The 57,671-nt window shown below is 47.8% G+C and carries 48 protein-coding genes and 1 other annotated feature (1 of these 49 running past the window's edge); of the genes, 28 read left to right on the top strand and 20 right to left on the bottom strand.

Annotated features, from left to right (window positions below; translation table 11 throughout):
• Positions 1-746: the 5' end (the start) of a putative bifunctional diguanylate cyclase/phosphodiesterase gene (locus GOU96_RS05540; RefSeq protein WP_000160067.1), read on the bottom strand. It extends 1,312 nt beyond the left edge of the window; 746 of the gene's 2,058 nt are visible here — the first part of the coding sequence; the start codon lies at positions 744-746; its stop codon lies beyond the left edge, outside the window.
• 209 nt (positions 747-955) lie between these two features.
• On the opposite strand from GOU96_RS05540, the gene prfC reads away from it, so the two are divergent.
• On the top strand, positions 956-2,545 hold the full coding sequence (gene prfC / locus GOU96_RS05535) for a peptide chain release factor 3 (protein WP_000108381.1): 1,590 nt from the start codon (positions 956-958) through the stop codon (positions 2,543-2,545).
• Positions 2,546-2,649: 104 nt separating this feature from the next.
• Here the strand turns inward: prfC and srmB are convergent, their stop codons facing one another.
• Positions 2,650-3,921, bottom strand: coding sequence for an ATP-dependent RNA helicase SrmB (srmB, locus tag GOU96_RS05530; RefSeq protein ID WP_000597952.1), 1,272 nt, complete (start codon positions 3,919-3,921; stop codon positions 2,650-2,652).
• A gap of 87 nt (positions 3,922-4,008) precedes the next feature.
• The gene (locus GOU96_RS05525; protein ID WP_000856163.1) at positions 4,009-4,731 is read right to left on the bottom strand and encodes a tRNA1(Val) (adenine(37)-N6)-methyltransferase; all 723 of its coding nucleotides are present in this window, start codon (positions 4,729-4,731) and stop codon (positions 4,009-4,011) included.
• A 308-nt stretch (positions 4,732-5,039) separates the two neighbouring features.
• Between GOU96_RS05525 and brnQ the strand changes: the two genes are divergently transcribed.
• The 5 genes from brnQ to GOU96_RS05500 all read left to right on the top strand — a co-directional run bounded on the left by brnQ (position 5,040) and on the right by GOU96_RS05500 (position 11,621).
• Complete coding sequence (gene brnQ, locus GOU96_RS05520; protein WP_000815022.1) at positions 5,040-6,353, top strand: branched-chain amino acid transport system II carrier protein; 1,314 nt, start codon at positions 5,040-5,042, stop codon at positions 6,351-6,353.
• A 169-nt stretch (positions 6,354-6,522) separates the two neighbouring features.
• Positions 6,523-7,621, top strand: a protein-coding gene (gene prfB / locus GOU96_RS05515; RefSeq protein WP_010895430.1) for a peptide chain release factor 2 whose coding sequence is annotated in 2 segments (ribosomal slippage) — positions 6,523-6,597 and positions 6,599-7,621 — 1,098 coding nt in all. Because the reading frame shifts where the segments join, the coding sequence is not laid out codon by codon here.
• Between the two features lie 30 nt (positions 7,622-7,651).
• A complete protein-coding gene (gene lysS / locus GOU96_RS05510) occupies positions 7,652-9,184 on the top strand; it encodes a lysine--tRNA ligase (RefSeq protein ID WP_000128764.1) in 1,533 nt (510 codons plus the stop codon).
• Between the two features lie 273 nt (positions 9,185-9,457).
• Entirely contained in the window at positions 9,458-10,792 is a 1,335-nt protein-coding gene (vpsR, locus tag GOU96_RS05505) for a cyclic-di-GMP-binding transcriptional regulator VpsR (protein WP_000107102.1), read from the top strand.
• Positions 10,793-11,369: 577 nt separating this feature from the next.
• Positions 11,370-11,621, top strand: a complete 252-nt coding sequence (locus GOU96_RS05500) for a hypothetical protein (RefSeq protein WP_001249919.1) — start codon at positions 11,370-11,372, stop codon at positions 11,619-11,621.
• 37 nt (positions 11,622-11,658) lie between these two features.
• On the opposite strand, the gene GOU96_RS05495 is transcribed toward GOU96_RS05500, so the two are convergent.
• Together GOU96_RS05495 and mutH are read right to left on the bottom strand one after the other, a co-directional pair.
• Positions 11,659-12,693, bottom strand: coding sequence for an NADP(H)-dependent aldo-keto reductase (locus GOU96_RS05495; protein ID WP_001200445.1), 1,035 nt, complete (start codon positions 12,691-12,693; stop codon positions 11,659-11,661).
• A 216-nt stretch (positions 12,694-12,909) separates the two neighbouring features.
• Positions 12,910-13,575 carry a DNA mismatch repair endonuclease MutH gene (gene mutH / locus GOU96_RS05490; RefSeq protein WP_000801220.1) on the bottom strand — a complete coding sequence of 222 codons (666 nt, stop codon included), beginning with the start codon at positions 13,573-13,575 and terminating at the stop codon, positions 12,910-12,912.
• Between the two features lie 630 nt (positions 13,576-14,205).
• Between mutH and rppH the strand changes: the two genes are divergently transcribed.
• The 5 genes from rppH to GOU96_RS05465 are packed head-to-tail and all read left to right on the top strand — an operon-like array spanning position 14,206 to position 19,482.
• Positions 14,206-14,724: an RNA pyrophosphohydrolase gene (rppH, locus tag GOU96_RS05485; RefSeq protein ID WP_001911254.1), complete on the top strand. Its 519-nt coding sequence runs from the start codon at positions 14,206-14,208 to the stop codon at positions 14,722-14,724.
• Between the two features lie 2 nt (positions 14,725-14,726).
• Positions 14,727-16,973, top strand: a complete 2,247-nt coding sequence (gene ptsP / locus GOU96_RS05480) for a phosphoenolpyruvate--protein phosphotransferase (protein WP_267781468.1) — start codon at positions 14,727-14,729, stop codon at positions 16,971-16,973.
• Between the two features lie 9 nt (positions 16,974-16,982).
• Positions 16,983-17,777 carry a sulfite exporter TauE/SafE family protein gene (locus GOU96_RS05475; protein ID WP_001019422.1) on the top strand — a complete coding sequence of 265 codons (795 nt, stop codon included), beginning with the start codon at positions 16,983-16,985 and terminating at the stop codon, positions 17,775-17,777.
• A 28-nt stretch (positions 17,778-17,805) separates the two neighbouring features.
• A complete protein-coding gene (gene lgt, locus GOU96_RS05470; RefSeq protein WP_001135560.1) occupies positions 17,806-18,621 on the top strand; it encodes a prolipoprotein diacylglyceryl transferase in 816 nt (271 codons plus the stop codon).
• Between the two features lie 9 nt (positions 18,622-18,630).
• Positions 18,631-19,482, top strand: coding sequence for a thymidylate synthase (locus GOU96_RS05465; protein WP_267781470.1), 852 nt, complete (start codon positions 18,631-18,633; stop codon positions 19,480-19,482).
• Positions 19,483-19,576: 94 nt separating this feature from the next.
• On the opposite strand, the gene GOU96_RS05460 is transcribed toward GOU96_RS05465, so the two are convergent.
• Positions 19,577-20,725 carry a Na/Pi cotransporter family protein gene (locus tag GOU96_RS05460; RefSeq protein WP_000609761.1) on the bottom strand — a complete coding sequence of 383 codons (1,149 nt, stop codon included), beginning with the start codon at positions 20,723-20,725 and terminating at the stop codon, positions 19,577-19,579.
• 394 nt (positions 20,726-21,119) lie between these two features.
• Here GOU96_RS05460 and nhaR point away from each other — a divergent pair, with 394 nt between their 5' ends.
• Together nhaR and GOU96_RS05450 are read left to right on the top strand one after the other, a co-directional pair.
• Positions 21,120-22,010 carry a transcriptional activator NhaR gene (gene nhaR / locus GOU96_RS05455; RefSeq protein ID WP_000018876.1) on the top strand — a complete coding sequence of 297 codons (891 nt, stop codon included), beginning with the start codon at positions 21,120-21,122 and terminating at the stop codon, positions 22,008-22,010.
• Between the two features lie 222 nt (positions 22,011-22,232).
• A complete protein-coding gene (locus GOU96_RS05450; protein ID WP_001053149.1) occupies positions 22,233-22,535 on the top strand; it encodes an ArsR/SmtB family transcription factor in 303 nt (100 codons plus the stop codon).
• Positions 22,536-22,603: 68 nt separating this feature from the next.
• On the opposite strand, the gene rpsT is transcribed toward GOU96_RS05450, so the two are convergent.
• Complete coding sequence (gene rpsT / locus GOU96_RS05445; protein ID WP_000002742.1) at positions 22,604-22,864, bottom strand: 30S ribosomal protein S20; 261 nt, start codon at positions 22,862-22,864, stop codon at positions 22,604-22,606.
• A gap of 257 nt (positions 22,865-23,121) precedes the next feature.
• Here rpsT and murJ point away from each other — a divergent pair, with 257 nt between their 5' ends.
• The 6 genes from murJ (at position 23,122) to ispH (ending at position 30,726) form a co-directional block, all read left to right on the top strand.
• Complete coding sequence (gene murJ, locus GOU96_RS05440; RefSeq protein WP_267781472.1) at positions 23,122-24,684, top strand: murein biosynthesis integral membrane protein MurJ; 1,563 nt, start codon at positions 23,122-23,124, stop codon at positions 24,682-24,684.
• 68 nt (positions 24,685-24,752) lie between these two features.
• A complete protein-coding gene (gene ribF / locus GOU96_RS05435) occupies positions 24,753-25,721 on the top strand; it encodes a bifunctional riboflavin kinase/FAD synthetase (protein ID WP_148516207.1) in 969 nt (322 codons plus the stop codon).
• Between the two features lie 30 nt (positions 25,722-25,751).
• Entirely contained in the window at positions 25,752-28,601 is a 2,850-nt protein-coding gene (gene ileS / locus GOU96_RS05430) for an isoleucine--tRNA ligase (protein WP_267781475.1), read from the top strand.
• 15 nt (positions 28,602-28,616) lie between these two features.
• Positions 28,617-29,132, top strand: a complete 516-nt coding sequence (gene lspA, locus GOU96_RS05425) for a signal peptidase II (protein WP_000071973.1) — start codon at positions 28,617-28,619, stop codon at positions 29,130-29,132.
• A gap of 162 nt (positions 29,133-29,294) precedes the next feature.
• Positions 29,295-29,729 carry an FKBP-type peptidyl-prolyl cis-trans isomerase gene (gene fkpB, locus GOU96_RS05420; protein WP_001068085.1) on the top strand — a complete coding sequence of 145 codons (435 nt, stop codon included), beginning with the start codon at positions 29,295-29,297 and terminating at the stop codon, positions 29,727-29,729.
• Positions 29,730-29,763: 34 nt separating this feature from the next.
• Positions 29,764-30,726, top strand: coding sequence for a 4-hydroxy-3-methylbut-2-enyl diphosphate reductase (gene ispH / locus GOU96_RS05415; protein WP_001883831.1), 963 nt, complete (start codon positions 29,764-29,766; stop codon positions 30,724-30,726).
• 136 nt (positions 30,727-30,862) lie between these two features.
• Here ispH and GOU96_RS05410 read toward each other — a convergent pair whose 3' ends face one another.
• Positions 30,863-32,347 (bottom strand): carbon starvation protein A, encoded by a 1,485-nt coding sequence (locus tag GOU96_RS05410; protein ID WP_000964316.1) that lies wholly within the window; start codon positions 32,345-32,347, stop codon positions 30,863-30,865.
• A gap of 252 nt (positions 32,348-32,599) precedes the next feature.
• Between GOU96_RS05410 and GOU96_RS05405 the strand changes: the two genes are divergently transcribed.
• Positions 32,600-32,941: a DUF2799 domain-containing protein gene (locus tag GOU96_RS05405; RefSeq protein ID WP_001883835.1), complete on the top strand. Its 342-nt coding sequence runs from the start codon at positions 32,600-32,602 to the stop codon at positions 32,939-32,941.
• A gap of 42 nt (positions 32,942-32,983) precedes the next feature.
• Here GOU96_RS05405 and murQ read toward each other — a convergent pair whose 3' ends face one another.
• Together murQ and GOU96_RS05395 are read right to left on the bottom strand one after the other, a co-directional pair.
• Complete coding sequence (gene murQ, locus GOU96_RS05400; RefSeq protein ID WP_000180252.1) at positions 32,984-33,907, bottom strand: N-acetylmuramic acid 6-phosphate etherase; 924 nt, start codon at positions 33,905-33,907, stop codon at positions 32,984-32,986.
• Positions 33,908-33,924: 17 nt separating this feature from the next.
• Positions 33,925-35,037, bottom strand: coding sequence for an anhydro-N-acetylmuramic acid kinase (locus GOU96_RS05395; protein ID WP_267781478.1), 1,113 nt, complete (start codon positions 35,035-35,037; stop codon positions 33,925-33,927).
• Positions 35,038-35,142: 105 nt separating this feature from the next.
• Here GOU96_RS05395 and nagZ point away from each other — a divergent pair, with 105 nt between their 5' ends.
• Positions 35,143-36,135, top strand: a complete 993-nt coding sequence (gene nagZ, locus GOU96_RS05390) for a beta-N-acetylhexosaminidase (protein ID WP_113612687.1) — start codon at positions 35,143-35,145, stop codon at positions 36,133-36,135.
• Positions 36,136-36,161: 26 nt separating this feature from the next.
• Here nagZ and btsR read toward each other — a convergent pair whose 3' ends face one another.
• Together btsR and GOU96_RS05380 are read right to left on the bottom strand one after the other, a co-directional pair.
• On the bottom strand, positions 36,162-36,875 hold the full coding sequence (btsR, locus tag GOU96_RS05385) for a two-component system response regulator BtsR (RefSeq protein ID WP_267781480.1): 714 nt from the start codon (positions 36,873-36,875) through the stop codon (positions 36,162-36,164).
• Positions 36,876-36,884: 9 nt separating this feature from the next.
• On the bottom strand, positions 36,885-38,561 hold the full coding sequence (locus GOU96_RS05380; protein ID WP_000364250.1) for a sensor histidine kinase: 1,677 nt from the start codon (positions 38,559-38,561) through the stop codon (positions 36,885-36,887).
• Between the two features lie 241 nt (positions 38,562-38,802).
• Here GOU96_RS05380 and GOU96_RS05375 point away from each other — a divergent pair, with 241 nt between their 5' ends.
• Positions 38,803-39,876 carry a 3-deoxy-7-phosphoheptulonate synthase gene (locus tag GOU96_RS05375; RefSeq protein WP_000747931.1) on the top strand — a complete coding sequence of 358 codons (1,074 nt, stop codon included), beginning with the start codon at positions 38,803-38,805 and terminating at the stop codon, positions 39,874-39,876.
• A 12-nt stretch (positions 39,877-39,888) separates the two neighbouring features.
• Positions 39,889-41,016: a bifunctional chorismate mutase/prephenate dehydrogenase gene (gene tyrA, locus GOU96_RS05370; RefSeq protein WP_000257611.1), complete on the top strand. Its 1,128-nt coding sequence runs from the start codon at positions 39,889-39,891 to the stop codon at positions 41,014-41,016.
• Positions 41,017-41,076: 60 nt separating this feature from the next.
• On the opposite strand, the gene GOU96_RS05365 is transcribed toward tyrA, so the two are convergent.
• Positions 41,077-41,448, bottom strand: a complete 372-nt coding sequence (locus GOU96_RS05365; RefSeq protein WP_000570784.1) for a PilZ domain-containing protein — start codon at positions 41,446-41,448, stop codon at positions 41,077-41,079.
• A gap of 170 nt (positions 41,449-41,618) precedes the next feature.
• Positions 41,619-43,286, bottom strand: coding sequence for an energy-dependent translational throttle protein EttA (gene ettA / locus GOU96_RS05360; RefSeq protein WP_000852863.1), 1,668 nt, complete (start codon positions 43,284-43,286; stop codon positions 41,619-41,621).
• 360 nt (positions 43,287-43,646) lie between these two features.
• Between ettA and sltY the strand changes: the two genes are divergently transcribed.
• Together sltY and trpR are read left to right on the top strand one after the other, a co-directional pair.
• Positions 43,647-45,593 carry a murein transglycosylase gene (sltY, locus tag GOU96_RS05355; RefSeq protein ID WP_258502468.1) on the top strand — a complete coding sequence of 649 codons (1,947 nt, stop codon included), beginning with the start codon at positions 43,647-43,649 and terminating at the stop codon, positions 45,591-45,593.
• 54 nt (positions 45,594-45,647) lie between these two features.
• A complete protein-coding gene (gene trpR, locus GOU96_RS05350; protein ID WP_001961576.1) occupies positions 45,648-45,959 on the top strand; it encodes a trp operon repressor in 312 nt (103 codons plus the stop codon).
• Between the two features lie 77 nt (positions 45,960-46,036).
• Here trpR and yjjX read toward each other — a convergent pair whose 3' ends face one another.
• The 6 genes from yjjX to GOU96_RS05320 all read right to left on the bottom strand — a co-directional run bounded on the left by yjjX (position 46,037) and on the right by GOU96_RS05320 (position 52,958).
• Positions 46,037-46,522 carry an inosine/xanthosine triphosphatase gene (gene yjjX / locus GOU96_RS05345; RefSeq protein ID WP_001911251.1) on the bottom strand — a complete coding sequence of 162 codons (486 nt, stop codon included), beginning with the start codon at positions 46,520-46,522 and terminating at the stop codon, positions 46,037-46,039.
• Entirely contained in the window at positions 46,509-48,884 is a 2,376-nt protein-coding gene (mbaA, locus tag GOU96_RS05340; RefSeq protein WP_042988137.1) for a biofilm architecture maintenance protein MbaA, read from the bottom strand. The genes yjjX and mbaA overlap by 14 nt, the downstream gene beginning before the upstream one ends.
• Complete coding sequence (locus tag GOU96_RS05335; protein WP_042988136.1) at positions 48,868-49,908, bottom strand: polyamine ABC transporter substrate-binding protein; 1,041 nt, start codon at positions 49,906-49,908, stop codon at positions 48,868-48,870. The genes mbaA and GOU96_RS05335 overlap by 17 nt, the downstream gene beginning before the upstream one ends.
• 181 nt (positions 49,909-50,089) lie before the next feature.
• On the bottom strand, positions 50,090-51,265 hold the full coding sequence (gene pheA / locus GOU96_RS05330) for a prephenate dehydratase (RefSeq protein WP_000130286.1): 1,176 nt from the start codon (positions 51,263-51,265) through the stop codon (positions 50,090-50,092).
• A 12-nt stretch (positions 51,266-51,277) separates the two neighbouring features.
• Positions 51,278-51,400, bottom strand: a sequence feature (Phe leader region).
• 104 nt (positions 51,401-51,504) lie between these two features.
• A complete protein-coding gene (gene hpf, locus GOU96_RS05325; RefSeq protein WP_000700176.1) occupies positions 51,505-51,831 on the bottom strand; it encodes a ribosome hibernation-promoting factor, HPF/YfiA family in 327 nt (108 codons plus the stop codon).
• Between the two features lie 401 nt (positions 51,832-52,232).
• Positions 52,233-52,958, bottom strand: a complete 726-nt coding sequence (locus GOU96_RS05320) for an outer membrane protein assembly factor BamD (protein WP_000877198.1) — start codon at positions 52,956-52,958, stop codon at positions 52,233-52,235.
• 154 nt (positions 52,959-53,112) lie between these two features.
• Between GOU96_RS05320 and rluD the strand changes: the two genes are divergently transcribed.
• The 3 genes from rluD to clpB all read left to right on the top strand — a co-directional run bounded on the left by rluD (position 53,113) and on the right by clpB (position 57,510).
• Positions 53,113-54,087: a 23S rRNA pseudouridine(1911/1915/1917) synthase RluD gene (rluD, locus tag GOU96_RS05315; protein WP_000941106.1), complete on the top strand. Its 975-nt coding sequence runs from the start codon at positions 53,113-53,115 to the stop codon at positions 54,085-54,087.
• 2 nt (positions 54,088-54,089) lie between these two features.
• On the top strand, positions 54,090-54,812 hold the full coding sequence (pgeF, locus tag GOU96_RS05310) for a peptidoglycan editing factor PgeF (protein WP_267781485.1): 723 nt from the start codon (positions 54,090-54,092) through the stop codon (positions 54,810-54,812).
• Between the two features lie 124 nt (positions 54,813-54,936).
• Entirely contained in the window at positions 54,937-57,510 is a 2,574-nt protein-coding gene (gene clpB / locus GOU96_RS05305; protein WP_001235058.1) for an ATP-dependent chaperone ClpB, read from the top strand.
• Positions 57,511-57,671: the final 161 nt, after the last annotated feature.

Genomic DNA, 57,671 nt, shown 5'->3' with positions numbered 1-57,671 from the left:
CCTGTGAGGCTGTCATAATAAGCCAATTGATTGAGTTTCGATTCTGCCAGCTCTTTGCCTTTCCACATCGATTGAAACGTCGACGCGAGCTCACTGAGTTCATCGTCATGAGTAAGACGAAGAGGCAGAGGTGAGCGCTGTGTGTCATTGAGTGAGTTAACCCAAGTGATCAGCATGGTGATTGGGCGAGAGAGCTTTTGGTAGAAAAACAGCAGTAAAATGGTCGTCAATAGCGTATTTCGTAATAGGTCGAAGAGCAGTACGCGAGTGGTTTTGGCGATGAACACTTTGGCTATTGACGAGCCATCGATATAGAAGCTCAGTTTGCCGACCACCACGTTGGAGTTAGGCTGATGCAGCTCGGCACTAAACACGGAAACCGCAGGGGTAAGATAACTGGCGAGTACACTGACTAATTGACTCTGTTCACTGATTGCTTTTTCTTTACGGGTCATCACATCGCCAAAGTCATCCACAATCTCCACTTTGAAGATGCCAGGGTCGAGCATCAAGGTGGTGGCAACTTGCTCGGCGAGTAGATTATTAAGATGGTAAGCCGCCTGACTGGCGTTTTCATAACTCTGCACCAATTTAAAGTTATAGTGCTCCTGCACCTTGCTCTGCTCTTGGTGCAGATCGGACAAGGTGTGGTAAAAACTAAAACAGAGTCCCAACAGTACAGAGACTAAAAACACGCTTTTGGCTTGCTTAAAGGCCAAAGAATGAATCTTGCGAAATTTGGTCATAGGCCCGACTTCATTTTTTTCTACTCTCTACAGTTATAGTCCAAATTTATTGATAAATTAATTAAAACTGCCATGAGAAAATATGAATTCACTCATTGAATACAGTGAAGTTGCTCCCTGCGCCAAGATAGGGGAGAATACCGCGCAAATTTGAACCGAAACGCTCGCTAGCTTATGTTGGGCTGATTGAGCACAAAGAGAACTTGTTGATGTCAACTACACCCTATTTCGGCGAAGTATCAAAGCGCCGTACTTTCGCGATCATCTCGCACCCTGACGCGGGTAAAACCACGATTACTGAAAAAGTCCTGCTTTTCGGACGTGCGATCCAAGTAGCCGGCACGGTAAAAGGCCGTGGCTCAAATCAGCATGCAAAATCCGACTGGATGGAAATGGAAAAAGAGCGTGGTATTTCGGTGACCACTTCTGTTATGCAATTCCCGTACGGCGATTGTCTGGTGAACCTTTTGGATACTCCGGGACACGAAGACTTCTCGGAAGATACTTATCGTACCCTGACCGCAGTTGACTCTTGTTTGATGGTGATTGATGCGGCGAAAGGGGTTGAAGATCGTACCCGTAAGTTGATGGAAGTGACCCGTCTGCGTGATACGCCGATCGTGACCTTCATGAACAAACTTGACCGTGAAATCCGTGACCCGATGGAGTTGATGGATGAAGTGGAAAATGAGCTGAAAATTGCTTGTTCGCCGATCACATGGCCAATCGGTTGTGGTAAAGAGTTTAAAGGTGTTTACCACATTCATCGTGATGAAACCATTTTGTACACTTCAGGCCAAGGCCACACCATCCAAGAAGAACGCATTATCAAAGGTTTGGATAACCCTGAGCTGGATCAAGCAGTCGGTGCTGATTTAGCGGCGCAGCTGCGTGAAGAGTTAGAATTGGTACTCGGCGCGTCACATGAGTTTGATCGTGAGTTGTTCCTGCAAGGCGAACTGACTCCGGTATTCTTTGGTACAGCACTGGGTAACTTTGGGGTTGACCATATGCTGGACGGCCTGACCCAATGGGCACCATCACCTATGCCTCGTCAGGCGGCTGAGCGTGTGGTTGAGGCGAGCGAAGAGAAATTCACTGGCTTCGTGTTTAAAATTCAAGCCAACATGGATCCTAAACACCGCGACCGGATTGCTTTCGTGCGTATTGTATCGGGCACCTACAAGCAAGGCATGAAGATGAACCATGTGCGCCTTGGTAAGCAGGTTAATATTTCTGATGCGGTAACCTTTATGGCGGGCGACCGTGCACGCGCAGAAGAGGCATTTGCTGGCGATATTATCGGCCTGCATAACCACGGCACGATCCAGATTGGCGATACTTTTACCCAAGGTGAAACGCTGAAATTTACTGGTATTCCGAACTTCGCGCCTGAACTGTTCCGCCGTATTCGTCTGCGTGACCCACTCAAGCAAAAGCAACTGCTGAAAGGCTTAGTACAGCTTTCGGAAGAGGGGGCGGTGCAGGTTTTCCGTCCGCTCCAAAACAACGACCTCATCGTGGGTGCGGTGGGGGTACTGCAGTTTGATGTGGTGGTATCGCGTCTGAAATCGGAATACAACGTTGAAGCCATCTATGAAGGCGTTAACGTTGCGACCGCGCGTTGGGTTGAGTGTGACGATGTGAAGAAGTTTGAAGAGTTCAAACGTAAAAACCAGAGCAACCTTGCGCTGGATGGGGGCGATAATCTTGCGTATATCGCACCCACCATGGTGAATTTGAACTTGGCGCAGGAGCGTTCACCTGAGGTGAAATTCCGCGCGACTCGTGAACATTAAGGATTAACAGAAACGCGCGCTCAATTTAGTGCGCGTTGCTCGAACCAAATAAAAAAGCCGATGAAAATTCATCGGCTTTTTCGTAACTGGATTGCCTATCTTACTTAGGCTTTGGTCGCGGCTTTCTTCTTGGTCGCTTTTGCTTTTGGCTTGCTGGTGGTTTTCTTTTTCACCGCGCCTTTATCTGCGGTTTTCTTGCTGTCTTTTTTCTTTTTCTTAAACACAGGCTTTTTGTGCTTAGGGCGTAAACCATCAATAAAGCGCTCTTTAACTTCTTCTTTGATGTAACGTTCAACACGCGCCATCATCGGCTGGTCGTGCGCTTCAACCAGTGAAATAGCAATACCTTTTTTCCCTGCACGTCCGGTGCGACCAATACGGTGTAGGTAAACGTCAGCACTGCGTGGCAAGTCAAAGTTGATCACATGGCTGATGTCTGGCACATCAATACCACGCGCCGCCACATCGGTAGCCAGCAGAATATTGACATCGCCTTCACGGAAACGGCTGATCGCATTGTTACGGCGATCTTGCGGCATTTCACCTTGAATCCAAGCACAAGGGATCTGGGCTTTCTCCAGCTCAGCACGCAGGTCTGCGAGACGCTCACGAGTTTTCAAAAACACGATAGAACGTTCAGCTTGCTCGGTTAGGATCTTTTTCAGCAGCTCCACTTTGTGAGGCATATCATCGGCGCGGTGGTACCACTGCGAAATTTTCTTACGCTCACGACGGGGTGGCTCGGCATCGACATGGGCGGGATCTTTTAACAGATCGGCAGTAAAGCCTTCCACACCGCGGCCTTCTAAAGTCGCAGAGAAGAGCAGTGTCTGTTTACGCCAGCGACACTCGGTTGAAAGACGGTCAACGGTTGGGCCAAAACCCATGTCCAACATGCGGTCCGCTTCATCGAGGATCAGCCACTCAATCGCACGACAATCAAAGCGCTCGGCGTCAATGTATTCCAGCAGACGTCCTGGTGTGGCGACCACGATATCTTGAGTCGTGGCCAGAATATCGGCGTGCTCTTGGTACTGAACACCACCGGTAATGGTGAAAATGTTCAGACGAGTATTTTTGGCCAGCGCCTGTGCTTGTTCAGCCACTTGCATCGCCAGTTCACGAGTCGGAGTGAGGATCAAAATCCGCGCAGGACCCGCTTTACGGCGTGGGAAATCGAGCAAATATTGCAGCGCTGGGATCACGAAAGCCGCCGTTTTACCCGTGCCTGTTGGGGCTGAGGCTAAGACATCGCGACCATCCAGTGCTTGCGGGATTGCTTCAGCCTGAACTTGGGTTGGGCGGCTAAAGCCCATTTCTTCGATCGCTTCAAGCAAAATTGGATCGAGTTCGAGGTCGGCAAAGGTTTTAATCACAAATAATTACTCCACAAGCGTTGAAAGGCTCTGTCTTAAAACAGGGCGCACATTATAGATGGATCACGCTTTAGATCACATCTTTAATTACGACATCTTCAGATAAAAATCGCGAGTTAACTGACAAAACGCCTCACTGTAACCTTGCTGCTCACGGATCACCAGTCTTGTCTCTACTGGTAAACAAGGGGATAGGTGCAGCTCGAATAATAGACGATGCACAGGTTTTTCCGTGGTTGGTTGAACCTGACAATAGCGACCCACAAAGAGTCCAGCTTGTTTGGCTAGGGCGATGAAATCTTCACCTTCCGCTTTAGGTAGAATAAAACTCGCTACGCCATCGGGTTCGAGGAGCTGAGGTAAGCGCTCAATCAAGGCTTGGTGCTGCAAGCTGATGGTGTGGCGTGCCGTCGCTCTGACTTGGTGTTGAGCGGTTTCTCCGCTGTTGAAATAAGGTGGGTTACAAATGATCGCGGCAAAGCGTTTGCTGGGCAGCCAGTGCAGAATATCGGCATGTTGGCATTCGATGCGTTCAGCCCAAGGACTCTGCTGGCGATTGTGCTCTGCCGCTTGATACGCACTTTGCTCAATATCCAAAGCGGTGATGTGGGCATGAGGGAAGCGCTGCGCGCACATTAAACTCAAAAGCCCTGTACCACAGCCAATATCTAAAATCGTCGTTGGAGAGAGGCTAAATGCCCAGCTACCGAGTAAAACGCCATCGGTACTGATTGGCATGCCGCATGTGCCCTCTTCTATAGAGAATTGTTTAAAGCGAAAGCTTTTATTGATTAATTTATTGGTTTTCATCGAGATTCTAGGTCAAACCAGAGTTAAGCGAAAAGCTCTCTTCTGAAGATGGTTAGTAATATTTTATTCTGTTGATTGGTGAAATAATGAGCTTATAAAGCAGGTCGTAATTCTGCATTTTTACAGTCAGCTAGCATATGACACTGCATAATTGTTGTGATTATAAATTATTGTTGTGTTTTTTGCTTTGCGGTTGCGAAATACAAGCGCATTCGTCATTATTCGGCCATAAGCCGCTTGGTATCACATTTTTCTAAGCAGCGAAATGCATACACAACATTCATTACTTTAATAAATAAGGGTTATCTGTGAAGCAGACGTTAAAACTAGCAGATATTTTAGCTTTGGGCTTTATGCTGTTCGCCTTCTTCTTAGGCGCAGGCAATATCATTTTTCCACCTCTCGCTGGCCAGTTGGCGGGTGAGAACATTACTCCTGCCATGTTCGGCTTTTTGCTGACCGCTGTGGGTTTGCCGCTGATCACTATCATCGCGATTGCCGTTGCGGGTGGTAGCTGGGAGCATCTCACCAAAGATCTGCCTGTAAAAGCTTCTGTGCTGATGGCTGCACTGATTCTGATCGTCATTGGTCCTGCATTTGCAGCTCCTCGTACGGGTCTGGTGGCTTACGAAATGGCAGTAAAACCATTTTTTGCAGAGAGCACTCAATCTTATCTCACGCTTTTCTCTGTGCTGTTTTTTGCTGTTGCGATGTTCTTCTCATGGTCGCAAGGCAAACTGGTTGATTTGATTGGTAAACTGCTGACACCTGCGCTCTTTATCGGTCTGATTATCCTTGCGCTGGGCGTGTTTATGAACCCACAAGGCGAGATGATTGCTGCGCAAGGTGAGTACCTAAGCCAACCTCTGACCAAAGGCTTCTTGGAAGGCTATAACACCATGGATACGTTTGCGTCACTGATGTTTGGTATCTTGATTGTCGATGCACTGCGTAGCAAAGGGATTACCGATCGTGCGGCGACTACCCGTTATCTGATCACTTCAGCGGTGATTGCGGCAATTGGTTTGGCGTTGGTTTACGGCTCGCTCTTCTATCTTGGTGCAACCAGCTCAAGTGTGGCGGCGGGGGCTAACAACGGCGGCGCGATTTTAAGCCAATACGTACAAGCTCTCTTTGGTAGCTATGGTCAGTTGGTTCTCTCGGTTATCGTTATGCTGGCTTGTTTGACCACGGCGGTTGGCTTGATTTCAGCGTGTTCTGATTTCTTCAGCAAACACACGTCGCTATCTTACAAACAGTGGGTAGTGATTAATGGTGTAGCGTGTGGCGTTGTGGCGAACGTTGGTTTGGCGCAGCTCATCACACTCTCGATTCCTGTACTGTTTGCTCTGTACCCTGTGGCGATTGCTCTGGTCGCATTGACTTTCGTGCGTCACAAACTGCCAAACCCACGGGTAGCATACCGTGCTGTGCTGTCCGTTTCTCTGCTGGTGGCGTTACTGGATGCGGCAAAAGTTGCGGGCTTTGATGTTTCAGCGTTCAGCTTCCTACCTTTCTTTGAGTACGGTATGGGCTGGTTGCTACCGACTTGCGCTGCGATGATCTGCATGTTCTTTATTCCTTCAGCATCATCCCCTGTTCTAGAAGAAGAGCTAGCATAACGCTCTTCAATAGCAGATTAAGCGGGAGCCATGGCTTCCGCTTTTTTATAGGGATCTTTTGCGGTTTATTCTGTTTACTAAGGCGGGATAACGTATTTTTTCCTGTATCTTCATCACATTTTTCAGTAGAATTCCGCGGTTAATTTCTATTCATAACCCGTAAGCCAACATGTTTGAAATCAATCCTATTAAAAACCGCCTGCAGGATGTGTCTGAACGCACAAATATCCTGAGGGGGTATCTTTGACTATGACGCCAAGAAAGAGCGTCTTGAAGAAGTCAATGCCGAATTAGAACAACCTGATGTCTGGACCCAACCTGAGCGTGCGCAAGCCCTCGGTAAAGAGCGTTCAGCACTTGAAGCGGTTGTGGATACCATAGATCAACTGGATCGTGGTGTCGACGATGTCGAAGGTCTACTAGAACTGGCCATCGAAGCGGAAGATCAAGAAACGTTTGATGAAATTGGTCCTGAATTGGATGAGCTAGAAGCGAAACTTGAACAGCTCGAATTCCGCCGCATGTTCTCTGGCGATCACGATTCTTCCGATTGCTACCTTGACCTACAAGCCGGTTCTGGCGGTACAGAAGCGCAAGATTGGACGTCGATGCTGCTGCGCATGTACTTGCGCTGGGCAGATGCTAAAGGCTTTAAAACCGAAGTGATTGAAGTGTCGGAAGGCGACGTAGCAGGATTGAAATCTGCGACAGTGCGTATCATTGGTGATTACGCTTATGGTTGGCTACGTACCGAAACCGGTGTACACCGTTTAGTGCGTAAATCACCGTTCGATTCAGGTGGCCGCCGTCATACGTCGTTTGCTTCGGCGTTTATCTACCCTGAAGTAGATGAAAACATAGATATCGAAATTAACCCTGCCGATCTGCGTATAGACGTGTATCGTGCTTCTGGTGCCGGTGGTCAGCACGTTAACACCACCGAATCGGCGGTACGTATCACTCACGTACCGACCAATACGGTCGTGCAGTGTCAAAACGATCGCTCACAGCACAAAAACAAAGACCAAGCGATGAAGCAACTTCGCGCCAAACTGTTTGAATTGGAGCTGCAAAAGCAGAACGCCGAGAAACAGGCTAACGAAGATGCTAAATCCGACATTGGTTGGGGTAGCCAAATCCGTTCTTACGTGTTGGATGATTCACGAATCAAGGATTTACGTACAGGTATTGAAAACCGCAACACGCAAGCGGTACTCGATGGTGACTTAGACAAATTTATCGAAGCTAGCCTGAAATCAGGCCTGTAAGCTTTTTACCGACAAACAAGGTACATGCAAATGACTGATGCTGTTCAAAACGAGATTAATCAAGAGCAAATCGCGCAAGAAGAAAACAAACTGATTGCAGAGCGTCGCAGCAAGTTGGATCACATCCGCAAGAACTGTAAAGCAAACGGGCACCCAAACTCGTTCCGTCGCGACAGCCTAGCGGGTGATCTGCAGAAGAAGTTCGGTGAAAAGAGTAAGGAAGAACTGGAAGCGCTCAATCACGTGGTGTCTATCGCTGGTCGTGTGATGGCAAAACGTGGCCCATTCTTGGTGATTCAAGAAACCTCTGGCCGCATTCAGGCTTATGCATCGAAAGAAGTGCAACAAGAGCTGAAAGATAAATACCAAGGTTTGGATATCGGTGACATCATCGGTGTGCAAGGTGCCCTGCACAAATCCGGTAAAGGCGATTTGTACGTCAACATGGAGCAATTCCAACTGCTGACCAAAGCACTGCGCCCGCTGCCAGAGAAATTCCACGGTCTGACTGACCAAGAAATGCGTTACCGCCAGCGTTACGTTGACCTGATCGTCAACGAAAATTCTCGTAACGCTTTCATTGTACGTTCTAAGGTGATGTCAGCCATTCGTAACTTCATGATCTCAAAACAGTTCATGGAAGTGGAAACGCCGATGATGCACGTGATCCCTGGTGGTGCGAGTGCGCGCCCATTTATCACGCACCACAACGCGCTCGACATGCCGATGTACTTACGTATCGCGCCTGAGCTGTACCTGAAGCGTCTGGTTGTCGGTGGTTTTGATCGTGTATTCGAAATCAACCGTAACTTCCGTAACGAAGGTCTTTCTCCACGTCACAACCCAGAATTCACCATGATGGAATTCTATATGGCGTACGCGGACTACAAAGATCTGATGGATCTGACGGAAGAGCTGCTCAGCTCTGTAGCGTTAGAAGTTCTCGGTTCAACCTCCATGCCTTACGGTGAGCATACCGTTGAATTTGGTGGTAAATACGCGCGTATGAGCATGTTTGATGCGATCAAGCACTACAACCCAAATCACGCGCAGATCCAAGCTCTGACCGAAGAAGACATCCAAAACCGTGACCTCATGGTTTCTATCGCGAAATCCGTTCACGTTGATGTGGAGCCTTTCTGGACCTGTGGTCAGCTTCTCGAAGAGATCTTTGGTGAAACGGCTGAGCCGAAACTGATGCAGCCAACTTTCATCACTGGCTACCCAGCAGATATCTCTCCACTGGCACGTCGTAGCGATGACAACCCGTTCTTCACTGACCGCTTTGAGTTCTTCATCGGTGGCCGTGAAGTGGCAAACGGCTTCTCAGAGCTGAACGATGCTGAAGACCAAGATGCGCGTTTCAAAGCCCAAGTGGAAGCGAAAGAGTCTGGTGATGATGAAGCCATGTTCTATGATGCCGACTACATTACCGCTTTAGAGCACGGCTTACCGCCAACAGCGGGTCAAGGTATTGGTATTGATCGTCTGGTTATGCTCCTGACCAATACTCACACTATCCGTGATGTGATTTTGTTCCCAGCGATGCGCCCTCAGCAATAATCACTGTAGATTGATTAAAAAGCCGCTCTATTGAGCGGCTTTTTTTATTTCCTCAAGAAATAATCGTGCCAAGTCGGTGCAATGTAAGTCATTCTTTTTACTGAATTATGACTTTCTCCCATAAGTTGATTAGAAAAATGGGCATTTGTTGGCTAGTCTTATCTGTGAGACAGATTCTAGTGCAAAGTCTCGCTAATGTAACGTCCGTAACCATGTAGTGGGTGCGAATAGAATAATCCGCATCGTAACAATAAAAATAAGGAATATAGGTTCATGAGCACTCAATTCCGTATGGATTCAGTACCTGGCTCTCTTGTTGTGGTGGGAGGTACCTATGAACCCTGGCTGGCTGTGTTGGAAAAAGTGGGTTGGCGCTGTACTCAAGTAGCAGATTTGCGCAAAGCCGATGCGTTATTTGTCGAGACTGGGCCATGTATTGGTATTGTGGATTTAAGCCATGATGAATTTAGCCTTAACGGGATTGCGAATTTGGTGAGTAGCCATAAGCAAGTCCGTTGGCTGGCGTTCATTCGTGAGGCGCAGCTCAGTTCAGATACCATTTGCCAATTTATCGTTAACTTCTGTATCGACTTTTTTACTGCGCCGATCCCTGATGCTCAGTTGTTGAGCACCATTGGTCACCAACTTGGCATGCTGAAGTTGGAAAAGAAAGTGTGGCCACATTTTGGCTCGGCCGGCAACATGGGCTTGATTGGGGAATCTATGCCTATGAAGCGTTTGCGCGATCAGATCAAACGCATTGGCCCGACCGATGTCAGTATTTTGATCTATGGCGAAAGTGGTACTGGGAAAGAAACGGTGGCTAAGGCGATTCACAAAACATCGTCGCGTGCACAAAAACCTTTCATTTCAGTTAATTGCCGAGCTATGTCAGAAAAGCGCCTTGAAAGCGAGCTGTTTGGTCTTGGCGAAACGGAGGAAGGCCAACAACCCTTTTTGCTGCAAGCGGATGGTGGCACACTGCTGCTAAACGATATTTTGACCTTGCCTAAAAGCCAACAGTTGAACCTACTGCGTTTCTTACAAGAAGGGACTGTGGAGACGCGCCAAGGGGTTCGCGCAGTCGATGTGCGTATTTTGGCCGCCAATTCGTCAGACATAGAAAAAGCGCTGATCGATGGTGATTTTAACGAAGAGTTGTACCACTACATTAACGTATTGCGGATTAATGTGCCTAGTTTGAAAGAGCGCGCATCGGATATCGTGCTACTGGCTAAACACTTTTTGCAAGAATACTCCAAAGAGTACAACGCTCAGGCGCGTAGCTTCTCTGATGATGCCGTACGTGGGTTAACTCGCTACCATTGGCCGGGTAATGTGCGTGAGCTGATGAACCAGATCAAGCGTGTGGTATTAATGTCAGATACTGTGGTGCTGGATGAATCTCAGCTCGATCTTCCCAAGCGCAGCGATGGCCGTCGCAGCCTGAAAAGCATTCGGGAACGCTCCGAGCGTGATGCACTGCTGCTGGTGTTGGAGTCGCACTCTGGGCAAGTTTCAACGGCAGCCAAAGAGCTGGGAGTATCGCGTGCAACCATGTATCGCTTACTGAATAAACACAACTTGATCACCGATGAAAACTTCTAAGTTTTGCTGATTTACCTTGTACTCATGTTCAGCCACTTGGTTAAGTGGCTGAATTTTTTGTAGTACAGACTGATTTTGAGACGTCTTTCTGCAGCGAATTTCAGTGTTATGGCTTATTGCGAGTATCAATCTTTGGATGCATATGCCGCCTTGTGTTTATTCCTTGGCTGAATATGTTATTCATAAACGCGATAAAAACTCTGACTTAGCGAAAAACGCTGTTTTTTCGAGCATGTGTAATAAGATGTTGAATATTGTTACCTGAGTTGTTTAGAATTTAATCGTAAGTTTCACTTACTCAATATCACCTTTCTTTTGGATTAATTGACTTTGCTTGGAGGCGCATCATGGCACATTTCGTATCTGCATCATTGTTTTGCGCTTCTGATCTTGATTCAACCCAAACCGCACTCCGAGATTTTCCCGTGTGCGCAATGGGCAATGATTTGAGCAAAGATCACTGAATTAATCCGTAACCTCTTATTAGGCTGCGGAAAATGGCAGCTGAGTAGGAGTGTCTTCTGACTTTTCCCTTTCGATCGTCATTTTCCCCAGCAAAACCACTGGAGAAAATACCATGCGTCAATCTATTTACTTACAATTAGCTGTGTTACTGGTTCGTGCTGAGCTGCGCCGTGAGGAGCGAGTGTGGAAGCGTAAAGTGCGCAGAAGTAGTTACCATCTACCTTGGAATAATCCGCATTTGTTGCGTGATATTGGCTTGGAAACGGATGGTCGTCCAATCGGCTTGAGTTTACCGGATGCTGTTGTCGCGGAACGCCGTGTGAGACATATTCGCCGAGTGTTAGCTGCGCGAATACCGACGTAATGCTAAGGGGCTGGTCTGTGCACCAGCCCCCACATCACTAAGGACAGGGATTGGAATAAGTGGTTCCAATCTCCTGAATTTTTTGCAGAAGTTCTGCATTTAATGAAATATCCAAACTATCCAAATTCGATTTTAACTGCTCCATCGTTGTGGCTCCGATAATATTCGAGGCCACAAATGGGCGCTGATTAACAAACGCCAGTGCCATTTGCGCAGGATCGAGCCCAAATTGCTGGGCTAATGCGACATAGGCTTCTGTTGCAAGAATGCCTTGTTCTGTAAAGTAGCGTGAGAAGCGTTGATGCAGTGTACAACGCGCACCCGCAGGACGAGCACCATTGAGATATTTACCACTTAAAGCACCAAAGGCGAGTGGCGAGTAAGCGAGTAGCTTAACGCCCTCCAGATGACTTATTTCGGCAAGTCCCACCTCAAAACTGCGGTTGAGCAGATTATAAGGGTTCTGGATCGAGACAATTCTTGGCAGTTCATGCTTTTCTGCAAGACGCAGGTAGCTCATCACTCCCCACGGCGTTTCATTAGAGACTCCGATATAACGCACTTTACCCATGCGCACCAAATCATTGAGCGCTTCCAGTGTTTCAATCAGCGTTACTTCTTCTTGCTTGTCTGGATAAGGGTAGTTGAGCTGACCGAAAGTATTGGTTTGGCGCTGCGGCCAGTGAAGTTGATACAGGTCGATATAATCCGTTTGCAGACGACGTAGGCTATCATCGACCGCTTGATGGATATTGCGATGATCGAGCGCCATTTTGTCGCGAATGTAAGGCACATTGCGTGGACCAGCGACTTTGGTGGCGAGCACGATTTTCTCTCGCTTACCGGATTTAGTCAGCCAATTGCCAATAAACTCTTCGGTTTTACCTTGTGTTTGTGCCGTTGGCGGAACCGGATACATCTCCGCCGTATCGATAAAATTCACTCCACGCTCGAGAGCATAATCGAGCTGTTGAAAGGCATCAGCTTGCGAATTCTGTTCACCAAACGTCATGGTACCTAAACAGATCTTGCTGATTTCGAGGCTGGAATGAGGCAGCTTGGTATATTGCATAACACTTCCTTGTCTTAGAGCCAAAGAACGAATGATATTCCCTTGTATTGGAAGTTGAAGCCGAGTGATGGCGGCGACTTTGTTACATTCGGAATAAGAAAAATCACAGAGGTTTGCGCTGTCGCCACAAATAGAACCCAGTCACGAGGGAGACAGTTTTTTCACTATAAGCGAGTCACGACACTGCGAAAACAAAAAAGATCGTTGTGACGATAACTAGGCGTAATAGCGCTGCAGAATTTGCGCAGTAAATTGGGTACGCAGATAAAAACCACGTGGCAGGGTTTTGATTGGGCGTCCGTTGGCTCCATAGGCTTCAGTGAGCGCCCGACCATTGGCGGCTTTAGGGCGCAGTTGCAGCACTTCACCGTGTTTAGCGGTAATTTGTGCCACTTTACCCAGCACAATCAATTCCATTAACTCTTCCCAGTCCGCTTTGAGCTGCGCTTCTTCTTCGGGAGAAGGGCTCCACAGCAAAGGAGAGCCCACACAGCGCTCAGCGAGCGGGATTTCTCGCTCACCTTGTACCGGGATCCAGAGCACTTTAGAGAGCTTATTGCGCACATGACTTTGCTCCCATGTTAAGCCATGAACTCCGGTGAGTGGGGCGACGCAAACGAAAGTGGTCTCCAACGGTTTTCCGGTGTAACTGATGGGAATGCTCTTTAACTCAATCCCAAGATGTTCAAAATCTTGTTGTGGACGACTGCCTGCTGTCGCCCCTAAGTGCCATTCCAGTAACTGGCCTACCCAGCCTTTGTCTTTACGCAGATCTGGCGGTACGGTCATGCCTGCTTCATCGGCGAGTTCAGCAAAACTCAGCCCTGCAATTTGTTGGGCTCGCGTGAGTAATTCTTGTTGAGTCGTCGGTGCTGGTTTCATAAAGGCTTTCGGTTTGGATAATCACAGTGGGGATTGTACTGATTTTGCTTGCGCTTGCCATGGATGAACGATTTTTGATGCTTGAAATGAGATTAAGAGGTCTATTGATGAGGTTATCCACAGCTTTATTTTGTTGGCTTGAGAGTCGGCTAAGGTATGGATCAATAAACAGTACCCAGAGAGGGCCTACTGAGATTGGATTGATGCTTCTCTCGACGATTGAGCACTCACAAAGGTGTAAGGATGACGAATTGATGGATCTTTAACCTTCTGGTGAGGATCTTTATGTAGTCTGATAGGTTAAGTTTTTGATTATGGAATGATTTGATTTAACCTTTTGTTTTTCAGTTGTTTTTTGTTGTTTTTCTTTCTGGTTGTTAGATTGGTCATTGTTGATAAATGCCTTTTTTTACACAGCCCCCAAGTTTCTTCACACGGTTATTCACAGAAAACGTGAATAAATGCGCGGTATGTCTCATAAAATTGTTGATAACTTAGATCTGGCACAGAACTTATCCTTTTTTATCCCATTTACTAATAAATATCGGGCTAATCACAATAGTAAGTTTGCTCCGCTTGGGGATATGTGGAAAAATCAACGCAATTAAAGAATTTACTAGAGGTTTGCCAGTGATCGATGGCGATGGTTACCGGCTAAATGTCGGGATTGTGATTTGTAACAACCATGGTCAGGTTTTCTGGGCGAAACGATACGGGCAACATTCATGGCAGTTCCCTCAGGGTGGAATCGATGATGGAGAATCTCCAGAGCAAGCCATGTTCCGTGAGCTATACGAAGAGGTTGGGTTAACCAAAAAAGACGTCAAAGTGATTGCAACCAGTCGTCATTGGCTGCGTTATAAGTTACCAAAACGTTTGGTACGTTGGGATTCTCAACCTGTCTGTATCGGACAAAAACAGAAATGGTTCTTGCTGCGTTTGGAATGTGATGAGTCGAAAATCAACATGCAACGCGGCAGTTCCCCTGAGTTTGATGGTTGGCGCTGGGTAAGCTACTGGTATCCGGTTAGGCAAGTGGTGTCGTTTAAGCGTGATGTTTATCGCCGCGCAATGAAAGAGTTCGCCTCATTAGCGATGCCATTTAAAGAACGGAAAGTGAAGGGCAAACGCAACACTCACAGAGGTTAAGCATGCTTTCTCAGCTAAGGGATATAGTAGAACAAGTTTCAAAAGTCGAAGACGTCTATCAGGCGTTGGATATTTTTGTAAAGCAGACCTGTGAGGCGATGAGCACAGAGTGTTGTACTGTCTATTTAGCGAATGAAGAGATGCACCGTCTGGAATTGATGGCCACACAAGGTCTGAAGTTCAAGGGCGATAAGATCCATATTGATTTTGATGAAGGCTTGGTCGGGTTGGTTAAACGTTCTGCCGAACCGATTAACTTAGCCGAAGCCTCAAAACATCCGAGCTTTAAATATTTTAAGCAGTTGGGTGAAGAGGTTTATCACTCCTTCCTCGGTACACCGATCATCTATCGCAAACAGGTGCTTGGTGTGCTGGTGGTGCAGCAAAAATCTCCCCGTTTATTTAGCGAGATGGAAGTCTCCTTTTTAGTTACCCTTGCTGCTCAGCTCGCGGTGCTGGTGGCGCATGCTCAAACGCAAGGTCACTGGCGTTTATCCAAAAAGCAGCAGGCCATTACGGGTGTTGCCGCGTCTTCTGGGGTCGCGATTGGTGAGTTTTGGTGGGATGATACCCAGCCAGATCTGTCCGAAGTGCTACCCGCCTCAGCCCTGGACCCTGATTTTGAGCAAGAGCGTATTGCCTTGGCAGTAGAGAGTGCGCTGGCCGATTTTCGTCGGATGCGTAAAAAGCTCGATGGGGATATCAACAAAGAAGCGTTAGCCATTTTTGATCTGTTCACTCACTTATTGAACGATCCTATGCTGCGGAAAGATCTCAAAGCGCAGATCCAAAAAGGGGATCGTGCCGATTGGGCGCTGCGCCAAGTGGTCGAAAGTTATTCGAACCGTTTTGCGCGCATGTCGGATGTTTATCTGCGAGAGCGAGCGCAAGACATTCGTGAGTTAGGACAACGTTTACTGTTTTTCTTGCTCAATACCGAAACCAATCAGCCCAAAATCGATAAGCCGGTTATCTTGGTGGTGCGAGAGCTGACCGCGAGCGTGTTAGCCGCACTGCCCAAAGATAAGCTGCTGGCTGTCGTCTCTCTTGAAGGCGCGGCCAACTCCCATGCGGCTATTTTGTCGCGCGCGTTAGGCATTCCTGCGGTGATGGGGGTATCGATTAACCTGCGCGATCTGAATGGCAAAAAAGGCATTGTCGATGGCTACAGCGGTAAGTTATTCATTTCGCCTTCGAAAACCATTCTGAATGAGTATCGTGCCTTAGCGAATGAAGAGCGTGAGCTGTCGCGCATGGTCAATGAGGCGATTCGTGAGCCCGCATGTACTCTTGATGGCGCACGAATCGAATTGTTACTGAATGCCGGTTTGAGTGCCGATACCAGTATTGCCGTCAATCAAGGGGTGGATGGCGTTGGGTTGTATCGCACAGAAATCTCTTTCTTACTGCAGCACCGATTTCCCTCAGAAGAGGAGCAGACTCAGCAATATCGGCATGTACTGAACACTTACCCTCATCAACGTGTTGTTATGCGTACGCTCGATATCGGTGGTGATAAGCCTTTACCTTACTTGCCGATTGAAGAAGACAACCCATTTCTCGGTTGGCGTGGTATCCGTTTTACCTTAGATCATCCTGACATTTTTATTATCCAACTGCGCGCCATGCTCAGAGCAAGTGCGGAGTCGGGGAATTTATCCATCTTGCTGCCGATGATTTCCGGTGCCAAAGAGCTGGATGATGCGCTGAAATTTATCTATCAAGCCTATCAAGAAGTTTTGCAACAAGATCCACGCGTGGTGATGCCGCAAATCGGGATCATGCTCGAAGTACCTTCGATGCTGTATCTGCTGCCACTGATTGCCGATAAAATTGATTTCGTCTCTGTCGGTACAAACGATTTGACCCAATATCTGCTTGCCGTGGATCGTAACAATGCGCGTGTGGCGGATGTGTATGAATCTATGCATCCTGCGGTGGTGATGGCTCTGAAGCAGATCCAACAGACTTGTGCGACCCATCAAATACCCGTGTGTGTCTGTGGTGAGTTAGCCGGAGATCCGATTGGTGCTTTGCTGTTGATAGGGTTAGGCTACACCACCTTAAGTATGAACACGTCTAACGTCGCTAAAGTGAAATATCTGGTGCGACACTCTGAACTGGCGGAATTAACCCAGCTCGCTGAGCAGGCATTAACCCAACCTTATGGACGAGAAATCTACAATATGATGCTCGCCTATATCGAAAAACACGGTTTTGCAGGTTTTGTCCGTGCAGGCAAAAAATAGGAACCAAATGTGAATATTGAACTCTTAGCTATACTGCTGCTGTTAGGGGCAGTGGTGGGTGTGCTTGCTGGCTTATTGGGTATTGGTGGCGGCTTACTAGTGGTCCCCGCTCTACTGTTTTTACTGCCTTATGCTGGCATCTCGACCGAGATTGTGATGCAGCTTGCGCTGGCCACATCGTTAGCGACGATCATACTCACATCAGGCTCATCGGCACTAAACCATCTAAAGCTGGGTAATGTCGATGTGTTTGTCGTGAAATGGTTAATGCCGGGTGTGGTGGTCGGTGGGTTTTTAGGCTCAGTGGTTGCAGAATGGATCCCAAGCCAATATTTACCCAAAGTGTTCGGGGTCATTGTGCTCTGTTTGAGTGTGCAGATGTACCGTTCGATACGTGCATTGCAAAATCATCCAATGCCAAGTGCATGGATTACCACCTTGTGCGGTACCGGAATTGGGGTGATCTCAAGTTTGGCCGGTATTGGCGGCGGTTCTTTATCGGTGCCTTTTTTGAATCGACATGGCATTGAAATGAAAAAGGCGATAGGTTCTTCATCGGTCTGTGGTTTTGCGATTGCGATATCGGGCATGATTGGTTTTATTTTGCACGGTTATCAAGTGGAGAACTTGCCACAATACAGCCTTGGTTATGTTTATTTACCTGCATTGTTAGCGATTGCTACAACATCGATGCTTACCACGCGAATTGGCGCTAAACTTGCCACCCAAATGCCAACAGCAAGGCTTAAGCGATTCTTTGCCATTTTTTTAATGTGCGTCGCTGTGACCATGTTGTTCCAGTAATACTCATTGTTTATAGAGAAGGTTTGTTATGCCTCAGGGTTATCTGCAGTTTCCCAATATTGACCCCGTATTGTTTTCGATCGGCCCTCTAGCGGTGCGCTGGTATGGCTTGATGTATTTGGTGGGTTTCCTTTTTGCTATGTGGTTGGCCAATCGCCGAGCGGATCGCGCGGGCAGTGGTTGGACGCGTGAGCAAGTCTCTGACTTGTTATTCGCCGGCTTTTTAGGTGTAGTGATCGGTGGCCGAGTTGGTTATGTGATCTTCTACAATTTTGATCTGTTCCTTGCTGACCCTCTTTATTTATTCAAAGTTTGGACTGGCGGTATGTCCTTCCATGGCGGCTTATTGGGTGTGATCACCGCCATGTTCTGGTATGCGCGTAAAAACCAACGCACCTTCTTTGGTGTGGCCGATTTTGTTGCCCCCTTGGTGCCATTCGGTTTGGGGATGGGACGTATCGGTAACTTTATGAATAGTGAACTTTGGGGACGAGTAACGGATGTGCCTTGGGCTTTTGTATTCCCTAATGGTGGCCCACTGCCGCGCCATCCTTCACAGCTTTATGAATTCGCCTTAGAAGGCGTGGTTCTATTCTTTATTCTTAATTGGTTTATTGGTAAACCTCGTCCGCTAGGCAGCGTATCCGGACTGTTTTTAGCTGGATACGGTACATTCCGCTTCCTTGTGGAATACGTCCGTGAGCCAGATGCTCAGTTGGGGCTGTTTGGTGGTTTCATTTCAATGGGGCAAATCCTCTCCTTACCTATGGTGATCATCGGTATTTTGATGATGGTTTGGTCTTACAAGCGCGGTTTGTATCAAGACCGTGTAGCAGCAAAATAGGGTAGTTAGGTGAGACAGTATTTAGATCTTTGTCAGCGCATCGTCGATCAAGGTGTTTGGGTTGAAAATGAACGAACGAGCAAGCGTTGTTTGACTGTGATTAATGCCGATTTGACCTACGATGTGGGCAACAATCAGTTTCCTCTAGTGACTACACGCAAGAGTTTTTGGAAAGCCGCCGTGGCCGAGTTGCTCGGCTATATTCGTGGTTACGATAATGCGGCGGATTTTCGCCAATTAGGTACCAAAACCTGGGATGCTAATGCCAATTTAAACCAAGCATGGCTCAACAATCCTTACCGTAAAGGTGAGGATGACATGGGACGCGTGTATGGAGTTCAGGGTAGAGCTTGGGCTAAGCCTGATGGTGGTCATATTGACCAGTTGAAAAAGATTGTTGATGATTTGAGCCGTGGCGTTGATGACCGAGGTGAAATTCTTAACTTCTACAATCCGGGTGAATTTCATATGGGGTGTTTGCGCCCTTGCATGTACAGCCATCATTTTTCATTGCTGGGGGATACCTTGTATCTCAACAGCACTCAGCGTTCATGTGATGTGCCCTTGGGTTTGAATTTCAACATGGTGCAGGTTTATGTGTTCCTTGCGCTGATGGCACAGATCACAGGGAAAAAGCCGGGCTTGGCGTATCACAAGATCGTCAATGCGCACATTTACCAAGATCAACTCGAATTGATGCGCGATGTGCAGCTAAAACGTGAGCCATTCCCAGCGCCTCAGTTCCATATCAATCCAAAGATTAAAACACTGCAGGATTTGGAAACTTGGGTCACTTTGGATGATTTTGACGTCACCGGATATCAGTTCCACGATCCTATTCAATACCCGTTTTCAGTCTAATCCCTTATTCAGGCGGTATGGCTTTTGATGGGTTTTACATAGGAAAAGCTCCCGAAGGTCGGGAGCTTTTTTTATACAGATGATGCTTTAACGCTTAAGCGGTTAGGGCAAGAATGCTGCCGGGGATGACGACAAACACACCCAATAAGTAACTCACCACCACCATTTTGCTCTTACAAGCCCAAGTTGAGATGAGCTCAGCACCTTTAATAGGCAGTTCGCGTAAGAAAGGAATACCGTAAATCAAGACCGTAGCCATCAAGTTAAAGCTTAAGTGCACCAGCGCAATTTGCAGAGCAAACACAGCAAACTCACCAGAGACTGCCGTTGCGGCCAGCAGAGCAGTAATACAAGTGCCAATGTTCGCACCTAAGGTAAATGGGTAGATTTCACGCACTTTCAGCACGCCAGAGCCCACGAGAGGAACCATTAGGCTGGTTGTGGTCGAGGATGATTGAACTAATACCGTAACCACTGTACCTGAAGCAATACCGTGTAGTGGGCCTCGGCCAATCGCATTTTGTAGAATTTCACGTGCGCGGCCAACCATCAAACTCTTCATCAGTTTGCCCATCACCGTAATGGCGACGAAAATGGTCGCAATACCCAATACGATAAGTGCGACACCACCGAAAGTATTACCCAATACCGAAAGCTGGGTTTCAAGACCTGTGATGACAGGTTTGGTAATCGGTTTGATAAAATCAAAACCTTTCATGCTCATATCGCCAGTCGCAAGCAGAGGCGAAACGAGCCAGTGTGAGACTTTCTCTAAAATTCCAAACATCATTTCTAGAGGTAGGAAGATCAGCACCGCGAGAAGATTGAAAAAATCGTGGATGGTGGCACTGGCGAAAGCACGGCGAAACTCTTCTTTACAGCGCATATGGCCAAGGCTGACGAGAGTATTGGTCACAGTAGTACCAATATTGGCACCCATCACCATAGGAATCGCGGTTTCAACCGGTAACCCACCGGCAACGAGACCAACAATAATAGAAGTCACCGTGCTTGAGGATTGAATCAGTGCCGTTGCCACTAAACCAATCATCAATCCTGCAATTGGGTGGGAAGCAAATTCAAATAGAACTTTGGCTTGATCGCCGGTTGCCCATTTAAAACCGCTGCCGACCATCGCGACTGCAAGAAGTAGTAAATACAGCATGAAAGCCAAGTTTGCCCAACGTAGGCCTTTCGTGGTCAGCGAAATCGGCGCTGCAGGGGAAGTTGCTTGGTTTATCATTATTTTCTCCGTGGACCGTTGTTAAGGGTTCGGTCGATTGTTGAATTCGAGGCTGATGGTAGAGAGGAAATATTTCACTAATATGACATTTCGGTGTAACTGATGAGTTATTCATCAATATTGCAACATGCTTAAAAAATGAGTGACAAGAGTTTTGTTAACTTTATGTTTTATAATGGGTTTGTGACCAGTGCCACTTGGTGGTTGGGTTGTAACAAAGTGTGTAATGAGCTTGTCGATAGGCCTCGGGTGCTATCAGTTTATGACAGTTCGTATTTTTGTTTATGAAAAATCCTAACTAAACGGTTTATTGTTTCGGTTTATCCGAACTTATTGTTGTAAAAGATCGCATCTGTTATAAGGAAAACGGGATTTCTAGCGGGTAGTCGATTTCATGTCTCATCTTAACTATAACCACCTCTATTATTTCTGGATGGTGTGTAAACAAGGCTCGGTAACCAAAGCGGCCGATGCTCTGTTTTTAACGCCCCAAACCGTGACGGGGCAGATCAAAGCTTTGGAAGATCGACTTGATGGTAAGTTGACGAAACGTAATGGCCGCAGTATTGAGCCGACTGAATTGGGACAGTTGGTCTTTAAATACGCTGATCGTATGTTTGGCTTGAGTTATGAAATGTTGGATATCGTTAACTATAGCCAGCGTTCAAACTTGTTGTTTGATGTGGGGGTGGCAGACGCCTTATCCAAAAGATTGGTGAGCAAAATATTGCTGACCTCAGTACCCGGAGATAATCGGATCCATCTGCGCTGCTTTGAATCAACCCATGAGATGCTATTAGAGCAGTTAGCCCAGCATAAGTTGGATATGATCTTATCTGATTGCCCAGTGGATTCGAGCCAAAGTCCCGGCTTATTTAGTAAAAAACTCGGTGAGAGTCGCATGAGTTTTTTCAGCTTTGGTGACGTGGATTTTGCGCCATTCCCCGCGGTGTTGCAGAGTAAAAAATTGTTAGTTCCAGGCAGTCGAACCGCAATGGGGCGTAAAGTGCGGCAGTGGTTTGATCGTCAAGGGTTACAACCACATATTCTCGGTGAATTTGATGACTCTGCTTTAATGAAAGCGTTTGCCATCTATCACAGTGATGCCGTGTTTATGGCTCCTTCTTTTTATGTCTCAGAAGTGGATGCGGAATCATCATTGAAACTCATCGGACATGTGGATGAGATTAAAGAGGAGTATTATGTCATCTTCGCTGAACGCATGATCCAGCACCCAGCAGTAAAAAATGTCTGTGATGCTGATTTTACTAACTTATTTTTGTGAATAATTATCACTGTTAAGTCTTTGATCACTACCCAATGATAAGTGAAAACAATAAACTAGCGTTCTTGATTAGTTTTTTATCATTATCAGCGAGTTTTCTCCGCTTTCACCATTTCGACCCATCATGATCACTCAACCGAATTACGACATCGGTGATTAGAACGACAGAGAAAAGTGAATGAATGGGTTGGAATTAAAATGCCGTATTTAAAGGGGGCACCAATGAATCTCCAAGAGATGGAAAAAAATTCTGCCAAAGCGGTAGTTTTGCTCAAAGCGATGGCCAATGAGCGGCGACTGCAAATTTTATGTATGTTACTGGACAATGAACTGTCGGTAGGGGAATTGAGCAGCCGTTTGGAACTCAGCCAATCTGCTCTTTCTCAACATCTAGCGTGGCTACGTCGTGATGGTTTAGTGAATACACGTAAAGAAGCGCAAACCGTGTTTTATACGTTGAGCAGTACAGAAGTGAAGGCGATGATTGAACTGTTGCACCGTCTTTATTGTCAGGCGAATCAGTAGGGTGGTCGAAAAAAAGGTATAAAAAAACCGGCGTAGGCCGGTTTTTTGTTGCTGAAGATCAAACTCTATTACAGAGCGTTGATAGCAGCAAAGAAGCGAGACTTGTGACGAGCTGCTTTATTCTTGTGAATAAGGCCTTTAGTCGCCATGCGGTCTAGGATTGGTGTAACTACAGCGAATGCAGCAGTTGCAGCTTCTTTGTCGCCAGCAGCGATTGCAGCAACAGTTTTCTTCATGTAAGTGCGCATCATAGAACGACGGCTAGCATTGTGCTGACGACGTTTCTCAGCTTGGATAGCGCGCTTCTTAGCAGATTTGTTATTTGCCAAGGGTCTAACTCCCAAAAACTTAGTTCGGTGACATTTTAAGGGCGGGAAATATCCCCGATTTGCTCTTTAATGTCAAATGATTTGTGCAAAAACCCAACTGGACCAAACAAACTTGGTATCGAAGAGCCTTCGCGGTTAAGATGGCGGGGATTCTATCAGCATTTTTTTACCAATGCTAATACTTATCTGATCTCACTATGACATTCTTATCCTTTCGAATCAGATAATGTGGTTTTGACTCTTTGTTCGAGGTTACCGTGAGTAAACGCTTACTCAAGTCTGGCATCATTGTAAGTGCTATGACTTTGATTTCTCGTGTTTTAGGTTTAGTGCGCGATGTGGTTGTGGCCAATTTGATGGGCGCAGGCGCAAGTGCTGACGTATTCTTTTTTGCCAACCGAATTCCCAATTTTTTACGCCGATTATTTGCAGAAGGGGCCTTCTCTCAAGCATTTGTCCCGGTATTAACCGAATATCACGCCTCGGGTGATATCAATAAAACTCGAGATTTAATTGCGCGAGCGTCGGGAACTCTCGGTGTTTTAGTGACCATAGTGACGCTAATTGGCGTGCTCGGCTCTGGCGCAGTCACCGCATTATTTGGCGCAGGTTGGTTCCTAGACTGGTTGAATGGGGGCCCTGCTGCAGGAAAGTTTGAGTTAGCGAGCTTACTGCTCAAGATTACTTTTCCCTATTTGTGGTTTATCACCTTTGTTGCCTTGTCTGGGGCAATTTTAAACACCTTAGGTAAGTTTGCCGTCTCCTCTTTCACGCCAGTTTTCTTGAACGTGATGATGATTCTGTGTGCTTGGTACCTCTCGCCAAATCTAGAACAGCCGGAAGTGGGCTTAGCAATAGGCGTATTTTTAGGTGGTTTAGTCCAGTTTTTATTTCAACTGCCATTTTTGATCAAGGCTGGAGTGCTGGTTAGGCCTAAATGGGGCTGGAAAGATCCTGGGGTGGTGAAAATTCGCACACTGATGATTCCTGCACTGTTTGGAGTATCGGTCAGTCAAATAAACTTGTTATTTGACTCCTTCGTGGCCAGTTTTCTGCAAACCGGTTCAATCAGTTGGCTCTATTATTCGGATCGCTTACTGGAATTCCCCCTCGGTTTATTTGGGATTGCGATTGCCACAGTAATTTTGCCTGCCTTATCGCGTAAACATGTAGATGCGCACAGTGATGGCTTTGCCCACACCATGGATTGGGGCATTCGCATGGTCACGTTTCTCGGCATTCCTGCCATGCTGGGTTTGATGGTACTGGCAAAACCTATGCTGATGGTGCTGTTTATGCGCGGGGAATTTACTCCAAGCGATGTAGAGCAAGCGTCCTATTCGTTACTCGCTTACTCATCTGGCCTGCTCAGTTTTATGTTGATCAAAGTGTTAGCGCCGGGATATTACTCACGTCAAGACACGAAAACCCCCGTACGTTACGGAATTATCGCTATGGTCAGCAATATTGTGCTTAACGCGATCTTTGCGTGGTTTTACGGCTATGTTGGCTTGGCGGTCGCGACTTCGATGTCCGCTTTCCTCAATATGGCACTGCTTTATCGTGGCTTGCACTTACAAGGTGTTTATCATCTCACTCGCAAAACCGTCTGGTTTGTTGCGCGATTGGTGATGGCGGGAGCGGTAATGACTGGTGCGCTTTTGTGGCAGTTAGACACTATGGCTACATGGCTGAGCTGGGGAATCAGTCAGCGCACATTGACGCTGACAGGCTTGATTGGCCTTGGCGTGGCATCTTATCTGGCTATTTTGCTGTTACTGGGTGTTCGTCTCAAAGATCTAAAAGCGGCGACAGAGTAGCGAGCTTTAGGTATAATCCGCCAGTTTCGCACCATGAGAATCAAAATATAGGTTTTAAGCATCTTCCGATGGAATTAATACGCGGTATTCATAACATTCAATCTCGCCATCACGGCTGTGTATTGACGATTGGCAACTTTGACGGTGTTCATCTTGGTCATCAACAAGTGCTCAGTCAGGTGGTGCAGCGTGCCCAGCAGATGGGTTTGCCTTCGGTAGTGATGACGTTTGAACCTCAGCCCCTAGAGCTGTTTGCCAAACAACAAGCGCCCGCGCGTTTAACACGCCTGCGCGATAAGTTTGTGCAACTGAGCAAACTCGGGGTTGATCGCCTGCTGTGCGTTAATTTCAACCATCATTTTGCCCAATTGGATGCCCACACGTTTATTCGTGACTTGTTGGTGACCCGTTTGGGTGTTAAGTTTCTGGTGGTTGGTGATGATTTCTGCTTCGGTAAAGAGCGTCAAGGTAACTTTGCGCTGCTACAACAGGCAGGGCAAGCCCTAGGTTTTGAGGTGGTGAGCACCCAAAGCTTCTGTTTGCAACAACTGCGCGTGAGTAGTACTGCGATTCGTGAAGCGTTAGCGGCTGACCAATTGAGCCGTGCATCGGCTATGTTGGGGCGCCATTACAGCATCAGCGGTCGTGTCTCGCATGGTCAAAAACTCGGGCGAACAATCGGCTTTCCCACCGCCAACATTCCACTGAAACGTTGTGTTTCTCCGGTTTCTGGAGTGTATGTGGTTGAAGCCTATGGTTTGGGCCCAACGCCAGTCGGTGGGGTTGCCAATATCGGTAATCGTCCGACTGTCGATGGTGTTCGCCAGCAGCTAGAAGTGCACTTTTTTGACTTTCAAGGCAACCTGTACGGAAAGCAGTTGGAAGTCGCGCTGTTACATAAATTACGTGATGAGCGCAAATTCGCCTCTTTTGAGGCACTAAAGCAACAAATTGAATTGGATGCTGAAGCAGCAAGGGTGTGGCTGCGTCAGCTTAAGGGTTGCTCGGTTGATTCCACCCAGCAACAACATGTCTAACTTCGCCCAATATAACGGAATTAAGAATCGATGAGTGAGTATAAAGATACCCTGAACCTTCCTGAAACAGGGTTTCCAATGCGCGGCGATCTGGCCAAACGCGAGCCAGAAATGCTGCAACGTTGGTATCAAGAAGACCTGTACGGTGCGATCCGTCAGGCTAAAAAAGGCAAAAAATCTTTCGTATTACACGATGGCCCTCCTTATGCCAACGGTGATATTCATATTGGCCACGCTCTGAACAAGATTCTTAAAGACGTCATTATTAAATCGAAAACCCTGTCAGGTTTTGATGCGCCTTATATTCCGGGTTGGGATTGCCACGGTCTGCCGATCGAATTGATGGTAGAGAAGAAAGTGGGCAAGCCGGGGCAAAAAGTCACCGCGGCCGAATTTCGTGAAAAGTGTCGCGAATACGCGGCAGGCCAAGTGGAAGGCCAAAAAGAGAGCTTTAAGCGTCTTGGCATTCTGGGCGAGTGGGATAAGCCTTATCGCACTATGGATTTTGTCACTGAAGCGAACATTATCCGTGCGCTTGGCAAAATTGCCGACAATGGCCACTTGCTGAAAGGTTTTAAACCGGTTCACTGGTGTACCGACTGTGGTTCGGCACTGGCTGAAGCGGAAGTCGAGTACAAAAACAAAGTTTCTCCTTCGATTGATGTTCGTTTTAAAGCCGCTGATGAAGCCGCTGTGCTGGCTAAGTTTGGTCTGTCTGCTGGCCATGAAGGCAAAGGCGATGTGTCGATTGTGATTTGGACAACCACACCTTGGACACTGCCAGCTAACCGCGCGGTATGTCTGCGTGCAGATTTAGAATACGTACTGATCCAAGTTGAAGGTGAGCAACCAGAGCGCATTATCGTGGCTTCTGAGCTGGCAAAATCTGTGATGGATCGCGCGGGCATTGAACACTTCCATAACCTTGGTTTCGCAACTGGTGCCGATCTTGAATTGGTACAGTTCCAACATCCATTCTACTCCTTCACTGTGCCTGCCATTTTAGGCGATCACGTGACGACCGATTCTGGTACGGGTGTGGTACATACTGCGCCGGGTCATGGTCAAGAAGACTTTGCCGTTGGTCAACAGTACGGTTTGGAAGTGGCAAACCCTGTGGGTTCAAACGGCGTATATCTGCCAGACACTGAGCTGTTTGCGGGTCAACATGTATTTAAAGCCAACGATTCTGTGTTGGAAGTGCTGAAAGAAAAAGGCGCGTTGTTGCATCATCACGCGTATGAGCACAGCTACCCACACTGCTGGCGTCATAAAACGCCGATCATCTTCCGTGCGACACCACAATGGTTTGTCTCTATGGAACAAGCGGGTCTACGTGAACAAGCTCTGACGGCAATCAAAGGCGTACATTGGATGCCGGATTGGGGTCAAAGCCGTATCGAAGGTATGGTGGCAGGTCGCCCTGAGTGGTGTATCTCTCGTCAACGTACTTGGGGTGTGCCAATTGCACTGTTCGTGCACAAAGAAACCGCTGAACTGCACCCAAACAGCGCTGAGCTGATTGAGAAAGTAGCACAACTGGTTGAGCAAAAAGGCATTCAAGCATGGTGGGATCTCGATACTGCTGAACTGCTTGGCGCTGAAGATGCGGCCAACTATGAAAAAGTGCTCGATACGCTAGATGTATGGTTTGACTCAGGGGTGACTCACTCTGCGGTTGTGGATGCACGTCAAGAATTCAACGGCGCAGAAGCGGATATGTACCTAGAAGGTTCTGACCAACACCGCGGCTGGTTCCAATCATCCCTCATCTCTTCGGTGGCGATGAAAGGCAAAGCGCCTTACAAAGAAGTATTGACGCACGGTTTCGTGGTTGATGGCCAAGGCCGCAAGATGTCGAAGTCGATCGGTAACGTGGTTGCTCCACAAGATGTGACCAACAAGCTGGGTGCGGATATTCTGCGTCTATGGGTGGCATCAACCGATTACACTGGTGAAGTGGCGGTTTCAGATGAGATCCTTAAGCGTTCTGCTGATGCGTACCGTCGTATTCGTAACACCGCACGTTTCTTCTTGGCGAACCTGAACGGCTTCAACCCAACCACAGACATTATTCCTGTTGAAGACATGGTGGCGTTGGATCGTTGGGCTGTTGGTCGCGCACTGGCCGCGCAACAAGAGATCATTCAAGCGTATCAGGATTACAACCTGCACGCAGTGGTACAGCGTTTGATGAACTTCTGCTCAATCGAGATGGGTTCATTCTATCTGGATGTGATCAAAGACCGTCAATACACAGCCAAACGTGGTGGTCATGCACAGCGTAGCTGTCAAACCGCTCTGTTCTTCATTGTGGAAGCTCTGGTTCGTTGGATGGCGCCTATCATGTCATTCACCGCTGATGAAATTTGGAACGCAATGCCAGCGCAGCAAGCTGACGGCAGCGCACGTGACAAGTTCGTGTTTACCACGGAATGGTTTGATGGCCTGTTTGGTTTGGCAGAAGGCGAAGAGCTAAATAACGCATTCTGGAATGATATTCAGAAAGTGCGTGGCTCAGTCAACAAACTGCTGGAAAACGCTCGTAACGAAAAACTGATCGGCGGTTCACTGCAAGCGGAATTGGTGCTGTTTGCTGATGATGCATTGGCGAGTAAGCTAGCGAAACTGGGCGATGAGCTGCGTTTCGTGCTGCTGACTTCAAAAGCCGTGGTGAAACCACTGGCTGAGAAGAGCGAGGCTGCACAGGCGACCGATATCGATGGCTTGTTTGTTCAAGTGAACAAAACTGAAGCTGAGAAGTGCGATCGCTGTTGGCACCACACCCCTGATGTAGGAACGATTGCAGGTCACACCACCATTTGTGGTCGCTGCGTGTCTAACGTTGAGGGTGAAGGCGAAGTACGCAAGTTTGCGTAATTCAGGCTAAACATCATGTCGAATTCGTCTCTGACTCTTAAACAATCTGGATTGCGCTGGCTGTGGCTGGCGCTTCTGGTGTTCATTGCTGACATCACGATCAAGTTAATTGTGATGGATAACATGGGCTATGGTTGGGCAAACCGTATTGAGGTGCTGCCTTTCTTTAACCTGCTGTATGTGCATAACTATGGCGCGGCTTTTAGCTTTCTGAGCGATCAGGAAGGGTGGCAGCGCTGGCTATTTACGGGTATTGCCTTTGTGGTCACCGGCATGCTCGCTTACTGGATGCGTCGTCTTCCGGCGAGTGATAAGTGGAACAATATTGCTTATGCGCTGATCATTGGCGGTGCCGTGGGTAATGTGTTTGATCGCATCGTGCATGGTTTTGTGGTCGATTATCTCGATTTTTACTGGGGAACCTACCACTGGCCTGCGTTCAATTTGGCCGACAGTACGATCTGTATCGGTGCAGCGATGATTATTCTCGATGGTTTTCGCGCTAAGAAAAGTGCACCAAGTCAGTCTTAGTGCTCTGCATTGCGCCGTAAAGCAAAGACACTGCGGCAAATAACCACAAGCGCCGTCCGTTGATTCGGAGGGCGCTTTTTACTATAAAGGCTGGCATCAGCGCCCGCCCGTCTCCGCTAAAGTGAAGCGGCGTTCGTTAAACAATAACAAGGTAGTGATAACGTGAACCCTATTGCCTCTAACTCTGCAGTTACCCTGCATTTTACGATCAAGCTTAAGGACGGCTCTGTTGCCGACAGTACCCATAATCAAGGAAAACCGGCCAAGCTAGTGATGGGCGATGGTAGCCTGAGCCCCAATTTCGAGCAGTGTTTACTCGGAATGTTTCCGGGCGAGAAAAAATCGGTCGCTTTAGCGGCGCAAGATGCGTTTGGGGCGCCCAATCCAGATCATGTCCATTACATGGATCGCAGTAAGTTTCTTGGTGGCGATCTACAGTTAGAGGTCGGAACCATTATGGCTTTCAGTGGCCCTGACGGAATGGAAATTCCCGGAATCATCACGGAGATTGCCGGTGACTCAGTTACTGTCGATTTCAATCACCCATTGGCAGGGCAAGACATCACCTTTGATGTTGAGATCTTGTCTGTTGAGTGAGTTTCCTTACAATAGCCAACCATAACGACTAGCAATGAGCAAACCAATGAAAATACTGTTAGCCAACCCTCGCGGTTTCTGCGCGGGTGTGGATCGCGCGATCAGCATTGTTGAGCGTGCGCTGGAGCTTTATCAGCCGCCGATTTATGTGCGTCATGAAGTGGTGCACAACCGCTTTGTGGTCGAGGGGTTAAAGCAGCGTGGAGCCCGCTTTGTTGAGGAATTAAATGAAGTTCCCGACGATAACATTGTGATTTTTTCGGCTCATGGCGTGTCGCAAGCGGTTCGCCAAGAAGCGAAAGAGCGTTCACTGACGGTATTTGATGCGACTTGTCCACTGGTGACTAAAGTGCATATGGAAGTGGCGCGTGCCAGTCGCAAACATATGGAAGTGGTGTTGATTGGTCATGCTGGCCATCCTGAAGTGGAAGGCACGATGGGGCAGTATGCCAGTGATACAGGCGGCATGTATCTGGTCGAAAAGCCAGAAGATGTCGTATCACTGCAAGCTAAGGTGAAAGATCCAAGTAACCTGCACTATGTGAGCCAAACCACGTTGTCAGTCGATGAAACGGCGGATGTGATTGATGAGCTGCGCCGTGTATTTCCGAAGATCCAAGGCCCGCGTAAAGATGACATCTGTTATGCCACCCAAAACCGTCAAGATGCCGTGCGTATCTTGGCTGAGCAAGTCGATGTGATGGTGGTGGTGGGCTCGAAAAACTCATCGAATTCGACTCGATTAAAGGAGTTGGCTGAGAAGTTGGGCACTCCCGGTTACTTGATTGACTGCCCACAGGATATCGACCCTGAGTGGTTCGTTGATGCGCAGTTAATTGGGGTGACTGCGGGCGCTTCGGCACCAGAAGAGTTGGTAAACCAAATCTTGGATCGCATCAAAGAGCTCGGCGCAACGTCGGTAGAAGAGGTGCTTGGCCGCGAAGAGAACATGTTCTTTGAAGTGCCTAAAGAGCTGCAAATTAAGCAAGTCGACTAGTCATTTCTCCATCCATCTTGTGAATCCAAAATGGATGGTTTCTTTGCAATTTCTTTGCAAAGGAATATCGCACAAAAAAATGGCTCCCAGATTGGGAGCCATTTTCGTTTTCAATCAGGTGATTGAAGCGTTGAGATTAAGCGGTTTTCGTCACGCCTTGTGGTTTCTCCTCATCGGCAAGATCGGTTTCCCCTTTGCCTTTGGATACTTTCGCTACGTAAGCCAGAGCACCCAGAGAAGCCAGTACACCTGCAATGGTTGAAATCTGCATTGGTAAGCCAAAACCTAACGTGCTGCTGTTAAGGATGAAGCTGATACACACAGTAGTCATAAACAGCGCAGGTAGCGTACAGATCCAGTGCAGTTTGTTGTGGCGCATTAGGTAAGCGGTGGCTGTCCACAGCATCATGACTGCGGTCGCTTGGTTCGCAAAACCGAAGTAGCGCCAGATGATACCGAAATCGACTTGGGTCAACACTGCACCGATAACGAACAGAGGTACAGCCATCAGTAGGCGGTTACGCAGTGTTTTTTGCTCCATGTTGAAGTATTCAGCCAAGATCAGACGGCTTGAACGGAACGCGGTATCACCCGAAGTGATAGGCAGGATCACCACGCCAAGGAAAGCAATCACACCACCAAACACACCCAGCAGGCCGAAAGAAGCACCGTAAACCACGTTACCTGGGCCACCGTTTTTCACTGCTTCAGACAGCGCTTCCAGTGAGCCGAAGAAAGAGAGAGCAACAGTACACCAGATAAGAGCAATGATGCCTTCGCCAATCATCGCGCCGTAAAACACGAAGCGACCGTTCTTCTCATTTTCCATACAGCGTGCCATCAGCGGAGACTGAGTCGCGTGGAAGCCAGAGATAGCACCACAAGCGATGGTGATGAACAGAGCTGGCCACAGAGGCATGTCATTCGGGTTGAGGTTTTTCACCATATCGCTGATTTCAAATCCGCCCAGCACTTGGTGCTCAGAAGAGAACGCAATCGCCGTCATCAAACCAACCGACATGAAAATCAGTAGCGCACCAAACAGTGGGTAGAAACGGCCGATGATTTTATCAACAGGAACGATAGTCGCCAGAATATAGTAAGCGAAGATGATCACGACCATGGTGGTCATGCTGACGGTGAAGTCAGTTTGTTGGTTAATCAGGTTAGTGATCATGCCAGCAGGGGCTGAAACGAACACCACACCAACCAGAAGCAGCAACACAATGGCAAAAATGTTCATAAAGTGTTTTGCGCCATTGCCTAAGTAACGACCCGTGATGGATGGAACCGAAGCACCACCGTTACGGATAGAAAGCATACCTGAGAAGTAGTCGTGTACTGCACCCGCGAAGATGCAGCCAACTACGATCCACAGCATGGCGGCTGGACCGTACAGCGCACCCATGATTGGACCAAAGATAGGACCAACACCGGCGATGTTCAGTAATTGTACGAGATACACTTTTGGGGTGGACATAGGTACATAGTCGACGCCGTCCGTTTTTGTATGGGCAGGGGTTTGACGCTTTTCGTTGATGCCAAATACTTTCTCTACGAAAGCTCCGTAAATAAAGTAACCGCCAACGAGGGCTGCGACACAGGTTAGAAACCACAACATAGCGTTTGTCCTTTTGTTAATGAATTAAGCTCACTGTGGATAGTAATTTATCAATAAGCGAGCTTCACTGGCTTTCCGAGTCAGTGGTCGTGTGGTGAATTAAGCGGTGTTTTAGCTAAATAAGTGGTTTTGAATATATCCACTTCTGACTTGAAGCTACGACGTGAGCATGAAAATTGAGTAGCAGGCTATGCTATTCAATGGCATGCTCATTTCATCAACAAAATGCGTTCGTCTAACTCAAGGTAAAACATGAAAAAATGGATAGTAATGGGCTGTATTGTGCTGCTTGCCGCTTGTGCAGCGAGTGAGTCACAGTTAGTACAAGAGGGCAACTGGTATCAAATCGGTTATCAGGATGCCGTGACTGGTCATACCCAGCGCAGCTATAAAAGCTTAATGGAGCTCGGCTCAGCCAAATTGGGTGATTATGAACAAGGCTACCAAAAGGGATTAGAGCAATATTGTAACCCTGATGTGGCTTACCAAATTGGCTTGAGCGGCCAATATTATGAAGGGATTTGTGAAGGTACAGAGCAGGCGCAGCGTTTTCGTATGGAGTGGCAACGCGGTTGGAATGAGTACAATCAATAATGAGCACGAGAGCCTATAAGGCTCTCGTTTTGCTCTGGCTAATTACTCTTCGTGCTCTTCCATGGCGCGGCGTAAGAAGCCGTCCGATTGTGAGAGTTTCGCGGTCGCTTGCTCGTAGTTCATGCCGGTCAGATGCATCAAAATCGCCAGTTTCGCGTTGTTGTGGCTCTCTTTGAGTAGTGCTTCTGCTTCTTCGCGTTGGCAATCGGTCGCTTGCATGACAATTCGCACCGCTCGGGCAATCAGCTTGCGGTTGGTGGCTCGGACATCGACCATCAGATTTTGATAGCTTTTACCAAGACGGATCATGCTGGCAGTCGTGAGCATATTGAGCACCAACTTCTGCGCTGTACCGGATTTAAGTCGGGTTGAACCCGTTAACGCTTCCGGCCCAACGACCGGAGAAATGGCAATCTGGGCGATTTCGGCAATCGGAGAATCAGGGTTGCACGAGAGTGCGATGGTGGTCGCGCCTAAATCATTGGCGTACTCTAACGCGCCAATCACATAAGGTGTGCGGCCACTCGCCGCAATCCCGACTAGCACATCTTTGCTGCTAAAGTCGATTTGCTGTAAATCATGTGCGCCCAGCGTGGCGTTATCTTCCGCCCCTTCTTGTGCGGTAAACATTGCCTCTTTGCCTCCGGCAATCAGGCCAATCACCATTTGATCGCTCACTCCGAAAGTGGGTGGGCATTCTGAGGCATCCAGCACACCCAGACGACCGCTGGTACCTGCCCCTAAGTAGATCAAGCGGCCACCTTGTTTGAAGGCGGCAGTGATTTTATCAACCGCTTGGGCAATCTGCGGCAATACCGCTTCCACCGCCAGTGGCACTTGTTTGTCTTGTTGATTAAGCCGCTCGACAATCTCTTGCGACGAGAGCAAATCAATATCCATCGTATCGGGGTTACGACCTTCGGAAACCAGATGAGAAAGTGCGGCAATAAGTGCATCGTTGGTCATAAAAATTCCTGTAGCGATTAATCGGGGTAGTAAATCACGCCAAGACTCGCAAGACGTGATGCGCCCGTCACGGCGGGCAAATTACTGGGTAAACCGTGAATGCGCCTTTGTGCCAGCCAAGCGAAAGCCATGGCTTCCATATTATCGCCATCCACGCCCATTTGGGTGGTCGGGGCAACTTGCCAGCTTGGCAGCAAGGCTTGTAAGCGTTCCATGAGTAAAGGATTTTGCGCACCGCCGCCACACACTAAAAGCTGTGGTTGTGGCCCTTCGGCGAATGGTGCGACTTGCTCAACAATGGTTTGCGCGGTGAATTCACACAAGGTGCGTTGCACATCGGTGGCATCAACCGAAAACGTGGCGAGCTGCGTTTCTAACCAAGGCAGATTAAACAGCTCGCGGCCTGTGCTTTTGGGTGCTGGCAGAGCAAAGTAATGGTCTTGTTTTAAATGGCTAAGTAATGCGGCATTCACGCTGCCTTGTTTGGCCCACAGGGCATCTTTATCGTAAGGCTGGTTACGTTCCTTTTGGCACCAGCTGTCCATCAGCATATTACCGGGGCCTGTGTCATAGCCCACCACTCCACCGTTGGGCTTGAGCACCGAAATATTGGCAATCCCCCCGATATTGAGCACGACCACGGTCGATTGCTCAGCATGAAAAATCGTGCGATGAAACGCGGGAACTAACGGTGCGCCTTGCCCACCGAGCGCAACATCTTTGCGCCGAAAATCGGCGACAGTCGTAATGCCTGTGCGCGCCGCGATAATGTTGGCATCGCCAATTTGCATGGTAAAAGGTTTGGTGCCGGTAGGCTGATGGAACACGGTTTGTCCATGACAGCCGATCGCACGAATGTGCTCGGCACGATAGCCACTGTGCTGCAAAAGTGCCAGCACAGCATCACTGAACAGATGACCCAGATCGTGCTCCAATTCACCCATCGCAATCAAGGTGGTTGGCTGGCCGATGCAGACATTGAGCAGCCGCTGCTTGAGGTCGGCAGGCATAGGGTAGTCGTGGTGAGCCAGCAGTTCGATGTTATCGTCTTGCAGTGCCACTAAAGCGGTATCCACACCATCCAAACTGGTTCCCGACATCACACCGATATAGAGTTCGCGTTCTGCCATTTGGTTATCCCTCTGTCATATTCAAACAAAGGCATTGTAATTGAAAAATAAACTGAATAACCTCGTGGCTTGTGACAATTTTGCCAATTTTTTCAAGGAGCAAGCATGGGACCGCTTTGGTTGGATGTGGCCGGTTACGAACTGAGTGCCGAAGATCGCGAAATTCTGCAGCACCCAACGGTGGGTGGTGTGATTCTGTTTGGTCGCAACTATCACGATAACCAGCAATTGCTGGCGCTTAATAAAGCGATCCGTCAAGCGGCGAAAAGACCGATTTTGATTGGTGTCGATCAAGAAGGTGGCCGCGTGCAGCGTTTCCGTGAAGGCTTTTCTCGCATTCCCCCTGCGCAGTATTACGCGCGTGCTGAGAATGGCGTTGAGCTTGCTGAGCAGGGCGGTTGGTTGATGGCGGCAGAGCTGATTGCACACGATGTCGATTTAAGTTTTGCGCCTGTACTTGATATGGGCTTTGCGTGTAAAGCGATTGGCAACCGTGCTTTTGGTAAAGATGTTCAAACTGTACTTAAGCACAGCAGTGCTTTTCTGCGCGGCATGAAAGCCGTCGGTATGGCGACCACAGGCAAACATTTTCCCGGTCATGGCGCGGTGATTGCCGATTCCCATTTAGAAACCCCTTACGATGAGCGGGAGACGATTGCGCAAGACATGGCGATTTTCCGTGCACAAATTGAGGCAGGAGTGCTGGATGCTATGATGCCAGCACATGTGGTGTATCCGCATTACGATGCTCAACCTGCGAGCGGTTCGAGCTACTGGTTAAAGCAAGTGTTACGTGAAGAACTCGGCTTTAAAGGCATCGTGTTCTCTGATGATTTGAGCATGGAAGGCGCAGCCGTGATGGGCGGGCCAGTTGAGCGATCTCATCAAGCCTTGGTCGCGGGGTGTGACATGATTTTGATGTGTAACAAGCGTGAGGCGGCGGTCGAAGTGCTGGATCACCTACCGATCATGGAAGTGCCTCAAGCCACAGCACTGCTGAAAAAACAGCAATTCAGCTACAGTGAACTGAAGCGTGCAGAGCGTTGGCAGCAAGCGTCAGCCAATATGCAGCGCTTAATCGAGCAGTTCTCCGAATAGTTTTCCTCATCGAAGTAGAGCTGGGATCAGTAAAATCCCAGCATCTCTTTCAGTTCTTTAAGATAACGGCGGCTGACCGGAACCTTATGGCCTGCATGAGTGATCATCTCCGCCAGCCCGTTTTCTAACAGTTTAATTTCGCGAATCGCTTTCAAATTCACCAAGTACTGGCGATGGCAGCGCACTAACGCGGTTTTCTCTTCCAACACCTTCAAGGTCAATTGACTGGTCGCTTTTTGCTGCGCAGTCTGCACATTGACGCCACTGATGTTACTGTAGGCAAATTCCACTTCATTAATCGGCAGTAGCACAATTCGGTTTAAACCCGTGCAAGGGATCTGATCTAAGCTGGGTTGCGTCAGTGGTGAGTAGTCACTTTTCTTATGTTGGCGCAGCAAACGCTGCACGGTTTTGGCTAAACGTTCGGTATCCACGGGTTTGAGTAGGTAATCAAACGCATTGTCTTCAAACGCTTGCAGCGCATATTGATCGTAGGCGGTAACAAACACCACATCAGGCATGGTCTCTGGGTCAAGCATACTTAGCAGCTCAATGCCCGAAATTTGCGGCATCTGAATATCCAAAAACACCACATCTGGCTTGAGCTGATTGATTTTTTTCAACCCTTCAATTGCATTGCTGGCTTGGCCGATGACCTCAATCTGGCCACTTTCCGCTAAGAGTTCCGCGAGCTCTTCACGGGCAAAGCGTTCATCGTCAATGAGTAGTGCAGATAACATGTTAATCCCTTAGTAAGTGCCTTGCTGTGGAATGACAAAGCTCATTCGCGTGTATTCTTGTGGCGCGACCTCAATCTGTAGCCCTGACTTAAGACCAAATTTGTTGGTGAGGCGCTTTTCAACAATTTGCATCCCTAAACCATCATAATCTTCACTCGGAGGTTGATAGAGCCCGGCGTTGTCTTCCACCACGACGCGCATTCCCCCTTCAACCATTTCACTGTAAATGCGCACTTTGCCAGCTTCGAGTAGGTTAGAGGTGCCGTGTTTGATGGCATTTTCCACCAAAGGCTGCAAAGTGAAACTGGGGACATTACGTTCTAGCAGGGCATCATCAATCGCAATTTCCACATCGAGCCTGTCACTAAAGCGCGCTTTTTCAATAGTGAGGTAAGCGTTCACGTGGGCAAGCTCTTCACGCAAAGTGACGGTTTCGACGTTTTGTTTGAGGTTGCTGCGGAAAAATTGCGACAGATGCAAAATCAGCTCGCGAGCTTTATCTGGCTCGCGGCGGATCACCGCACTGATGGTGTTGAGTGCGTTAAACAGAAAATGCGGATTAACCTGCGCTTGCAGCAGTTTGATTTCCGCCCGCGAGAGCAGGATTTGTTTTTGCTGATATTCGCCATACAGAATTTGACTGGATAGCAGTTGGGCGATGCCCTGTGCCATTGACATATTGATGGTGGAAAACAGCTTACGTTTCGGTTCGTAGAGTTTGATGGTGCCGATCACCCGATCGCCTGCTCGCAACGGAATGATTAACGCAGACCCCAGTTTGCAGGTCGGAGACAAAGAACATTGATAAGGATGCTCTTTGCCATCGAGATAGATGATGGCGTTGCGATTAATCGCATCGAGCGTGCTCTGCGAGCTGATCGGTGTATTCGGTTTATGGTGATCATCGCCAATCCCGACAAAGGCGAGGATTTTTTCGCGATCGGTGATCGAGACCGCGCCGACATTGGTCTGTTCATACACGATTCGGGCAATTTTGTTGGCATTTTCTGGGTTAAAACCGGCAGCAAGGATACCAACAGAACGCTCGGCAATATTCAGAGCGCGGCGAGAAAACGTCGCGGAATACTCTTCAAAAATGGTTTTGCGATCGAGCAGGATGCTCATAAACAGTGCGGCACCGACTGAGTTAGCAATGATCATTGGCGCGGCGATGGTGGAAACCAGCGCATAAGACTGTTCAAACGGTTTCGCCACGACCAAGATGATCAACATCTGCACAATTTCGGCAAATAAGGTGACCGCAAAGACAATACTTGGGCTAAACAGTAATTTCCCTTTGCCTTTGCGCAGCAAATAGGTGTGTAGCAAGCCGCCAATTAAACCTTCAGCGGTGGTGGAAATCGCGCAGGCGAGATCGGTAAATCCCCCTAAGGTATAGCGGTGTAAGCCTCCGGTGAGGCCAACCGCAAAACCAATCACAGGTCCACCAAACAGACCACCCATTACAGCGCCGATGGCACGCGTATTGGCAATCGCATCATTGATCTGCAGGCCAAAGTAGGTGCCCATAATGCAAAACAGCGAAAACAGAACATAAACACTGATTTTGTGGTCAAACCGACCAGAAATGTTAAGTAAAGGAATGAAGATCGGCGTTTTACTCAACATATAGGCGAGAACAAGGTAAACACACATCTGTTGCAGTAATGAGAGGATGAGATCCATAACCTGTCCATCGTCTGAGCGGAAAAACGGCTTATTTTAAGATACTCAAAGCGAACAAAACACGCTTTATTCCCCAGTTTGTGTGCCAAGTGTCATTAAATGAGTGGTGTAATTTTTAGTTTACATTAAATGTTGGTTTAAATTTACACTTGCATTGTTTTTAAAGCCTGTTAACGTGTTTTCTGTTTAAGTTTCCAGCTCACCTTGTTGGGTGTGTAAATAATAAATTACAGGTGATGAGATGAAAAAAAGTGAATTGAGTGATGTGAATATCAGTGATGAACAGATATTGATCACCCCAGATGCCTTAAAAGCCAAGATTCCACTCAGTGACAAGGCGCGTAAGTTTATTCGTGAGTCACGTCAGACGGTGGCGGACATTATCCACAAACGCGATCCTCGCTTGCTGATCGTCTGTGGTCCTTGCTCAATTCATGATGTGGATGCGGCGAAAGAGTACGCCAAAAAACTCAAAGCACTCTCGGCGCAGCTGAGCGACCAGCTCTACATCGTAATGCGCGTGTACTTTGAAAAACCGCGTACTACGGTCGGTTGGAAAGGGCTGATTAACGATCCGCATCTTGATGGCAGTTTTGATATCGAACACGGCCTGCATGTTGGGCGTCAACTCTTGGTCGATTTGGCCGAAATGGAAATTCCACTGGCAACCGAAGCGTTGGACCCGATTAGCCCGCAATACTTGGCGGATACTTTTAGTTGGGCGGCGATTGGTGCGCGCACCACGGAATCACAAACTCACCGCGAGATGGCAAGTGGCCTTTCCATGCCAATCGGCTTTAAAAATGGCACGGATGGTAACTTGGCAACGGCGATTAATGCCATGCAGGCCGCCTCCTCCAGTCACCGCTTTATGGGAATTAACCGTGAAGGACAAGTGGCACTGCTCACTACACAAGGCAACCCGAATGGGCATGTGATTTTGCGTGGTGGCAAACAGACCAACTACGATTCGGTTTCTGTCGCAGAATGTGAAGAAGAGATGCAAAAAGCGCGTTTGGAACCCTCTTTGATGGTGGATTGCAGCCATGCGAACTCACGTAAAGACTACCGTCGTCAGCCATTGGTGGCAGAAGATGTGATTCACCAAATTCGTGAAGGCAATCGCTCGATCATTGGCCTGATGATTGAAAGCCATCTCAATGAAGGAAATCAGTCTTCGGATCTGCCTCGTGAAAAAATGCAATACGGAGTCTCGATCACTGACGGCTGTATAAATTGGTCAACGACTGAGGCATTATTACGTCGTGCGCATCAGGAACTTATTCCCTTTTTGCACAATCGTTTGCAAGGATAACAAGGATAGAACATGGCCGTAGAGTTGAATCAGTTACGCGACCAAATCGATGAAGTCGATAAGAAGATGGTGGAGCTACTGGCCCGCCGTCTGGCATTGGTGGAGCAGGTCGGGCAAGTGAAAAGTCGATATGGGTTACCGATTTATGCCCCCGATCGTGAAGCGGCAATGCTCGCTTCACGTCGAGCGGAAGCGGAAAGCAAAGGTGTTCCGCCCCAACTGATTGAAGATATTTTGCGCCGAACCATGCGTGAATCCTACGCCAGTGAAAAGGACTCCGGCTTTAAATGCCTCAATCCTGAGTTACGTTCCGTGGTGATCATTGGTGGTAACGGTCAGCTTGGGCGACTATTTGGCCGTATGTTTAAACTCTCTGGCTATCAAGTCAAAGTGCTGGGTAGCCAAGATTGGGACAAAGCGGATGAACTGCTCAGTGATGCAGGCTTAGTGGTAGTCACGGTACCTATCCATTTGACGCTCGGTGTTATCGAAAAGCTGCGCCAGTTACCGGATGATTGCATTTTGTGCGATCTCACCTCAATCAAAGCCAAGCCGCTTGCCGCCATGCTACAAGTGCACAAAGGTCCAGTGGTTGGGCTGCACCCTATGTTTGGTCCAGACGTTCCCAGCTTGGCGAAGCAGGTGATTGTTTACTGTGATGGTCGAGGCAATAAACACTACCAATGGCTCTTGCAACAGTTTGCTATTTGGGGCGCAAGCTTGTGTCAGATTGATGCGACTGAACATGATCGTGGTATGACACTTATTCAAGCTCTGCGCCACTTCACTTCCTTTGCTTATGGCTTGCATCTGACCAAAGAGAACCCGAACTTGGCACAACTGCTGAAACTCAGTTCACCGATTTACCGTTTAGAGCTTGCTATGGTCGGACGGCTATTTGGGCAAGATCCCCATCTGTACGGCGATATTATTCTCTCATCACCAGAAAATATTGAGATGATCCAGCGTTTTCATCGCTGCTTAAGCGAGGCGGTTGAGTTGGTGAGCGCGGGCGATAAGGCGAGTTTTGTGGCTCAATTTGAACGAGTTAGCCAGTGGTTTGGTGATTATTCACAGCAGTTTATGCATGAGAGCCAAAACTTGCTCAAACAAGCGAATGATGCGATCCACAGAGGTTAATGCACCATTCGCCTCTCACCGTCACTGTCAATAACATCCCAAGTCGATTTGGGCTTGGGATTACTCATGCAGTCCTAAATCAGAAAGATGCTCTAAGTCTCGGTGCAGTAAGCTGTCATCGCCCACATTCAACTCTACTAAGCGACGTAAGTGCGCAATGCTTTCAATATCAATATGGCTGATCGCCATTCGAATGATCCGCTCTTGGATGCTGATGACTTTTGCGCTGAGGGATATGGTTACATCGCTTTCTGGTAGGCTAAAAACCACATCCACTAAGGCGTGAGTATCTAAATCCGGCTCATCTTCTGACCAGAGCAGCAAACCGTGCAGCGATAGATCCTGAATGCAAGTCGACAGTTGTTTATCGCCTTGGCTTAGGGTGGCTGGCGCTTGATACAGGATGCGTGAAAAGCGACGTTTTTCGATCATGGCGTTCTCTCTGACAAAGACGACGTATAGATAGGACAAGCATAGCAAAGGGTACATTAAATCACCGGATGTATGCTGAAATAAGCTTACTCAATCACAAACTCGGTTTCTGTGGAGCAAAAGAAAAGGCCGCATGGCGACCTTTTCTGAGTGTGATACTCGACGATATTTTACTTGGTAATGCGCTTGTACTTAATACGGTGAGGCTCTGCTGCTTGTGCGCCCAGAGTCTGCTTCAGCCACTCCATGTACTCGGTGTAGTTACCTTCGTAGAAGTTCACTTTACCTTCATCACGGTAATCTAGGATGTGGGTGGCAATACGGTCTAGGAACCAACGGTCATGCGAGATCACCATAGCACAGCCCGGGAATTCTAGTAGCGCTTCTTCCAGAGCACGCAGGGTTTCGACGTCCAGATCGTTGGTAGGTTCGTCGAGTAACAGCACGTTGCCGCCCGCTTTAAGCAGTTTGGCCAAGTGGACACGGTTACGCTCACCACCAGACAGCTCGCCAATCACTTTTTGCTGATCAACGCCTTTGAAGTTAAAGCGTGAACAGTAAGCACGAGCAGGGATTTCGAAGTTGTTGATGCGAATGATATCCGCACCTTCAGAAATCTCTTGGAATACGGTGTGCTTGTCGTTCATGCTGTCACGGAACTGATCCACCGAGGCCAGTTTCACGGTATCACCCAGCTCGATCGTGCCTGAATCCGGCTTTTCTACACCGCTCAGCATTTTGAATAGGGTTGATTTACCCGCACCGTTCGGGCCGATGATGCCGACAATCGCGCCTTTTGGCATGCTGAAAGAAAGATCATCAATCAGAACACGACCATCGAATGATTTGGTGAGGTTTTTCACTTCAATCACTTTGTCACCTAGGCGCTCACCGGGCGGGATGAACAGCTCGTTGGTTTCGTTACGTTTTTGGTGCTCAGTATTTTGCAGCTCTTCAAAACGTGCCATACGAGCTTTCGATTTAGCCTGACGACCTTTTGGATTCTGACGAACCCATTCCAGCTCTTTCTCAATGGTTTTTTGGCGCGCTTTCTCTTGAGACGCTTCTTGCTTCAGACGAGCATCTTTTTGCTCTAGCCATGAAGTGTAGTTACCTTGCCATGGAATACCTTCACCACGGTCAAGTTCCAGAATCCAGCCTGCCGCGTTATCGAGGAAGTAACGGTCGTGGGTAATCGCGACCACAGTCCCTGCGTAATCGACCAAGAAACGCTCCAGCCAAGCTACCGATTCGGCATCCAAGTGGTTGGTGGGTTCGTCGAGCAGCAGCATGTCTGGATTTTCCAGCAGTAGACGACAGATCGCCACACGACGACGCTCACCACCAGAGAGGAATTTCACTTGCGCATCCCACTCTGGTAGGCGCAGTGCATCGGCGGCACGCTCTAGAGCATTATCTAGGTTGTGGCCATTTTTCGCTTGGATCAGCGCTTCCAGTTCACCCTGTTCTTTAGCCAGAGCATCAAAGTCTGCATCAGGCTCAGCGTACGCGGCATAAACTTCATCAAGACGCTTAAGCGCGTAAGCCACATCCGCAACGGCTTCTTCGACAACTTCACGTACGGTTTTACTCTCATCCAACTTAGGCTCTTGGGGCAGATAACCCACTTTCAAACCGGGTTGTGGACGAGCTTCACCGTCGATGTCTTTGTCAATGCCTGCCATGATACGCAGCAGGGTCGATTTACCCGCACCGTTAAGGCCCAGAACACCAATTTTGGCACCCGGGAAGAAACTCAAGGAGATATCTTTCAGAATTTGACGCTTGGGTGGCACAATCTTGCTCACCCGAGACATGGTATATACGTATTCAGCCATTGCCGATCGTTCCTAATCTTTCAAACGGAATAAAGTCGCCATTCTATACCAAAGCAAGACTTTTTGTTACTAGAGCACCCGCATTTCAGCCAGTGTAAAAAATTCTTAATCGCTTTCTTATCTAATGAGAGTGGAGCGCGAACTCTTTGCACTCAGCCAATACAATTACCCTGATTCACCAAGGTGTTAATGATGAATAAGTCGATTAATATGCAAAGATTTTATTTCATCGTTCGCGATAGTGGGAAATTCAATAAAATGTTGCATTATTTGCGTTAAGTTTACTTCACTTGCCTTTACATTTATGGCGAGATTACGCGTAATAATTTGTTATCACACTGATTTTAAGGATGAGATCTCATGACGCGCCTGACGGTATTTAAGCCGCGTAGCCTTGTTTCGATCTTGATGTTCACCACGGTATGGGCAGTGGGCTCAGCGAGCGCCAGTACTTTGGATTTGGAAGCGCAGAGAGCTCAATATGATAAAGCGCAGCGTTGGTTGGACGAAAAGAATGTCGCTCAATACCAACGTATTCGTAAGCAGATCGATAGCTATCCCTTAACCCCTTATCTCGATTATCGCGCTTTTCTTATCGATCTCGGCAGTAAGCCGCCGATCGCAGTACGCAATTTTATCGATAGTCATAAAGAGTACCCTTTTTCAGCTCGGATCGCCGCACCCTATTTAGACGCTTTAGCGCGCAACAAAAAATGGTCGGCATTGCTGCAATTTCAAACTCAACTGCCCAATGGCGAAACTTACCAATGCCATTACTACAACGCCAAACTGCAAACCGGAAAGCGTAATGAGGCGTTTGAAGGTGCGAAAAAGCTGTGGCTTAACGGTGCCAGTATCGCCGATGCTTGTGATCCGTTATTTGCCGAGTGGGATCGCGTTGGGGGCTTGAGTGACGATTGGGTTTTAAAACGGGCTTTACTCGCTTTTGAAGGCCGTAACCGTAACCTCATCGTCTATCTACAGAAGAAGCTGGATGGCAAAAAATCACAAGCGAAAGCGCAAGGCATGCTTGAGCTATTTGATAAACCTGAGCGAGTGTTAGCTTACAGCCGTAAAGCATCGCAAGATCCGATTAATCAAAAGTTAGCAGAGTTGGCGTTACAAAAGTGGGCAAGATCAGAGCCTCAAGAAGCACAAGCTGTCTTCAATGATGTCGCGAAAGCCCAAGGCTGGAATCAAGAGCAGAAAGGGCGAGTAGCTCGTTTTATTGCAATCCGTTTGATGGATACTGAAGAGGCTGCGATTGCTAAATGGCGTGATGAGGTGACTCGCACTAGCCAAGATGTGCGTTTGATTGAAGCGCGTATTCGACTAGCACTGCGTGAGAATGATTGGCGTGGTTTGAGTCAATGGATTGCGGTGTTACCAGAGCAAGAGCGTAAAACTCTGCGTTGGCAATATTGGCAAGGTCGCAGTGAAATCGCGCTGGGTAAGAAAAAAGAAGGTACCGAGCGCTTAAAAGCTTTGCTTGGACAACGCAGTTTTTACAGCGTAGCGGCAGCCAAAATTTTGCAGCAGTCGGTCAATTATCCGACCAGTACAGTAACGCTGGATATGAAGCAGATTAAAGCTCATAAAAAAGCGCTGGCCAGAATTGATGAACTGATTGCCTTGGATAAAGTGTCGGCGGCAAAAAGTGAATGGCGTTGGTTGCTTGATCGAGTTTCTCAGAAAGAAAAAGAGATGTTGGCAGCGTATGCCGCAGATTCAGGTTGGTATCAGATGACTATTGCGGCGACCATTTCCGCCAGCCTCTGGGATAACAATCAACTGCGTTTTCCTGTCGTACATCAGAACTTGTTTACCTTGCATGGTCGAAAAAATGGTGTAGATCCGATCACATTAATGTCTTTAGCCAGACAAGAAAGTGCGCTTAACCCAGATGCGCAATCACCCGTTGGCGCACGGGGCTTAATGCAGATTATGCCGGATACTGCGCGCTACACGGCAAGGAAATACCAATTGAGCTACTCCAATCCTGACGAACTCTATCAAGTGGGTAAGAATATTGAGATCGGTAGCCGTTATCTCAGCAGTTTGCTTGAGCGTTATGACCAGAACCGAATCTTGGCTTTTGCTGCCTACAATGCAGGACCAAGTCGGGTCGATAGTTGGTTGAAACGTAGCCAAGGTAAGCTGGATGCGTATGGCTTTATTGAGGCAATCCCCTTTGCTGAAACCCGCGGTTATGTGCAGAACATTTTGATGTTTGAAACCTACTATCGGGATTTGATGGGCGTGCAAGGCCGCTTCTTGAATGAGCATGAGTTAAATACAAAGTATTGATTCCTCAACTTGCTGCACTACAATAAGCCGGTGTATCACTTAACGAGTACAACTATGGTACAGCAACCTTCTTTTAGTGAGTGGCAGCAAGTGTTGGATCTGGTTAAGCAAGCCGTGCAGCAAGAGCAGCACGAAATGCTACTGACCATGTTGATGACGCCGGATGAGCGTGAAGCATTAGTAGCTCGAGTGAATATTGTGCATGAGCTGCTGCAAGGCGATCTCTCTCAGCGCCAAATAAGCCAAATGCTTGGGGTTGGGATTGCAACTATCACGCGTGGTTCGAATGAGCTCAAGTCTCGGAGTGAGGATGAGAAAGCGGCATTAGCTCAACTGCTTATGCCGCCTCCATCGTCAGAAGCCTAATGACATCACTGGCTAAGCCGAGTGTTTACTGAGGAATTCGATGAGTTGAAGCGAATCAGCGCTTCAACTGATACTCACTAAGCTGACGGATAATGTTCTGGATTAATAAAGGGGATCAGAGCGAGAATTAAGGCCTGATGATAAACCGTGCTGCGGGTGAGATGGTGGCGGGTTAAAAGGCCAATGGCTCCGCCTTTTTGTTTAATATTCTCAGTTCCAAATACTTCATCCATCACATCGCCGAGCTCTTTAGCTTGGCGTAAACGCTCTAATACCAGCGGTGGCAACATCAAACAGGCACTGCGTGATTCTCCGCGTTGCTGGTCTGATTCCACAATCATCCACGCAAAGGTTTTGTTCTCTTCGATGCCCGCTTCCAATCCGACATAATACTCTGCGCCAGGGTGGCGCTGTTTGGCATTTCGGACTCGGTTGAGGGCTCCTTGCTTGGTTTCCTCGTCACTCATGGGCTGATCGGCGACTTCGCTCGGTACTGATACGCCAATAAATTCCCATTCTTGATCTGGAAATACGGTGCTAAAGGCACTTCTAACGGCATTCACTTTGGCTGGGTTCTGTGAAGCAATAATGATCTTGCGCATAACTCTTCTTTTTATGATTGGAGGCATGAAGCCATGGGGAGATCTCGCTTAGGCTCATTGGATAACCAAAGTAGAAGCCTTGCATGTAATCGCACTCATAATCGGCCAACCATTGATGCATAGTTTCACTCTCAATGCCTTCAGCGGTCACTTTCATGGATTGAGAGTGGCAGAGATCAATTAGTGGACGAATAACATTTTGTTTGTTGGTGGCGATGAGTGTATCCAAAAAATGGCGATCAAACTTAATCTTTTGTACTGGATACTGCACCAACTGAGTAATAGAGGTATAGCCTGAGCCAAAATCATCAATCGTTAACCCATAGCCAAGACGCGAGAGTTCGTGCAGCAATGGGAAGCTTTGCGAATCTGCGGCAAACGTTTCGGTGATTTCAAAATCGATCCATGCGGGAGAGACGCCAAACTGCTCAGCCTGTCGATGGATAAATTGAGCTAATTTCAGCGAATTGAGTTCAGCCGAAGAGAGGTTGATCGACACTTGGATCGGCTCTTTCACTATGGCTTGTAGAGTTGATATCTCTTGAAAAGCTTTTGAAATGACCCAGCGGTCGATCGTGCCAAACAATCCAGTTTGCTCTGCAATTGGAATGAACTCTTCCGGCGACACTTCACCGAGCAATTCAGATTGCCAGCGCAGCAATACTTCGAAGCCCACTAAGCGTTTCCCTGAGCAAGTAAAGTAAGGTTGATAAGCCAAATTGAACTCTTGATCAAATAACCCTAAGCGCAGTGCTCGTTCAATATTATTGCGCCGCTGTACTATTTGATCTAACGCCTGCGAATAGTAAGCGACTTGGTTTTTGCCCGCATTTTTCGCTTGATACATGGCGGTATCGGCATTGAGCAGCAATTTCTCAATGTGTTCGCCATCTTTAGGGAAGGTTGCAATACCAATGCTGGCAGTAATGGGAAAATGGCTAAGTGGTGAGTTGTCTTTATTTTGGATCGGTGCCAACAAGCGTTGAGCAAAGATCTTCGCACAATCATTAAACCGTTTGGGGGAGACGAGCAAAATAGCAAACTCATCACCAGATAAACGGGCCGCAATACTGTAGGTGTTATGGCTGACCTCAAAATTTTTACATAACTGGCGAACGTGGGTCGCGAAGCTGACCAGTAGGGAATCACCGATTTGGTGACCATACTTATCATTAACGTACTTGAAATTATCTAAGTCGATATACATGACCCAGATATGCTGAGTATCGTAACAACGTGATAGCAGCAGATCGGCTTGAACTTGAAATTGATAGCGGTTAGCCAGCTTGGTGAGGTGATCGTTTTCCGCAAGTGCTTTCGTGCGTTGATAGGTTGAATGAAGTTCGCTGTACATGGCGTAAAAACGCGAGGAAAGCCGCCCAATTTCATCGTCAGTATTGAGTTTTTCAATGTTCTTACGTTGGTTGTTTTCCACCTCTTCAAGCTGTTTATCCAAATGCAGGATCGGATTGATCACATGGCGATAGAGAAGGAGCAGTAGCATGAGTACCGTCACCAGTGCCGAAACGCCAAAAGAGAGTAAAAGTTCGCGCTGAATGGAGTGAAGCTGGGCGTTAATCAGTTTCGGTGCTGGGTCGAGTATGGCGTAAAAGCCCGGTTGTAATTCAACCGATTGCAACAAGGCCGTGCGGTAGCTCGGAGGTGAATGTGTAAAAAATATCGGGCTCTGGTTATCAAATTCAATTTTTTTGCGCAGTTGGCTGAACTGCTCAAGCACCACATACACCACCACAAAAAACACGTCTTGGCGGTTATAACTGAGCGGCGTTGAGAGTGTCTGAGTATCCAACATATCGTAGCGAACCAAAATATCTTCACCCGCTGAGTTGACGGTGTAGCTGATATCAGAGTTTTTTTGTGTGGATGCAAAACGCTGTTTGATGTACGCCATCACCTTAGGGTCAAGCTCGGCAAATGGATCGGAGCTATTTTCCGCATAATAAAGCAGCTCTTCATGGCCATTGAGGATCGATAACGATACGAGCTGTTTTTCATTCGGCTGCAAAATTTGCAGGGTTTCACGTAAGTTATCCACCAGTTCTAGTTCGCGGTAAGGATTTTTTTCTAAAGAGAAGTAGTGGCGGATGATGTCACTTTTGGCCAGCGTGAAGGCATAACTGCTGACGAGCGACTGAGCTTGTCGATAGTGGCTGGCTAACTTTTCAATATTCAACTGCAGGTAACTGTCGGTTCTTTTTAGCAGCGCATTTTTCTGACTGGTATAAATGATGTAGCTTGATGCGGCTGCACTGAGCAGGATCACCGGTGCAATCAGTAACAGAATTCTATGGTTTAGCTTCATATTGGTAAGTCACACTGCTGATGATTTTGGCACGCAGACTGAGGTTTTTCGCCGAGAGTTCGCTGTCGATTATTCCCTCCGCCAATCGCTGCTCTGGGAGATAAATCGAGAGATCTTCTCGGTGCTCTACAGGGAGCAAAGCGCGTGCTTTGTAGTTTGGGCTTGCAGCTCGAATATATTCGGCATTGATTGCGGCAATGTCAGGTTTCATCAAGAAATCCAAAAAAGCTTTGGCCTGCACTGTGTTGGGAGAAACGCTATTTACGGCCATACAATCAACCCACAAATAAGGGCGTCCTTCTGGAACGCTAAAGTCCCAGTCTTGAGTATTGAAGAAGCGGTTCAGTGAATAGTGATCGCCACTGTAAGAGACCGCCATATGTAGATTGTCGGTTTGTGGGTGGCTGCGTACATAGCTCAATACATACTCATAGGTCAGGATATGGGGATTGGCGGCGTCTAAGAGACGATACGCTTGTCTTAGTATTTCGATAGAATCGGTAATGGGAGAGGCGTTGAGCATGTACAGTGCAGGCAGTAGTGTTTCGACACTGTCTTTAAGCATACCCACTCGTCCACGATGCGCCGGAGCGATATCGACGACCTCACTCCACTGCGTTGGAGGTTTATCAAACAAGCTTTTGCGATAGGCAATGCCGACTGAGCCCCAGAAATAAGGTACCGCATGGGTGCCACAAGCTTGTAGCCACATAGGGTCATTATTCGCACGATTAGGAAGGGCGGTCAGATCCTCAAAAACATTTTGCCTTGAGAAAATGAATGCGGAGACGTTATCCAACACCATGATGTCAAAGGGCAGTTGTACGCTTTTGAGCATTAATAAACTGCGTTCATCATCATTATCGAAATGGTAGAGATTAACGGAGACGCCGGTTTTTTTATGCCATGCCTCAACTACGCTTGGTGCAATCGTATCTTCCCAAAGGTAGACATTCAGTTCCAAAGCGCTGGCTTGATAACAGACAGTATTCAATACCATCAGCGACAGAAAGCGTTTGATCATTTGTGAATACGATACCCATTCGTTACAAAAATTGGTCACGATCCGACAAATAACCTAATAGCGTAAAAGCCAATATTTTGGCTACGCTGACAGCCTGGATCACCTAACTCTATGTATAATTTGGTCGCATTATAATCAGAGCGGGTGAAGCTGTCAGCTTAAAAGGTTCAATTTATTGACGCTAAATGAATTTCACCTGAGTGGGTTTGACGTTTTCACTGGGGTAGCAGCCAAGCACTTTAAGGTGTCGAGTCAGTTGAGTGAGTTCTGCCAACGCTTGCTGCATCTCATCGGAGTCAATGTGCGCTTCTAAATCTACGTAGAACATTTCTTCCCACGGATTACCCATAATCGGACGCGATTCCAGCTTAGTCATATTAATGCCGTAACGTTGCAGCACGAGTAAGGTCGAAACCAGCGAGCCAGCCTCTTGTGAAGTTGACATAATCAAGGTGGTTTTGGCTGGAATTTGTGGTGAAACGTCGACGGGTTTACGAGCCACCACGATAAAGCGAGTATGGTTTTCGGTTTGGTTGGCAATATTACCTTGAATCGGTTGCAGTCCGTACAGCTTGCCGCTGGCTGAGTTGCCAATCGCTGCTACATCTGCACGATTGAGCTCTTGCACTTTTTTCATGGCATCTGCAGTACTGGCGCAACTTTCTAACTTGACCCCTTTTAAGCGGCTAAGAAATTCGCTGCACTGCTGGTGAGGTTGTGGATGGGAATAGAGGACTTTCAGCTCCTCCAAACGAATCTCTTGCGTGGCCACCAAGCAATGCTCTATTGGCTGCGTTAACTCACCCACTATGTACAGTGTGGTGTGCTGCAGCAAATCGTAAACTTCGTTGATGGAGCCTGAGCTGGTGTTTTCAATCGGTAGCACACCATAATCCGCGTGGCCGGATTCCACGGTTCTTGCCACCTCTTTAAAATGGTCGCAGTTGAGCTCAATCAGCTCTGTATTTTTGCGGCTGAAATACTCGCGAGTCGCCAGATGTGAATAAGAGCCTTTAGCGCCTAAAAAGGCGACTCTAGCCAATGGTTTACGACTTTGTGGATTCGCAAGGTTTTGCAGATAGGATTGCTGAAGCAAAACCGAATCTTCAATGATGGTGTGGAAAATTTTGGTGATGTATTGAGGATCGAGCTGATATTTCTCTTTGCCAGCATTGATGAGTTTTACCAGTAGCTGCTGTTCACGAGCCGGATCACGTACAGGTTTCGCGGTTTCGACTTTGCTTTTGGCGACCTCAATACTCATTTTGCGTCGTTCTGACAGCAGGTTTAGCAGTTGATCGTCGAGTTCGTTTAGCCGTAAGCGAATATCGTCGAGTGAGTATTGTTTGTCTGTCATAAAGTTATCCTTATAAAAAAAGCCCCCTTAAGAGGAGGCTTTCTGTTCGTTTTTGACTTGTCTTTGAACAACGAGCGAGCCTCCAAACATTATTGGAGAAAAAAGAAGTCAAAAAAGTACAGGAAATGAGGTGTCATCAATGCATATTTATCCAAGTAAGTCACCACACAATAAGCAAGCCCCTAGAGAGCGTCAAGCAAAAAAATAGCGCCCTAAGGCGCTATCTCCCATCATTCTATTTATTCCACTTCTTCGCTCAGTTCCGTTTTATCCGCTCGGCGAGCTTCTGGTTTGTGGCGTAGTTTATTCAATTGTCGTTCGAGTTTTTGCTCTACCTCGTTAATGGCGGCATACAAATCTTCGTGAATTGCAGAAGCGACTAACTGACCGCGTGGAATGCTAACGACTGCTTCAAATTTTTTCTGTTTGTTGGGCTCTTCGCTGAAGCTGGCTTGGCAGCCAATAATGTCGACTTGCCATTTTTCTAATTTTTTGAGTTTACCCTCGATATGATTGCGGATTGCAGAGGTGACTTCGATGTTTTTACCAGTGATGTTGATTTTCATAATGCTTTTTCCTCTGTGTCATCCCTTATGGGTTGAGTTCAGATTAGCGTGCTATCGCGGAAATAATGTGATCTGTATCACTTTGTATTGAGGGTTTTTCTTGATGTGAAATAAACGTGATCTATCGCAAAGCTTGTGCTGAAGAGGTAAAGAAAAAGCTTGTTATCTCTTATAAAACCGCTAGATTCAGGTAAGTAGAGACTAAAAATTTCCGATTTTTTAGCGCTTTGTTTCGACCTAAAAAAGCTTAATGGATAAAATGTCACCACATTGCTTTTGTGATAAAAGTCACTTTGGTGATGGGGCGTCTAAGAGAAACATCGCTACGCCAAATCAATAACAAATCAAAACAAAAAGAGCCACAATTGCTGTGGCTCTTTTTGTTGGTGAGTTCTAGCGCCTTATAAAGGGTTAAGCTGCATTAACTGCTTAGTTCGCTCTATCGCGTCGGTTAAACCAAGCTGCTGATAAGCCTCGAGTTGGATTTCTAAGGATTTACGTGCCGCTTCGGTATCTGGATAGGTTTTTTGTAACTCTTGAGTGCGATTAATCGCTGCAATCCATGCTTCACGGCGCAGGTAGAAATCTGCTGTCGCTAAATCGTATTCCGCTAAACGGTTCTTGAGCGCAAACATTCGACGCTGCGCATCTTCTGCGTATGGGCTGTTTGGGTAACGCTGGAGCAGTTTCTTAAAATCCGCAAAGGCTGCTTTCACGGGTTCAGGATCGCGGTCACGGCGATCGATATTAAACAAGTCATGCATGAAGTTGCGATCTTGCGCCATGTGCGTCAAACCGCGCATGTAGAGTACCCAATCCATTTTTTCATGGGTTGGATTAAGGCGTGTAAAACGTTCGATGGTCGCGAGGCCAAGGGCCAGATCATCATTTTTGTAGTAGGCATAAATCAGATCGAGCTGTACTTGCTCTGAATAAGCACCAAATGGATAGCGTGAATCGAGCGCCTCTAGTTTTTCGATAGCGGTTAACCACGTTCCGCTTTGTAGAGCGGTTTGCGCTTCAGAGTACAGCTGTGATGGCGGTACATCTGGCACCACATCTGGGCTGCTAGAGCAACCAAATAACAGGGATAACGCGAGTAGGCCTGATAAAGTCTGGTATTTCATGTCAGGGTGGAGTTCCTTGCAAATCTTGCTTTTCAATAGGTGCGTAAACCGCGCGCAAATCGTTTCGTTACTTTCTTGGCAGTAACAGATACAATGTCGGCGTATTTTTCCATACTAGTGACTATTAGTCTCACGGTTTTTTAAAAAGTTCGATATGGCTCATCAGATTGAATTAACTCAAACAGTAAAAGATAGCCAGCTTGGTCAACGTCTTGATCAAGCTGTGGCTGAATTATTTACCGACTTTTCCCGCTCACGTTTAAAAGAGTGGTTGTTGGAAGGCAAGATTGCCGTGAATGGTGATGTCATCACCAAACCGCGTACCAAAGTGATGGGTGGCGAGGTGATTACCGTTCAGGCAGAACTGGAAGACGAACAGCGCTGGGAAGCGCAGGATTTGCCACTGAACATTGTGTATGAAGATGACGACATTATCGTTATTAACAAACCGCGTGACTTTGTGGTTCACCCCGGTGCCGGTCAGGCGGATAAAACCGTCCTTAACGCATTGCTGTTCCATTATCCGCCGATTGCTGAAGTGCCACGTGCAGGCATCGTCCATCGTCTCGATAAAGACACGACGGGTTTGATGGTGGTCGCGAAAACGGTTCCCGCGCAAACACGCTTGGTACGTGCACTACAAAAGCGCGACGTGACTCGTGAGTACGAAGCGATTGTGATTGGCACAATGACCGCGGGGGGCATGATTGATAAGCCGATTGGCCGTCACTCGACCAAACGTACTTTAATGTCGGTCTCCCCGATGGGCAAACATGCCGTGACCCATTATCGTGTGGCTGAGCATTTCCGTGAACATACGCGTTTGCGTCTGCGTTTGGAAACGGGGCGTACCCACCAAATTCGTGTGCACATGGCTTATTTGCAACACCCACTCTTGGGTGATACGGCTTATGGTGGTCGTGCACGCATTCCGAAAGGTGCGACGGAAGAGCTGACGGAAATGATTCGTGACTTCGATCGCCAAGCACTGCACGCGGTGATGTTGAAATTTGAGCATCCGGTTACGGGGGAAGAGCTCGAATTCCATGCACCAGTGCCTGATGATATGGTTGAGATGACGCTTGCACTGCGTGAAGACGCGAAGCTAAACCGCACTGAAGAGTATTAATCATGATTCTCCCCAACTGGAATGCACCCAAACAAGTCAAAGCGTTTAGTTCGACTCGCCACGGTGGTTTTTCGCAAGGCGTTTATCAAGGGTTAAACCTTGGTATGCATGTTGGGGACGATCCTATACTTGTACTGCGTAATCGGCAATCGTTGGTGGCAACGTCAGCGATGCCAAGCTCACCCATTTGGCTAAACCAGACCCATTCCACAGTAGTTCTCGATGTTGATGCTCCGACTGAACAAGTGTTGGATGCCGATGGCCTTATCACTTCAACGCCGAATGTGGTGTGCTCGGCAATGACGGCGGATTGCCTGCCGGTATTAATGACCAATCGTACTGGCACCCAAGTCGCGGCTGTACATGCCGGTTGGCGTGGTTTGGTCAATGGTATTGTTGAACAAACAGCGGCAAGAATGTCTGGCGATGTCATGGTGTGGCTTGGCCCTGCGATTGGCGCGCAGGCGTTTGAAGTGGGGGAAGATGTTTTCGCCGCTTTTGTTGCTCACCATCCTCAAGCCGAATACGCTTTCACTCCTCGTGCACAACAAGGGAAATGGCTGGCGGATATGAGCCAATTAGTCAAACTGCGTTTGCAAGAACTTGGGATTGAACAAGTCTTTGATAGTGGCTTGTGCACTTATCAGGATGCTGAGCGTTTTTATTCCTACCGCCGCGATGGAGTAACAGGGCGCCAAGCCGCTTTTATTTGGCTTGAAGAGTAAGCCTTCATCCATACCCATATCAAACAACAAGAAAGTTTCCTCAACTTCCCTTGAAAATCTGGTTCGTGATAACCATCTTTCCTAACGTATTCAATTTATCTCAGATGAGGTTAGGAAGGTTGGTATGCGTCTTGACAGATTTACGAGCAAATTTCAGATCGCGATTTCCGATGCCCAGTCATTAGCGCTCGGCCGTGATCATCAATATATCGAACCTGTGCACCTGATGGTGGCTCTGCTGGATCAAAACGGCAGCCCGATCCGCCCATTACTCACCATGCTTAATGTGGATGTGATGCAACTGCGCTCCAAACTTGGCGAAATGCTCGATCGTTTACCCAAAGTCAGTGGTATTGGTGGTGATGTACAGCTCTCTTCGGCGCTTGGCTCGCTGTTTAATCTGTGTGATAAGGTTGCGCAAAAGCGTCAAGATGCCTACATCTCCTCTGAAATTTATCTCCTCGCTGCTTTGGAAGATAAAGGTCCACTTGGCACCTTGCTCAAAGAATTTGGGCTGACCGAGAAAAAAGTCTCTGATGCAATTGAAAAAATTCGTGGAGGCCAGAAGGTCAATGACCCGAATGCGGAAGAGCTGCGTCAAGCGTTGGAAAAATTCACCATCGATCTCACTGAGCGCGCTGAGCAGGGCAAACTCGATCCTGTGATCGGTCGTGATGATGAAATTCGCCGCACCATTCAAGTGCTGCAGCGTCGTACCAAAAACAACCCAGTGATCATCGGTGAACCCGGTGTGGGTAAAACTGCGATTGTGGAAGGCTTGGCGCAGCGCATCATTAATAATGAAGTACCAGAAGGCCTGCGTGGACGCCGCGTATTGTCTTTAGATATGGGCGCGCTGGTGGCTGGGGCGAAATACCGCGGCGAATTTGAAGAGCGCTTGAAATCAGTACTCAATGAGCTAGCGAAAGAAGAAGGCAATATCATCCTCTTCATTGATGAGCTGCACACCATGGTTGGTGCGGGGAAAGGCGAAGGCTCGATGGATGCCGGCAACATGCTCAAACCCGCTTTGGCGCGTGGAGAATTGCACTGTGTCGGCGCAACCACTCTAGATGAGTACCGCCAATACATCGAAAAAGATCCAGCGTTAGAGCGCCGCTTCCAAAAAGTGTTGGTGGATGAGCCCACGGTGGAAGATACCATCGCCATCTTGCGTGGATTGAAAGAGCGTTATGAGCTGCATCACCATGTCGAAATCACTGATCCGGCGATTGTGGCGGCAGCGAGCCTATCGCATCGCTATATTTCCGATCGCCAGTTGCCTGATAAAGCGATCGATTTGATCGATGAAGCGGCTTCAAGCATTCGGATGCAGATTGACTCCAAACCAGAAGCTCTGGATAAGCTTGAACGCAAAATCATCCAACTGAAAATCGAGCAGCAAGCGCTCTCTAATGAGCACGATGAAGCCAGTGAAAAACGCTTGGCGATCTTAAATGAAGAGCTGCAAGAGAAAGAGCGTGATTACGCGGAGTTGGAAGAAGTGTGGAAAGCTGAAAAGGCGGCACTCTCCGGCACGCAACATATTAAAGCGGCACTTGAACAAGCGCGGATGGATCTAGAAGTCGCTCGCCGTGCGGGGGATTTGAACCGCATGTCAGAGCTGCAATATGGTCGCATTCCAGAGCTAGAAAAGCAGCTTGATCTGGCTGCGCAAGCCGAAATGCAGGAAATGACTCTGCTACGTAATAAAGTGACGGATGCAGAAATTGCCGAAGTGCTTTCAAAACAGACTGGCATTCCAGTATCAAAAATGCTCGAAGCCGAGAAAGAAAAGTTGCTGCGCATGGAAGAAGTGCTGCATAAACGCGTGATTGGTCAAAAAGAAGCGGTGGAAGTGGTCGCGAATGCGATTCGCCGCAGTCGCGCAGGGCTTTCTGATCCAAATCGTCCGATTGGCTCCTTCTTATTCTTGGGGCCAACAGGGGTCGGTAAAACCGAGCTGTGTAAAACTTTGGCTAACTTCCTGTTTGACAGTGAAGATGCCATGGTACGTGTGGATATGTCGGAATTTATGGAGAAACACTCGGTTGCTCGTTTAGTCGGTGCGCCTCCAGGTTATGTCGGCTATGAAGAAGGTGGCTACTTAACGGAAGCTGTACGGCGTAAACCTTACTCGGTGATTTTGCTCGATGAAGTGGAAAAGGCGCACCCGGATGTCTTCAATATTCTGCTGCAAGTCTTGGATGATGGTCGCTTGACGGACGGGCAAGGGCGCACGGTCGATTTTCGAAATACCGTGGTGATCATGACCTCCAACTTGGGTTCAAGCCGTATCCAAGAAAATTTTGCAAGGTTGGATTATCAAGGTATCAAAGAACAAGTGATGGACGTAGTCAGCAAACACTTCCGTCCTGAGTTCTTGAACCGAGTGGATGAAAGTGTGGTATTCCATCCATTAGGACAAGAGCATATTAAGTCGATCGCCTCTATTCAGTTGGCCCGCCTACGTCAACGTTTGGCAGAGCGAGATTACCAACTAGAGGTTGATGATGAGGCGCTGGATCTGATTGCTCATGTCGGCTTCGATCCGGTTTACGGTGCTCGTCCACTGAAACGCGCGATTCAGCAAAATGTGGAAAACCCACTGGCCAAATCGATTCTGGCTGGTAAGTTCCTGCCAGGTTCACCTATTTTACTATCGGTAAAAGACGGGAATATTTTCGCAAGCCAGTAGCAGATACCTTATCTATCATAAGCAAAAGAGCCACTCAAAGTGGCTCTTTTGCTTGTTAATTGAACGATGAAGTACGTTTTTTAGTAGTTTTGCTGTTAATTTGTTCTCTTGAGCTAATAAAGCATAGAAAAAGCATTTTATTGCTTGCCAGAACACAAAAC

Origin of the sequence: Vibrio sp. R-1, from assembly GCF_035615595.1 — a bacterium.
GTDB lineage: Bacteria > Pseudomonadota > Gammaproteobacteria > Enterobacterales > Vibrionaceae > Vibrio > Vibrio cholerae.
The sequence above is the reverse complement of the archived record's forward strand: the minus strand, read 5'-3'. Positions and strand labels throughout refer to the sequence as shown.

Coding starts and splice junctions, on each gene's coding strand:
- GOU96_RS05525 (WP_000856163.1), bottom strand. CDS start 4,731: ATGAAAACCAATAAATTAATCAATAAAAGCTTTCGCTTTAAACAATTC.
- mbaA (WP_042988137.1), bottom strand. CDS start 48,884: ATGAAGCTAAACCATAGAATTCTGTTACTGATTGCACCGGTGATCCTG.
- btsR (WP_267781480.1), bottom strand. CDS start 36,875: ATGTTATCTGCACTACTCATTGACGATGAACGCTTTGCCCGTGAAGAG.
- tyrA (WP_000257611.1), top strand. CDS start 39,889: ATGGCCGTAGAGTTGAATCAGTTACGCGACCAAATCGATGAAGTCGAT.
- clpB (WP_001235058.1), top strand. CDS start 54,937: ATGCGTCTTGACAGATTTACGAGCAAATTTCAGATCGCGATTTCCGAT.
- mutH (WP_000801220.1), bottom strand. CDS start 13,575: ATGAAACCAGCACCGACGACTCAACAAGAATTACTCACGCGAGCCCAA.
- lgt (WP_001135560.1), top strand. CDS start 17,806: ATGCCTCAGGGTTATCTGCAGTTTCCCAATATTGACCCCGTATTGTTT.
- GOU96_RS05410 (WP_000964316.1), bottom strand. CDS start 32,347: ATGTTGTGGTTTCTAACCTGTGTCGCAGCCCTCGTTGGCGGTTACTTT.
- nagZ (WP_113612687.1), top strand. CDS start 35,143: ATGGGACCGCTTTGGTTGGATGTGGCCGGTTACGAACTGAGTGCCGAA.
- lysS (WP_000128764.1), top strand. CDS start 7,652: ATGACTGATGCTGTTCAAAACGAGATTAATCAAGAGCAAATCGCGCAA.
- GOU96_RS05395 (WP_267781478.1), bottom strand. CDS start 35,037: ATGGCAGAACGCGAACTCTATATCGGTGTGATGTCGGGAACCAGTTTG.
- GOU96_RS05375 (WP_000747931.1), top strand. CDS start 38,803: ATGAAAAAAAGTGAATTGAGTGATGTGAATATCAGTGATGAACAGATA.
- GOU96_RS05320 (WP_000877198.1), bottom strand. CDS start 52,958: ATGAAATACCAGACTTTATCAGGCCTACTCGCGTTATCCCTGTTATTT.
- murQ (WP_000180252.1), bottom strand. CDS start 33,907: ATGACCAACGATGCACTTATTGCCGCACTTTCTCATCTGGTTTCCGAA.
- ribF (WP_148516207.1), top strand. CDS start 24,753: ATGGAATTAATACGCGGTATTCATAACATTCAATCTCGCCATCACGGC.
- GOU96_RS05365 (WP_000570784.1), bottom strand. CDS start 41,448: ATGATCGAAAAACGTCGCTTTTCACGCATCCTGTATCAAGCGCCAGCC.
- ettA (WP_000852863.1), bottom strand. CDS start 43,286: ATGGCTGAATACGTATATACCATGTCTCGGGTGAGCAAGATTGTGCCA.
- ileS (WP_267781475.1), top strand. CDS start 25,752: ATGAGTGAGTATAAAGATACCCTGAACCTTCCTGAAACAGGGTTTCCA.
- sltY (WP_258502468.1), top strand. CDS start 43,647: ATGACGCGCCTGACGGTATTTAAGCCGCGTAGCCTTGTTTCGATCTTG.
- GOU96_RS05500 (WP_001249919.1), top strand. CDS start 11,370: ATGCGTCAATCTATTTACTTACAATTAGCTGTGTTACTGGTTCGTGCT.
- pgeF (WP_267781485.1), top strand. CDS start 54,090: ATGATTCTCCCCAACTGGAATGCACCCAAACAAGTCAAAGCGTTTAGT.
- GOU96_RS05335 (WP_042988136.1), bottom strand. CDS start 49,908: ATGATCAAACGCTTTCTGTCGCTGATGGTATTGAATACTGTCTGTTAT.
- trpR (WP_001961576.1), top strand. CDS start 45,648: ATGGTACAGCAACCTTCTTTTAGTGAGTGGCAGCAAGTGTTGGATCTG.
- GOU96_RS05460 (WP_000609761.1), bottom strand. CDS start 20,725: ATGATAAACCAAGCAACTTCCCCTGCAGCGCCGATTTCGCTGACCACG.
- GOU96_RS05380 (WP_000364250.1), bottom strand. CDS start 38,561: ATGGATCTCATCCTCTCATTACTGCAACAGATGTGTGTTTACCTTGTT.
- pheA (WP_000130286.1), bottom strand. CDS start 51,265: ATGACAGACAAACAATACTCACTCGACGATATTCGCTTACGGCTAAAC.
- nhaR (WP_000018876.1), top strand. CDS start 21,120: ATGTCTCATCTTAACTATAACCACCTCTATTATTTCTGGATGGTGTGT.
- GOU96_RS05450 (WP_001053149.1), top strand. CDS start 22,233: ATGAATCTCCAAGAGATGGAAAAAAATTCTGCCAAAGCGGTAGTTTTG.
- lspA (WP_000071973.1), top strand. CDS start 28,617: ATGTCGAATTCGTCTCTGACTCTTAAACAATCTGGATTGCGCTGGCTG.
- ptsP (WP_267781468.1), top strand. CDS start 14,727: ATGCTTTCTCAGCTAAGGGATATAGTAGAACAAGTTTCAAAAGTCGAA.
- ispH (WP_001883831.1), top strand. CDS start 29,764: ATGAGCAAACCAATGAAAATACTGTTAGCCAACCCTCGCGGTTTCTGC.
- vpsR (WP_000107102.1), top strand. CDS start 9,458: ATGAGCACTCAATTCCGTATGGATTCAGTACCTGGCTCTCTTGTTGTG.
- prfC (WP_000108381.1), top strand. CDS start 956: ATGTCAACTACACCCTATTTCGGCGAAGTATCAAAGCGCCGTACTTTC.
- hpf (WP_000700176.1), bottom strand. CDS start 51,831: ATGAAAATCAACATCACTGGTAAAAACATCGAAGTCACCTCTGCAATC.
- rluD (WP_000941106.1), top strand. CDS start 53,113: ATGGCTCATCAGATTGAATTAACTCAAACAGTAAAAGATAGCCAGCTT.
- GOU96_RS05405 (WP_001883835.1), top strand. CDS start 32,600: ATGAAAAAATGGATAGTAATGGGCTGTATTGTGCTGCTTGCCGCTTGT.
- GOU96_RS05495 (WP_001200445.1), bottom strand. CDS start 12,693: ATGCAATATACCAAGCTGCCTCATTCCAGCCTCGAAATCAGCAAGATC.